This is a genomic window from Faecalicoccus sp. LCP19S3_E2 (assembly GCF_052121255.1).
Lineage (GTDB): Bacteria > Bacillota_I > Bacilli_A > Erysipelotrichales > Erysipelotrichaceae > Faecalicoccus.
Genome location: NZ_JBQKEP010000013.1, coordinates 1 through 56,400 on the forward strand (window position 1 = coordinate 1; position 56,400 = coordinate 56,400).

The following is a 56,400-nucleotide window of genomic DNA, read 5'->3' on the forward strand; positions in this document are numbered from 1 at the left end:
TAGAATATCAAAATATAAGGAATCACTTAAAAACAAAGCCCAATCAGCATAATACCAATTGGGCAAGAATTTTTACTTATTTAATGTGTCCACTTGACAGGGACCAGATCAGAGTATGGAGTATTCAGCTTTGATTTTTGATGATTGTATGGATGAAACGGATTCTTATGAGAATTTGGAAGCATCGGTGCAGGTGTTTCAGAAGGATGATCGCTGCCGACAAATTGTAGTCAGCTGCAGTACAGAATGGCTTTTAAAGTTGGCCCAAAGACCATCACCGAAGATGATGATGGTACAAATGGCAGATACTCCATATGTGGCATTGTTGAATGGGTTAAAAGCAGTGTCACAGGAAAATGTTGTGGTTGTGGGCCTTAGTCATATTGTGAATAGAGAAAAGTTGGACACAATGTTATGTGAATTAGAGCAGTATCCTGCGATTTACTATAACGAGGATCTTCAGGCGTTTGATACTCGACTTCTGATGTTTTCTTTGCAGTTGGCTATCGAAACAAATGTACAAATTGATTCGTATGCCATGGCGGTTGAGAAACTCTCCAATACACCATTACAGAAGATATAAGTCATACTTGAAATCGTATGGCTTTTTTTGTGCAGTTGAACATTGAATATGAAATCTTTTCAATCTTGAAATCTTTTAGAGAAGTTTTATTTCAGCTAAAAAGTTTTTTCATTCTGCATGAAGCAATTCAATCGGTTTTCAAAAATGTGTAAAATCAAGGACTAAAATCATCTAAAAATGTGGACATCATCTTTGAAAACATATCTAAAAATGTGTTTAATATACATAAGGTGGTCAATATGTTAAAAAGAAAAGTGGATCTGGTTTTAGAGAATTGGAAAAATAACGACGATAGATATCCTTTGATTATTAAGGGGGCAAGACAAATAGGTAAGACAACTTCAATCAGACAATTCGCAAAAAAGAACTATAAGAGTCTGGTTGAACTGAATTTTATTCGTAATCCGGAATATATACAGGCTTTTGAAAATACTAGTAATCCAAAAGATATAATCATGGCTTTGTCTTTGGTGAATCCAAATTTTAATTTTATTCCTGGAAAAACTTTATTATTCATTGACGAAATCCAAAAATATCCGAATGCGGCTACATCATTAAAGTTTTTTTATGAACAACATGAATACGATGTAATATGTAGTGGATCGCTATTAGGCGCTAGATATAAGAAAGTAAGTAGTATATCTGTAGGTTATAAAACAGACTATACGATGTATTCATTAGATTTTGAAGAGTTTTTATGGGCTAAAGGATATACAGAAGATCAGATTGAGTATATCTATAAATTTATGAAAGAATTAAAACCACTTCCCGAATTCTTATTCAATACATTAAATGGTTTGTTTAAACAATATATTTATTGTGGTGGGATGCCTGCAATTGTAGATCGATTCATTACTCAAGAGAATTTCAGTGGGATTTTCGAGATGCAGGAACAGATTCATTTAAATTATGAAGAAGATATTACAAATTATGTTGAAGGTTTAAACACTGCTCGAGTTTTAAATGTATATAGACATATCACATCTCAACTGGCGAAAGAGAACCACAAATACCAAATTACTAAATTGGGACATGGTGCCAGATTCAGAGATTACAGAGGATGTGAAGAATGGCTTAAAGATGCGGGTATAGTAAATTTAGCGTATAACGTTATGGATTTGACATTACCTTTGAAAGGCAATGAAATAGATAATAATTTAAGGATGTATTATGGAGATACCTCATTTTTGGTGGCTTCCATTGACGATGAATCAAAAAAGGATTTTGTACAGAATGCAAATTTTGATATTTATAGTGGGGCATTATTTGAAAATTTAGTAGCGGAATCCCTAGTTAAACAAGGGTATAAGGATTTGTTTTTCTATAAGAATGAAGATTCTACGATCGAATTAGATTTTTTGATTCGAGTAAAAAATGAAATAGTCCCAATCGAAGTAAAGGCAAAAAGAGGAAAAGCCGTTTCATTGAATAAAATTCTAGAAAATAAAATATTAAATTTTGGCATTAAACTTTCAATGAATAATATAGGATTTGAAAAGAATATTTTTACATTCCCTTATTTTCTTACCTTTCTTTTAAAGAGGTTTTTTAAAGAAAATGAAATTATTCAATGGTAAAGTGTATCATAAGAAATTTTATATGTGATTATTAATGCCTTATTTTTAACTTTCCATTGGAACAAATAACATATGCCATGACTATAGAGAAATGGTCAAGACATTGTTAAAAAAGATGTGGCTTGAAAGAAATTGGGTCGATAGACTAAAGAAAGAAACCCAAAAGTGGCTCATAAAAGTGTAACATTTCATAAAAACTCGCTCATTTTTTTGTAAATACATTGAGAAGCTCATTATTTTTTGTACGCACCATTGATCATTTAATACCGGTTGAAGTAAAAGCCAAGAAAGGAACATCAAAATCATTACAGACTTTGATTCAAATTGAACAATATCCTGATATTCAAAAAGGAATAAAAATCACGTCACAGAACATCGGATTTGAAAATAATATTTTGACCATACCTTATTTTTGTTCATTTTTATTGAAACGATATTTGAAGACCAGAACCTTTTAAAAAGACAGAACGTCATCATTAATAAAAGTTAAACATCACAGGAAAATGTTAATAATTCTTTAGGATTTGAATCTGTATTTTTTGTTATACTAGAAATATGGACATAAAAGATATTAAAGTAACCGATATGGATAAAGGACTGAGTGCCAGTCAAGTCTTAAATGCGAAATCGAATAAAATAGAAGATCAAAGCTCAAAATCATACAAAAAGATTTTACAGGCAAATATTTTTTCTTTGTTTAATGCGATCAATGTTTTCTTAGCCTTTTTAGTTATTTTGACAGGTTCTTATCGCAATATGCTTTTTATGGGCGTTGTGATTGGAAATGCTCTGATTGGAATCGTTCAAGAGGTGCGATCAAAGAAAAAGCTGGATGCGTTGGCATTGTTGAATCAACAAAAAGCACATGTTTTACGAGATGGAAAGATCGATAAAATCCCAGTGGATGAAATTGTGGAAAATGATTTGATCTTACTGCAGGCAGGTGATCAGATTTGTGTAGATGGATTCCTTGTTTCTGGTGAAGTAGAATGCAATGAATCACTATTGACAGGAGAAAGTGATGCGATCCATAAGAATCAAGGAGATACCTTATATTCAGGAAGCTATGTGGAGGCAGGCCATGCCAAGATGCAGGCTGTACATGTCGGGGAGGATACATATGTCCACTCTATTTTGAAACATGCGAAAAGAGAGAAGAAATACCCTTCACAGCTTCGTGATTCAATCAATTCGATCATTCGTTTTTGTACGATCATATTGTTTCCGGCAGGTATTTTGTTGTTTTTGAAGTCTTTTTTTATTTCGCAATATAGTTTGAACGCATCGATCTTAAGCACGGTTGCAGCTGTTGTAGGCATGATTCCGGAAGGGCTTGTCATATTGACAAGTATTGCGCTTGCGATTGGTGCTTTGCGCCTGGCGAATCAGAAAGTGCTGGTACAGGAGCTTTACTGTATTGAAACATTGGCAAGAGTGGACACACTATGTCTTGATAAAACCGGAACGATAACAGAAGGCAGTATGAAAGTGACCGGAATCGAATCGTTATCAGACTATTCGCAAAATGAAATTCGTACGATCCTTTCCAGAATGTTTGGTGCTCTACAGGATGAGAATGCTACAGCGTTAGCTATTCGTGAGTATTGCCCGGTTGAAGTGGTTCCGGTTAAACAGATCATACCTTTTTCCAGTTCTCGTAAGGCAAGTGCTGTATTGTTTGAAGAAGAAGGCTATATCATAGGTGCTTATCCTTTTATCGTGAAACAGCCGGATGCATCGATTGTGGAAAAAATTGAACAATACGCCAAACAAGGCATTCGTGTTTTAACGTTATGCAAGGCTAAAGAAAGTGTACAACATTCTTTATTGGGGGATCATGAACCAATCGGTTTGATTTTGATCCAGGATGTTTTGCGAAAAGATATCCAAACGATCCTTTCTTATTTTTACAAGCAGGGGGTCGATATTAAGATCATTTCCGGAGATGATGCCAATACCGTGCAGGCGATTGCACAAAAAGCAGGGGTGCAAAGCTTGGCGGTTGATATGAATACTGTACAGGATATTGATTTGGCATTAAGAGAACATTCTGTATTTGGTCGTGTTACACCGGAACAGAAACGAGATATGATTCTGGCATTAAAGAAACAAGGGCACACGGTAGCAATGACCGGCGATGGTGTCAATGATGTTATGGCTCTAAAAGAAGCAGACTGCTCCATTGCGATGGGGTCTGGTTCCGAAGCTACCAAAAACATCGCATCTTTAGTATTGTTGGAGGATCAGTTTGCGGCCTTGCCTTCCATTTTGAATCAGGGACGTTGCGTTATCAATAATATTCAAAGAACGGCTTCTTTGTTTTTAGTTAAGACATTGCTTTCCTTAGGATGTTCGTTGTTGACATTATTTTTATTGGAAAGCTATCCGTTTTTACCGATTCAATTGACGCTGATATCTTCATTGGCAACAGGACTTCCAAGCTTTGTACTGACACTGGAACCGAATACAACACGCGTACAGGGGCACTTTTTAAGAACTGTTTTCTCCAAGGCTTTACCGGGTGCATTCTGTATTTTGCTGGCTGTTATTGGTGTCTATTGTTTTGATGTTTTAGGGCATCAAAATTTAACTTATACACAATTCTCTACGATGTGTACTTTACTTGCCGGATGTAATGCGCTATGTGTGTTAATTTCCGTGTGTAAGCCGATGACAAAATTAAGAATGCTTTTAGTGATTCTAATGTGCTCGGCCTTTATCGTTTGTTGCATTGTACCATCTTTGCAGGCCTGGTTTTGTATTGAATTAGGGGAGTTGACATGGATACAAAAGCTTTATGTGCTTATCAATATACCGATAATTTTCGCAGTCGTTTCGGGTTTAAACCAGTTCGTAGATAAAAAATTAAAAAAATCGAAAAAAAATTAATAAAGTTTCCCATTTTTTACGTATATATATAACAGAAAGGATGGGAAAATTTATGATAGAGACAAAAAAGATCAAATCCACAAAAAAGTTGGAAGACGTTATTTCTACCGTTACGAACCTGGCAGCTGACATGGAAGTTGATGTAGATATGGTCCTTGCCTTATTTCGTATGGGGAATCAACGTATCATGCCGATCTTGCGTAATGATCTGAAACAAAGAGATATTGTTGCTTTGTTGTCGGCAATCATTGCACAGGAACAGCGAGATGAATTGGCTCCGATCAATTGGAACATGGTTCTTGAAGAAATGTGGTCTCAAATGACAGATGATCAAAAAGATCGTATGTTAGGAAAATCAAATCTAGGTTTGAACTAGGGGCATTGCACAGGAAATGCCTTTTCTGCATTATGTTTGCTTGAATAAGGTGTTGGGGATAGTAGAGAAGGAAGTTACTAAGTAAAACCACGGACTAAACGAATGCAAAGGTCGTGCTAATAATAAGTTCAAACGATATGGGAAAGAGTTAAGGGATATTAGGATAAACAAGGATATCTTTGAAAAATAGAATTTGAAAGCCTGCAAACAAAAACAGCTGTCAAAATGAACAGCTGCTGTATCAATCTAAAATATATGCTTTTTTAATGTGAGCGATATACATGACATGGATATCCTGATTGCTTCCGGGAACCGAAGAATCTACATCTTGTGGATAATAGCGCTTTTGTTGCTCTGCCGGTATTTTGTGGAGCTCCTGATTTTGGCTATACAAGACTTCACATTCTAAAGTCAGCGGCATTTCTTTGATAGCTGGTACATTAACCGTTTCACCGGGAACCAAGGTTAGATCCATTTCTTTGATCTTATCGTGATCTTTTCCACTGCGAGTACCGCAATAACCGATGATGTTTTTGACATCTTGACCGACAGGAACATTAATAGTAAATTCTTTGGATTGATCTAACATTTCTTTGGTGTATCGACTTGTACGCACAAAGGCTATAAAGATGGGTAATCCCCACTCGATGCCGATCGTACCCCAGCCAATCGTCATTGTATTGACCTTTTCTTTATATTTCGTGGTTAAAAGAATGCCTTGATCTAACTTGGACAGGACTTTTTGCGATTCCTTTAAGATATCAATTTCCTTTTTCATGTTATTCCTCAATGAGTACGATAGACTGCATTTTTTGTTCAGTTAAAGGACGATCCTGGAAATTGGTTGGTGTATTGGCAATTTCATCAACCACGTCCATGCCATCTAAAACTTTTCCAAAGGCGGCATATTGTCCATCTAGATGTGGAGCATCCTGATGCATGATGAAAAACTGCGAGCTGGCGGAATTTGGGTCCATAGCCCTGGCCATAGAAAGAACACCACGTTCATGTTTTAAAGGATTGACGAATCCGTTAGATTGGAACTCCCCGGGAATGTTCTTTTTAGAACCGCCCATGCCAGTTCCTAATGGATCGCCACCTTGAATCATAAATCCGGGAATTACACGATGGAAAATCAAACCATCATAAAAGTGATCTTTGACTAGGTTCACAAAGTTTTCTACGGTCTTTGGGGCAATTTCCGGATAAAGCTCAGCTTTGATTTCTTTTCCGTTTTCCATTGTTATGCAAATAGTTACTGTTTTCATAAACTATACCTCCTCTATAAACTGCAAACATGTACATTTCATACCAGTGTGTACGGCAATGACACTACTGATGACTTCAAATTGAATGTTTTCTTCCGGCATACCGGCTTCTAACAGTGTCTTTTTCATCAAATCAACGCCTTCCTGGTATTCCGTATGAATCAAAAAAGCTTTTGTATGTTGAATATCTTTCATTTGTTGAATTGCTTGTTCAAGTGCAAACTGATAAGCTTTGGATTCGGTGCGTACTTTTGAAAAGACATCGATTTTTCCGTTTGTCTGTTGATTGATCTGTAAGATCGGGAAGATTTTTAACAGAGAAGCCAGTTTGGCAGCCATTGGGGTCAATCGACCGCCCCGTTTTAAGTGTTCTAAATCTTTTACCAGGATGATCGAATTCGCATTCTGTATTTTTGGCTGCAGACATTCCAAGATTTCTTTGGATGATTTGTGTGCATCTACTAATTTTTTAGCTTGGATGGCCACATATTTTTGTATCTGACAAGTGCTGAAACAATCTAATAATACAAAAGAAATGCCAATTTCCTGTGCTACACTCTGCATAGTAGCTGCTGTGGTGGAAAGACCGGATGTTAATGGAACCCCCAAAATCGTATCATATCCATCAGCCTGAAGCTTTTTAAATAAAGTTTCAATGCGTGAATAAACAGGCATGCTGGTTTTAGGAAGCTCCTTGTTCTTTAATCTTTGATAAATTTGTTCGGTCGTTATTTCTTCTAAATCTTGATAAGCGGTTTGCCCGAAGGTAATCTGCAAAGGAAGTACATGAATTCCCAGACGTTTGCCTTCTTCAAAGGACATATTGGAACCGGTATCTGTCACAACTGCGATTTTTTCCATGTTCATACCCTTTCTTTGTTTTCTGTCTTTAAGATGGTATCATTATACCATCTTAAAAAAGAGTGTAAAGGAGAGCACTATGCCTAGTAAGATTGGAATATGCCGTTTGTCAAATCCGGTTTATCCGGAATCGATTGAAAATGTATGTCAAGCTTTAAAAAAAGAAGGGCATTTGGTTAAGATTACGCCCTACCTGAGTGAAGATGTCGATGGAAAGACAAGAGCCATGCATTTAAATCAGTGGTTTCAGGAAGATTTTGATTTTATCTTTGATGTGAGTGGTGGTGATCTTGCCAATGAATGCCTTCCGTATGTTGATCTTTTGGCGTATCAAAAGAGTCCATGTATATTTTGCGGGTATAGTGATCTGACTTGTGTATTAAATGCTCTGGGGCTAAAAAAGAAGGTATTGTTGTTTCAGGTTCGTCATCATGAGCCCATACAGGAAGTATTGAATTTGGTGAATAAAGATTTTTCGATCGTATATACGAATCAAGCTTATATCGGTGGAAATATTCGCTGTTTTTTAAAGTTGGCCGGAACAGAATATTTCCCAAATCTGGAAGGACGTTCTCTTTTCTTAGAAAGCTATTCCGGCAATCGCTACCGGATTCGTTCGTATCTGGCACAGCTGGAAATGATGCATGTTTTTTCTTCCATCGATTCTCTTCTTTTAGGTCAGTTTACTGAACTGGATCAAAATCAGGATCGAGAATGGTTGATCGATTGGGGCAGGCAATTCAATATACCGGTTTCTCACACTTCCCTGATTGGTCATGCACCGACTTCAAAGGCTTTGTGGATCGGCCAGGATTCTGTTACACTGTAAAACGGAGGCAATAATATGAAGCAGACTTTTACAAAAAGAAAACCCAGCTTTTCCTTTAAGAATATAATGGCACCTATGGGGTGGGCTATCTTGTTGAGTTTTCTTTATAATTTATTTTATATTTACGGAACGATTTTTTTAGGCTCTTCTCTATTGTTGATCGTATATACGATTCTTTTGGGAATGGCATCCGCGGTTGGTTTATATTGGATTTGTACCAAGATCTGGAAAGTTAAATTTGAACGGACAAAAGAGGTTTTATTGCCGATATTGGTTGTGGAAGCCGTTTTATTGATCATAACATTAGGTGTTTTGTCGCCTTTACATAGTGTAGTCTATGCATTGGATCAATGGTATGTATCGATTCCTTATCAAGTATTATGCGCGCTGTTGATCGTACTGGCACAGCCTTTGCAGCTATGTATGTACAGTGCTTTGGCACAAAACATCACCGGTGCAAAAGAAATCAAAGATTATATCGAGGATAAGTTTCTACATTCCTTTAAATCCATTTGGAATCAATACTGTATGATCTTATTGTTGGTTTTATTTGTCGATACGCTGACAAGAGGTATTTTTTCCATTGGAGCAGGCTTTGATGGCTATGCGATTCTTTCGAGCATTCTCGTTTTTGGAAATCCGATGTTCTCCTGGATGTTTGCCTTTGTGATGTGGGCTTCGGCCGGCTTGAATACGACAATGTTGATGAATCTTTTCATTTTATTTTTGACCGGACTTTTTTATCTTGTAGTGGAATGTAATTTTTTATCAAAGGTGGGAGTGACATGGATCGATCATGGAACTAAAAAAACTAAAACTCACAAAAAGAAGAAGTGATTTTCTTCAAAAGATGAATGCGAAAACGGTGGAAGATGTACTGCGTATCTATCCTCTTCGTTATGATTCCAGACAGGCAGTGCCTTTTTCTTTGTGGAAAGTAAAGGATAATGTCTGTTTTGAAGGTTTGATTTGTTCAAAGGCAGTTGTGGTTCGCTTTGGCAAGAATCGTTCTATGACAAAGTTTAAAGTTATCAGCTGGAATGAAGAATTAACGATCACTTTATTTAATCGTCCATGGACGACACAGTTTACCTATGGAAAAAAGATCACTTGTTTTGGAACGTATCAAGGACAGAATAATGTCACAGTAGCCCAATATAATTTTAAACCGATCGAAAAGCAGTTAGGGATCATACCGGTGTATTCTTTAACCGAAGGAATGAAACAATCGGATATACAAGCCATTACTGATGCCGCTTTGCCTTATGCCGATACGATAGAATCTGTTGTACCGGAACGACTGGTTAAAAAATATCGCCTTTTGGATCTTTCAACCGTTCTTCATCAGATTCATAAACCACAGAGCCAAAAGGCTTTACAGGCTGCTATACGCACTTTGAAATATGAAGAGTTTTTGCTCTTTCAATGTGTTATGCAGGCTTTACATAAAGAAGAAGTACAAATCAGTAAGAAACCAAAGCGTTTTTCGATGAAGAAAGTGGAAGAATTTGTACAGAGCTTTCCCTATGTATGCACGCCAGATCAAAGAAAAGCTATCGATGATGTATTGGAAGATTTATCCAGTACCAAGATCATGTTTCGTATCATACAGGGCGATGTCGGCTGTGGAAAAACCATGGTGGCCAGCACGGCTTTCTATGCCGCTTATCTTTCAGGTTGTCAGTCTTGTTTTTTGGCGCCTACAGAGATTTTGGCACGACAGCACTATGAAAACCTAAAAAAACAAGGATTACCGGTGCATCTTTACGTAGCCGGTTTAAGTGCCAAGGAAAAAAAGACGATTTTGGAATCGCTGGCTGATGGAAGTATCTTATTGGTGGTAGGAACGCATGCCTTGTTTCAGGAAGCAGTCTCCTTTAAAAATCTGGGCTTTGTGATCGTGGATGAACAACAGCGCTTTGGCGTACGTCAGCGAAGATCTCTTTTGGAAAAGGGAAAAGCCGTCGATCTTTTGATGATGTCAGCAACCCCAATTCCAAGAACGGCCGCTCATTTCCTGTTTGGCGATTTGGATGTATCCAATATCAAGACCATGCCGCCGGGAAGAAAACCGGTAAAGACCCAGTATGTACCCGGTTCCAGCATGAAACCCATCTTAAAAGAGTTGTTGCAGGGAATCAAAGACGGATGGCAGGGATATGTGGTGTGTCCGTCTATTGAAGAAAATGAAGAAACTTCTTTGCGCAGTGTGCAATCCATTTATGAGGGTATGAAGAAGACATTAAAGGATGTATCGATTGCCTTGTTGCATGGAAAGATGAGCGCGGCTCAAAAAGAGGAAACTATGCAGCAGTTTGCCGAACACAAAATTGATATCCTTGTCAGCACTACGGTTATTGAAGTTGGAATAGATGTTCCCAATGCGACATGGATGGTGATTTATGATGCGCATCGTTTTGGTTTAAGTACGCTGCATCAGCTGCGAGGAAGAGTGGCGCGAGGTCCAAGGCAGGGGCATTGTTATTTGTTGAGTTCGACAAAGGAAGAAACAGCCATAGAGCGATTAAAAATGTTAGAGAAATACACAGATGGTTTTTCCATTACCGAATACGATTTAAAAACACGTGGTCCCGGTGATGTACTCGGCTTTCGTCAAAGTGGTGTTCCCGGTTTCTTGTTTGCCAATTTAAATACAGATCAGGCGATGATGGAATGCTGTGTGCAGGATGCCAAAGAAATTCTGGAGCTCCAAAGCGATACGGCGATGTTGGAATATGTGGAGCAGGCACTGGAAAACGCATCGTATTTCGATTAGAATATCCATATGGAACAAGAAAAAATCAAAGATAAAGTCATCTATTTTATATCGATCATCACGATGGGAACGATCCTCATCAGCATGGCTTATTTCTTTTTCTTACGAACGGTTGAAATTGACATCACCGAAAACATAGAAGTTTCCTATACCGGAGAAAATGGTATGGCAACCATTGACGTCAGTGCTCGAAAAGACGATTTGAATCAAAGAATGCAGGAATTTTTAGATACGGTGGATTTTGAAGTGAGTCCGAATCATGATCTTTCCAATGGCGAAGTGGTGACGATTACAGCGACCTATGATGAAAATTTGGCACAGCGATATCATTATCAGATCACAAACACGACAACAGAACTGACTGTAGAAGGATTGTTGGACCGGTATGCTTCTTTATCGCAGATCACTCCTTCCTATTTAGAGGATGTTTTAGAAGCCGGGCGATCCTATGTTCAAGATCATTCACAGGAAATTCTAGCGCTGAATGGTTCTACCGATAAGGATGAAAACTGGAAATTAGACAATCTGCAGGTGACTTATGCGGCTTTTTTGAAATCCTACTCCTCGGAAGCAACCGATCGTATCATCCAGATTTGCCGATTAGATTTTACATGGAAGGACCAGACAAGAACGCTGTATTATCTGGTTTGTGTGCCGGAAATCAATGATGGAAATGAAGTGCAGACACAAGACATTTTTGGGGAACGTGCTTATATGAGTGAGCAGGAAATACAAAATCAAAGTTTTAGTGAATATGTACAGCGTGTTTTTGGTAAGCAATATCAGATCGAACAGATCCTACAAACACAGCCGGCAGAAGATACAGAGACTTCACAGGAAGAAACAGAAAATGAATAAAACAAAACAAGGAGTTATTCGGACTCCTTGTTTTTATCGTAGATGATTTTTAGACCTTTGAAGATGAGATTGGGATCATAGACATCAATCAAAGGAATATGGGAACAAACAACACGGCCTAAACCACCGGTGGCGATGACTTTAAAATCCTTTCCGATTTCTTTGCGATATTGTTTGATGGTATATTCCACACCGCCTAAATATTGATAAAAGATACCGCCCTGCATCTCGGCTTTGGTGTTTTTGGCTAAGATCGTAGTAGGTCTTTTGATTTCAATTTCAGGAAGCTGGGCTGTTTGTGTCCATAAGGCATTAGCACCGGTTTCAATACCGACACTGATTGAACCAGCTTTAAAACAACCATTTTCATCGACATAGTCATAAGTGGTCGCGGTTCCAAAATCAATGACAAGAACAGGTCCGCCATATTCAAAGTAAGCTCCGGCGCAATCGGCAATTCGATCGGAACCTACACTTTTTGGATTTTCCAGTTGTACACTGATGCCGCTTTTAATGCCCGGACGTACGATCAAAGGTTCGATGCCTAAAAACTTTACGATTCCGTTTTGAAAGGAGTGCATGATCTTAGGAACTACACTGGATATAATCACGTCTTCAATGTCTTCTTTATAGACTTTGGAACTGTCTAAAAATGTTTTCAACATAAATCCATATTCATCACTGGTACGGCGAACTTTACTTGTTAAGCGATAATTTCCGATCAAAGTATCTTGATCAAATATACCGATGGTGATGTTTGTATTTCCAATATCAATGGCAACTAACATAAAGATTTCCCTTCTTCAATTTCTTTCATGGTACGCAAGATCAAAAAGCCTAATTCTTCTTTTGTGCATTTTGGCAAATGCTTCAAGGTGTTTTTTGAAACGAGCGTCACGACATTCGTATCGGTCTGAAAACCGGCACCTTCTACTTTTAGATTGTTGGCGATCAACAGATCACAGTTTTTGCGAATGCATTTCTCTTGTGCGTTTTTATCTAAATCTTTGGTTTCCATCGCAAATCCACAGACAATCTGATTTTCTTGTTTGTGCTGGCCGATCCATGCCAGTATATCTGGATTAGGCACCATTTCGATTTGCGTTTCTTCCTTTGTCTTTTTGATTTTATCGGATGCGACTTTGGCAGGACGATAATCCGCTACGGCTGCAGCCATGACGATATAGTCTGCTTTTTGTGCTTCTTCCTTCATCACTTCAAACATGTCCAGAGCAGTTGTCACAGAAATGGTATGAACACCATCGACCGGTGGTAAAGAAACCGGCCCGGATACTAAGGTGACATCCGCTCCTAATTCTTTGGCAGCCTTGGCAATCGCGTAGCCTTGCTTGCCGCTGGAATGATTGGATATAAATCGTACCGGATCGATAGCTTCCTGTGTGGGCCCGGCCGTGATCAGCACCTTTTTGTTTGATAAGGGCTTTTCTTGTTGAAAGGAGCGCACGATCATGTCGCGTACAGTATAGATATCGGCTAATTTTCCTTTTCCGGTATCATCACATGCCAGATGACCAACAACCGGCTCAATGATTTGGTAGCCTAATTCTCTGGCAAGCTTTAAATTGTTTTGTGTGACTGGATTTTCGTACATATGAACATTCATGGCCGGGGCGATCCATTTTGGACAGGTGCAGGCCAAAAATGTCGTTGTGACCAGATCATCACTAATACCGTGCACGACTTTAGCAAGCACGTTGGCCGTGCAGGGAATCAAAAGCACCAGATCGGCCCATTTCGCAAGACTGATATGGGCGATGGGGTCCGGATTGGATGGATCAAAGAGGTCAACTTCGCATGGATGAGAGGATAAGGTCGTAAATGTCAAAGGAGAAACGAACTCTGCCGCATGACTTGTCATCATGACGCGAACCTCCATATCTTGTTTTTTTAGCTGGCTGACCAGATCGCAGGCTTTATAAGCGGCTATACCTCCGGTTACACCGATCAATATATGTTTTTTCATAAAGAATTCCTTTCGATTTTCAATATTCAGATTATATCACGTTTTAAGGACATGAAAATCTCCTTTTTGTGTTTTTTTTCACAAAACGGGAAACAAGATGTTGTTTTCATAAAAATGTAAATTATGAAAATAAGAAACAAAAAGGATTTGTTTTTTCATACATTCGATGTAAAGTATGTTAGAATGAATATATGAAATTTGTAGTTGCATGTGATTCCTTTAAAGGCTGCATGTCTTCGGTACAAGTTTGCAGATGTATTCGTTCCGGAATTCAAAGCGCAAATGAAAGTCATACTGTGTATGAGTTTCCTATGTGCGATGGAGGAGAAGGAACCGCTGAGATTTTCCGTAATATTTACCATGGCGATACAAGCACAGCGCAAGTTTTGGATGCATATGGAAAGACGATTGAAGTCACTTATGGTATCGTACCTGAGCAAAATATGGCAATTATGGAGGTTGCCAGCTGCATTGGGTTAAATATGGTGGAAAGAGAAAAGCGAAATCCAATGATTGCCAATAGCCGAGGCGTAGGACTTTTATTAAAAGATGCGGTAGCCAAAGGATATAAGAAGATCTTATTGGGAATAGGTGGTACCAGTACAACCGATGGCGGCATGGGAATGTTGCAGGAGTTGGGACTGCATTTTTTTGATGCCTCACACCGACGGTTAAGAGCCGGTATTTATAGCTTGGGGCAGGTTGATTATATCGATAAGCGACACTTTGTGGATTGGAACGATGTCGAAATCCTAATTGCGGTCGATGTCAAAAATCATCTGTTGGGCAAACAAGGCTCTGCTTATACTTTTGGAAAACAGAAAGGCTTATATCCGACACAGTTGGAAGAGGTCGATCAAGCCATGCGACATTACCGCGATAAGATCTATGAGTTTTTTCATGTAGATATCAATCAGTATGAAGGCTCCGGATCTTCCGGTGGTATTGGAGCGGTTTTGACAGGACTTCTGCATGCCAAAATGGTTCCCGGCATTCAATTATGTATGCAGGAATATCATTTGGAAGATGTGATCGCCCAAAGTGATATCGTGATTACCGGTGAGGGGCAAAGTGATCATCAAACGCTTTATGGCAAAGTGCCATATGGTGTAGGTCAGCTGGCAAAAAGGCATGGAAAGCCGGTATTTTGTCTAAGCGGCGCACTTGGTATCGGATATATGGATTTGTATGATGCCGGCTTTGCCGGTGTATTCTCTAGTGCAGATCGAGCCATGGATTTTATGACGGCATTGAAGACAGGGCCGCAAAAACTGGAAAATTTAGCATATTCGATCACAAAAACGATCGATGCGATCGCAAAAATGAAATAAAAGGATAGGTGAAGCAATTTGAAGAAATTCCTTTCGTGTTTAAGTTTGTGTTGTCTGGTACTACTGAGTGGGTGCAGTTCACCGGAAGCTTTTCAGGAAGTGGAAATCGATGCCAAAGAACTGCAGGAAAAGCTGGATGACAAAGAAGATTTTGTGGTAATCGTAGAGCGGGAAGGCTGCAGCTATTGTGAGGCATTGGATGCTTATATTGAAGAAACTAAACAGGAACATGCAGGCCTGGTGCTCTATAAGCTGGACAGTACTGATTTTGATCTAAAACGGGAAAAGGAAGAAGATATGACTTTGGTTACGACCAACGAAGATGGACAGATTCTTTTGAAAATGGCACCTTACTTTTTATATACACCAAGTCTTTATATCGTAGAGGATGGTAAGGCAATACAGGCTGGAATCGGCTATAATGATCTGACACATGAAGTTTCGTTGTGGGATGTGGATTCGACCATTGATTTTGACAAGGCAGAGCCGCAAGATTTTTGGTCATTTGTCGAAAACGGTCAGGCAAAGTAACAAGGAATAGATAAGAAGGAGAGCTTTAAAATGGAACAACTTGAAAACAATGCATATTTTTGGCAGAAGATGGATACACTGCTTTTAAGCAGTACTTGTAAGATCGATCATCCACAGGGAAGCAGTCATCCGGTCTATGCCAATTTGATTTATCCGGTCGACTATGGTTATCTGCAGGATACAGTGGGAACGGATACACAACCAATCCATGTGTTCAAAGGCAAAAAATCGGCGCACAATGTAGGCGCTATTGTCATTAGTGCCGATATCTTGAAAAAAGACTGTGAAGTGAAGCTTTTAGTAGGATGTGATGAAGAAGAAAAAGTAAAAATTTTAGAGTTTTTAAATCAGACACAGTTTCAAAAAGCAATCTTGGTGCAGCGAGGGAATCAAACCCCAAATTGGGCGAATAATGATTGATTTGGTAGGCTTTCACTGATATACTTTGAATAGGTATAAGGAGGTTCTATTATGGAATTAAAAGGTTCAAAAACTGAACAAAATTTAATGGCGGCTTTTGCCGGAGAAAGTCAGGCAAGCATCAAATACCAATACTATGCTTCTCAGGCAAAAAAAGACGGGTATGTGAAAATTCAGAATATCTTTGAAGAAACTTCAAAAAATGAAAAAGAACATGCGAAGTTATGGTTTAAAGCGCTGCATGGTGGAAAAGTTCCTACAACTACAGTGAATTTGGAAGATGCAGCTGCCGGTGAAAACTATGAATGGACAGATATGTATAAAGAAATGGCTGCTACAGCAAGAGAAGAAGGATTCGATACGATTGCAGCACAGATGGAAGGCGTAGCAGCCATTGAAAAACATCATGAAGCACGTTATCGCGCAATGTTGAAGGAAGTAGAAGAAAATACTTTCTTTACAAGCCCAACAGAAACGGTATGGATCTGCTTGAACTGCGGTCATATCCATGTTGGAAAAGAAGCACCGGAAGTATGCCCTGTATGTGCACATCCTAGAGCTTACTTCCAGGTATTAAAAGAATACTATTTAGACTAAATCAAAAACGACTATCGCATGGATAGTCGTTTTTATATTTGGCTTTTATAATAATCGCCAAAAGCAGCCATTTGATCCAATAGAACCTGTAAATGCAAGCCTAGATCTGTAATGCCATATTCAACCTTTGGCGGGTTACATTGATAGTCTTTTCGATAGATAATGCCATCACTTTGAAGTTCTCTTAAACTGGTTGTCAGTACCTTTTGAGAAATGCCATCTAAGGATCGCATCAACTCATTAAATCGCCAGGGGCGTTTGATCAGATTTCGTAAAATCAACAGCTTCCATTTACTTCCAATCAGAGATACGGTTGTCGCAACCGGACATTCCGGTAATTCTTTCTTCGTTTTCATGAGCGTATTGTAGCACATATTCAATATAAATTGCGCAGTTACTTTTAAGTGCGTACTAGTATTTGGATGCATTGCGATTTATAGTAACTGTGTAAAAAGAAGGAGGAAAAGTTATGGCGAATTATACAAAAGTATCGAAAGAACAAGGAGCACGCATAGAGCTTCATGAAAAGCTAGGACTGACCGGTGCTGAGATCAGTATCAATACTTTACCGGCAGGAGAACATGTCCCTTTTGTCCATGCACATAAGCAAAATGAGGAAATTTATTACATTGAAAAAGGAAATGGTAAAGTCATTGTTGATCAGGAAGAAATCGTATTGTCACAGGGAGACTGGATCAAAATTAAACCGGCAGGAAAAAGACAGTTTTTTGCGAATACGGATATGACTTATATTTGTATTCAGGTAAAAGAAAATTCACTGGAAAGCTTTACTGCAGAAGATGCGATCCTGGTATAAAGATGTTGATGATCAACATCTTTTTTTGCGTAACAATTCTATGATACAATCAATTTATGGAAACGATCGAAAGCAGTAAAGAAGCATATTTATATTTAGAAAAAGGAGAAGTTCTTATTTCTTCGGGACAGCTGATCCTTTTTATGAAAGAGAAGCAAGTGTATCTAAAGGCACCACAATGGACGGCCAAAGTATCACAGGAAGATTTTTTGGAGTTATTTAAAACACATTCCTTTATTCTATATGAAAAAAAGGAAGAATCCGATTCTTCCTTAAAAGACGAGGAATATTACCAGTGGCGCAGTCACTATCTTTAATCGATCATGTGATTCCACATTGGCTTTTCTAAAGCGGCAAATGCTTCTTTGGCATGATGGACATTCTTTCCGGACCAAATGGAGAAAAGCTTGTAATTGCTTAAACGAGCCAGGACAGTTCCCTGATTCCTTGGGATTTCCATAGGAAAGAGTTTTTCAAAGCGCTCGGCCTGAGAAACGATAAAGCTGACCGATTTACACCGGGTCGATAGATATGCCAACAAGTCGAATATAGAAGCAGAGTCCATATACATCAGGATTTCGATCTCAATATGATCTTGGATCACCTTATAGATCGCAAAGCCACATAAGGTATCCCCATCATACATGGTTACGATACGATGATTGCAGTTGATATAATAATGGATCTGTTCATCAAACTCGTTTTTGTTTAAAAGGATGCTGCCATCAAAATGTTTCATGAATTCTGTGTAAATCGAAAAAAGATTCATTTCCGGACGATAGGTTCGCACATTTTTTAGATCCCCCTGTAACCAGTTTTCCATTTCCAGCCAATAGTATTTTGTTTTAGAAACATTCTGAAAGCTTTTGGCCTCTAAGATCTTAGGGAAGTTGGTATAACAAAGTGTAAGCATGTGATTACAGTTGGCATAGTTCATCGCAGCTTCCATCAGTTGAGAAAAGTAATGCCTTTGGCGATAATCCGGTAAAGTGCAGGCTAAAGAAAGGATCAAAGCTTTACACTTCTTTCCTTCATAGTGCAAAGTTCGTTCTTTTGTCTGCAGACAGGCAACGATTTTTTGATCTTCTAAAATACAGAACATCCCATTGGGATCGTATTTGTATTTCATCCAAGTGCTGATCGTGACCGGATCCATATTCAACATCGATTTTGATAAAAGACGCCGAATTTCTTTATCTTTGCCATGCGAGTGATTAAGAATCATGTGAATCATCCTCTACATCGCTTTCCGTGTATTCTACGTCAATGGCATTATGCTTTGGTGGATTGGAAGAAGTCGTATTTTCATAAGGATCATCTTCCTGTTCATAAAAAGAAGTATAGGTCGTTCTTTTTTTGGGTACAAAAAGACGGTAAATCGCATAAATGATCAAAAGTGGTAATAGGATCGGTGCCAACAACTGAAAAAATGCGATCAACAATAGTATGATAATGAACAAGATAAATAAAGAATAATAATTCATAGATTTCACCGCCTTTAGTATATCATGATTCGATTATTTTTTCTTTGGGATACTCTTTGATATAAGTGCAGAATAAAGCGCCATTGGATAATGCCAAAATATCCTGAGTAATATCTTCCTGCGTCAAATAATGATATGTGACTGTTTGTTCGTATTCTTTGGAGATGATTTCGATCTGATGATTTCGAAAATATCCGTCGAGCTTTCCGATCCATTCATAACCGAAAGTAATCTCATATTCTTTAAACATCGTCATTTCTGTCAAAGCTGCTTTTTCCAATGCAATCTTGACGGAATCGGAATAGGCTTTCACAAGGCCTCCGGTCCCTAGTTTTGTGCCGCCAAAATAACGAACGACAACAGCTAAGATTTCTTCCATTCCTTTTCCCTGGAGGACATCCAACATAGGGTGGCCGGCTGTACCAGAAGGCTCTCCATCATCATTGGAGCGAACAATCTGGCCTATGATCATCGCTGTACAGTGATGATTGGCTCTGGGATGCTCTTTTTTGATCATCTTTAAAAAATCTTTGGCTTCTTCTTCCTGATTGGTTCGATGAAGGTAAGTAAGAAAGCGACTTTTTTTGATTTCAATAGTAGAAATCACATCTTCTTTGATTCTAGGCATGATTTTATCGTAAGGGATTTTACTTTTGTATGCAAGAAAAATATAATGGACAGTATATAAAGGAGAAAGAGTATGTCAATTGAAAGAGTAAGAGGCAGTTTAAAGAATTAGGAATCGAAGATCGAATCGTTGAATTGGATCAAAGCAGTGCTACCGTTGAACTGGCAGCTCATGCCCTGGGATGTCAGCCTAGAGATATCGTCAAAACATTAGCTTTTGATGTAGATGGAGATACAATTGTTATCGTAGCTGTTGGTGATGCCAGAATCGATAATGCGAAATATAAAAATACCTTTGGTAAGAAGGCAAAGATGCTTCATGGAGATCAAGTCGAAGCAAGAACGGGACATGCGATCGGTGGTGTATGTCCGTTTGGCTTAAAGGAAGGAGTCAAGGTTTATCTGGATCAAAGCTTAAAACAATTGGAATATGTCTATCCGGCCTGCGGCAGCAGCAATTCCTGTATTCGAATGCGTGTAGAAGAGCTGGAAAAAACGACTAATCCTATTGATTGGATTGATGTATGCAAGTAAAATAAAGAACATATTTGGAAAGGGAGAGAAGATGGAAAAAGAAAAAACATATTTTGAGAAAGAAGCACCGGTTGCCGAGGTATGTGAAGAGAACTTGTATCGTTTAAATGGTCGAGTCCCTTTACGCAAGGCAATTCCTTTCGGGCTTCAACATGTGTTTGCGATGTTTGTGGCCAACCTGGCACCGGTCATGATCGTTTGTGGAGCCGCCATCGTACAAGGTACCCAAAATCATCTGACGGCTGCGGAAATCACCCAGATTTTGCAGTGTGCCATGTTTGCGGCAGGAATCGGTACGACGATGCAGCTTTATTCTTTCTGGAAGATTGGTTCAAGACTGCCGATTGTAATGGGAGTGAGCTTTACTTTCTTGGGCAGCCTTTTGATCATCTGCACCAATCCGGCACTTGGTTATGAAGGTATGGTCGGCGCTGTCATTCTCGGTGGTATCTTCGAAGGTCTTGTCGGTTTGAGCGCAAAATACTGGCGACGTTTTTTAACTCCGGTCGTATCGGCCTGCGTTGTTATTGCGATTGGGTTGTCTTTGTTGTCGGTTGGCATGGACTCCTGGGGCGGCGGCAGCGGTGTTGAAGATTTCGGCGCCTGGTATCATTTATTTGTCGGAGCCTTTACACTGATTGTTTGCCTGGTTTCCCGCTACCTTTTAAAAGGGGTTTATAAAAATCTGAATATCTTAGTTGGACTTGTTTTTGGTTATATTTTGGCCACTGTCTTTACGGCCGCCGGAATTGCGCCGATGGTAGATCTGTCTGGTATTTCTGAAACGGTTTCACAGGTTGGATATTTTAGCTTGCCTAAGCTTGTCTTTTTGACAGAGCATAAGCCTATTTTTGATGTAGGTGCCTTCTTTACGATCGCCATCGTGTTTTTGGTATCGGCAGCCGAAACGACTGGCGCGACAACCGCAGTTTGTACCGGAGCTTTAAATCGAGATATCAAGACAGAAGAACTGCAAGGTTCGTTAGCAGTTGACGGTTTCTCCAGCGCGATTTCCGGCTGTTTTGGCTGTTTACCACTAACATCTTTTTCACAAAACGTTGGTTTAGTAACAATGACTGGTGTGATCAATCGTTTTACGATCTTTATGGGCGCTATTATTTTGATCCTTGCATCTTTGTTTCCTCCATTAGGTGCCTTGTTTAACTCGATTCCGCAATCCGTGTTGGGTGGCTGCACTGTTATGATGTTTGGCTCAATCATGTATGAAGGAATCAAAATGTTGAAGGAATGCGTATTTGATGATCGTACTATGATCATTGTCTCCCTATCCTTCTGTATCGGTGTCGGCCTAACTCAGACTTCCGGAAACTTCTTCTCCTGTTTTCCACAGGCGGTAGGCGACATCTTTAACGGCAATGCGGTAGCCGGTGTCTTTGTGGTGTCATTATTGTTGAGTTTATTTTTGCCAAAAGACAAAAAAACCAAAGAATAGATCTTTACAGGAAATTCACTTGAGTTTCCTGTTTCTTTTTGTATGCGGGATGATTTTTAAAAAGATTCATGTATAATAAGAAACATGAAAAGGGGGATCTTATGGCAAAAAAACACAGACATTACGGTAAACGCTTTACGATCCTGCTGGCAGTGCTTTTTGTGATTTTCTTTTTGGTCTTATGGTCTTTGTTTATCAGCGGGCCAAACCGGATTTATGAAGAAACCACAAACAAAACAATAAATATGATAGAAAAAGAAGTCGAGAATATAGAAGGTTTGACATCGCATCAGTTTGATTATTTGACCTATCAGGGATATACGGAAGAAACGCTTTATTGGTTTGATGCGACAGGAAAAGAAATCACTACCCGAGATATCGGAACTTTGGATTATGATAAAGCTCGAAAAACGGCACAGGATTCTTATGGCATAGAGGCCGATAGTGTGCAACTGGGGTATGGGTATGACAACCCTGTCTATGAGATACGAGGTTCCGGCAAGCTTTTATTGTTGGATTATGATACACTGGTTCGAGTCTATGAAAGAGAGGCACGATAATGGATTGGACATCTCCTTATGTGGATCACAAGGTATGGATCTTAGATCATCTGGAATCTTTACATCTGGAGCCTAAAGAGGCTTTGGTTTTATTGTTGATCGATTATTATAACGATATGCATAAAACGATACATCATGAAATGATTGCCCAAAAGCTGCATATTGATGTAGAAGAAGTGGAAAATCTTTTTGTGACTTTGGCTGACAAAGGTTATTTGAATATCACCTATCAACAAGGTGGATTGCAGTTTGATATTGAAGGTGTTTATTCACAGGAACAAAGGAAAGTGCAGGGATCGCACCGCTCATTGATTGAAGAATTCGAAGCAGAGTTTAAGCGAACGTTAAGCTCCATGGAAATGGAAAGAATCTTACAGCTGGCATCTTATTATGATGAGCGTATGGTCATTTGTGCATTAAATGAAGCGGCTGTATATGAAAAAAGAAATTTAAATTATATTGAAAGCATATTGGTATCCTGGAAAGAAAAGGGACTCAGTGTAGAAGATGTGGAGAGTGGTAAGCGATGAATGCCAATGAAATACTGGATGAAATCGAAAAAATTTTTCCCAATGCGAAGTGTGAACTGCATCATGAAAGTCCATTTCAGCTTTTAGTGGCCGTTGTACTGAGTGCACAAACGACCGATGAATCGGTCAATAAAGTCACACCGGCGCTTTTTGAAGCCTATCCGACCAGTAAAGAAATGGCCGGGGCCAGTGTCAGTGATATTGAACCTTATATTCGTCGCATTGGACTTTACCGAAATAAAGCTCGTTCCATATCTGCTTTAAGCAAAGATCTGGAAGCTAAATTCGATGGTATTGTGCCAAGCTCTTATAAAGATTTAATGTCTTTGGCCGGGGTGGGAAGAAAGACGGCCAATGTGGTACGCAGCGTGGCTTTTGATATTCCCAGTTTTGCGGTCGATACGCATGTCGATCGAGTATCCAAGCGATTAGGGCTTGCCAAGCCTTATGATTCTGTGGAAAAAGTGGAAGAGAAGCTGAAAAGAAAAATTGATCGGGATCGCTGGAATCAGGGGCATCATGATTTTATCTTTTTTGGGCGTTATTTGTGTACGGCACGCCATCCACAGTGTCAAAAATGTCCATTTATCTCTTTTTGCAGGAAAGACAAATTAGAAGCCTATAAACAAAAGAATGCGAAGTGAAAACTCGAATGATCGACTTAAAGAGTGTTGAAGAATTCGATTCTTTACGAAAGAATGAAAATGGTCTATTTGTTCTTGTGGGATCTCTTAGTTGTTTGCCGTGTCAGGCGTTGAAGGTTCGCATCGAACAATGGTTGATAAAACATCCGGATGTAAAAGGAATTTATATTTCACGGGATTGGTTTCTGGAACTGACAGCTCAAAATAATATCTTCTCGGTTCCTACGGTTGTATTCTACAGACAAGGGAAAGAACAATTTCGTCAGAGTGGTTATTTTAGTTTAGACCATATATTGGAGAAAGCGGAAACCATACTACAAATGTAAAAGGTCAGGTAACCTGACCTTTTCTCAATTTTATTGAGCCCAAACGACCTTATTATCTTTCATTTCCTGAATACGAGCCAGTGAATAGATATCATAGCCTTTTTCTTCAATGAGCCCTCTTCCTTTCTGGAAGCTTTTTTCAATCACGATGCCGATTCCATCAATTTTAGCATTACATTGATGAACCAAATCTTCTGCCGAAATAAAGGCTTGTCCATTTGCCAGAAAATCATCGATGAATAAAACGGAGTCTTCCGAATTCAGACAATTGCGCTCCATACAAAGCGTATATTTTCGATTTTTGGTAAAGGAGAAAGCTTCTGTATAAACCGGATCTTTCATCGTGCTGGGTTCACTCTTTTTCAAAAAGATAACCGGCAGGTTCATTTTCAAACCGGTAAATACAGCAGGGGCGATACCGCTGGATTCGATCGTAACGATTTTTGTGAAATGCTTATCTTTAAAGTAATTGGCAAATTCGATTCCGATTTGTTCCATTAAGGCACAATCGATTTGATGATTCAAAAAAGAATCGACCTTTAAAATAAAATCATTAATAATTTCTCCACGTTTTTCAATCGCTTCCTGCAACAGTTTCATCCTTATTTTCCTCCTCGTTTTGTATAACGTTGACTATGGTTTCCATCACTCTGTGATTTTTCATTTCTTTTACAGTGACATCCATATCATCAAAGTGAATATCAAATTGTTCGCCATCATCCGGTACAGAACCATAACTGCTTAATAAGTAGCCGCCAAAGGTGTCATAGTCTTGCACAGGCAATGAAATATTCAGCGCTTCTTGCACATCTTCCAGGCTGGCGGAACCATATATACGGAAAGTGTTTTGATCCAGCTTTTGAATTTCCTCCGGTTCCTCTTCGTCCTCTTCTTCGTACATTTCACCAAGAATGGTTTCCACAATATCATGAAGGGTCACAATACCTGACATGCCTCCATATTCATCGATGACGATTGCAAAATAGTATTTGCGTTTTTTCATTTCCATAAAACAATCATCGGCTTTGGTGTTTTCTAATACGAACAAAGGCTTATCTACGGCATGGGCTAAAATATAATCTTGATTTTGTGCATCCATCCGGAAGTAGTCTCTGGTATCTAAAACACCGACAACATCGTCTTCATCTTCCTGGCAGATGGGATAAAAAGTGTGACGGTTATCGTGAATCACTTGTTTCCATTTATCCATATCATCTTCCAAAAACAGACAGATCACTTCGCTTCGATGCGTACATATTTCTTCCACACTGGTATCATCGAACTCGAAGAGATTGTCAAACAACTCTTTTTGTGGTTCTTCTATATGCCCGGACTCCTGAGAGGTCTGAATCATCTCACGAATGTCTTCTTCGGTAACTTCTTCACTTTCGTTTAATACCGGAATGCGGACAAAAAAAGTAAGAGGTGTGCATAAGATTTGAAACAGTGTGGTCAATGGTTTTAAACGACACGCCAGCTGTTTTTCTTTTTTTACGCCAAAGCCTTTGCATAAACGATGCACGATGATAAAAGAATACGTACACCAGACTAACAGCACACCATACATCAAATAATCATTTGTGAAATAAGGTTGAAGCTCTGCTTGTAACAGAAGAGTGTATCCGCATAAAAGGAATCCAATTAAAAACTGTATGGTGACTAACTGGGGTACTTTTTTTCTCTTTTCGGAAACCTTGATCAAACTCAATGTACCTTGCCAAAGGGACAAAAAGCCTAACAAAAGAAGATAAATCAGCGTAGAGATCAAGACTTTCATAGCTGACTTACCTCATGATTTTGTATATAGCGGGGGTGCCCGTCATCAGATTTCATATTGATATCGCTCCTTTTGATTTGAAACCATCATACACTATTTTCAGACAAGTGAAAAGAGCACGTCGTGCTCTTAGTTGGTTGATTCTTCCTGTAGCTCCTGTTTTAAAAGCGGAAGCACTTTTTTTTGTGTTTTCATCAAATATTTTAATATATTGCTTCGAGTGACGATACCGATAAAAATATTACGATCATCTACAATAGGAACAAAGTTTTGTTTCAGGGATTGGGCAAACAATTCATCCAGGGTTGCATCGATCATCATCGGAGGCGTAAAGTCATTACGAATCAAATCTTTGATTGGTGTGTCACGTAACTCCTCATAGCTTGTATCTGGATGATCGATAAAATACCACAGGAAATCACCTTCATTGATCGTTCCCACATATTCTCCATGGGTATTAATGACCGGCATTGCGGTAAAGCCGTGCTTACGCATTAAACGCAAGCCTTCCTCCAGGCTTAAATGATCGTAAAAGAAGATCACATCTTTTTTCATTGTGAGGAAAAAGAAGACATTTTCTTGCATATAATTCTAACCACCTTACGAATTCAATCCTAGCAGAGAATTATAGAAAATCAATCAGTAAATAATGTGAAATTTCTGTGTTGACAAAAAAGGATGCGCACTGTACTATTGTATTAGATAACTAGTACAATAGTACAAAGGAGGGTCTATGTGAGTATTTCTTTTTCAAATGAACGTCCCATCTATTTGCAGATTGTGGATCAGATCAAAATAAAGATCATTACTGGTGAATATAAACCTGGTGATAAATTGCCGTCTGTTCGAGAAATGGCAATGGAAATGCAGGTCAACCCCAATACGATGCAGCGAGCATATAGTTATTTGGAGATGGAAGGTCTTGTGCATTCGCAAAGAACCAGTGGACGTTATGTGGATCCGGATCCAGAAAAGGTTAGGCAGTTGAAAAAAGAACTGGCCAAAACACAGGTCCGGGATTTTCTGAAGTCTATGCAGCAATTAGGTTTTGGCATGGATGAGATTATAGAAGTATTAGAAAGTATGAGGTAAAAAGATGAATATTATAGAGCTTGGGCAAGTCAGTAAATCTTTTGGCCCGGTAAAAGCTTTAGAGAAGATCAATTTAACTTTAGAGTCGGGACGAATTATCGGCTTGCTTGGAACGAATGGAAGTGGTAAGAGCACGATGATCAAGCTGATCAATGATTTGTTGGTGCCAGATCAGGGAATCGTAAAGATCAATGGACAAAAGCCGGGTATTGAGACAAAGAAAATCGTATCTTATCTTCCGGAAAGATCGTATCTGGATCCGAATATGAAAGTAGTGGAGATCCTGCGTTATTTTCAGGACTTCTATGCGGATTTTGATCGACAAAAAGCTGAAGATCTGTTGAAGGAATTTATGATTCCGGTAGAACGACGAATCAAAACGCTGTCAAAAGGAACAAGAGAAAAGGTTCAATTGATCTTAGTGATGTCCAGAAAGGCAAAGCTGTATATTTTGGATGAGCCAATGGCCGGTGTGGATCCGGCAGCCAGGGATCATATACTGGATACGATTTTGTCCGGATATGATGAAGAAGCCACAATACTGATTTCTACCCATTTGATTGCGGATGTGGAAAGAGTGCTGGATGAAGTGATTTTCCTGGATCATGGTCGTATAACACGTCATGAACAGGCTGACCAGCTGCGAATGCGTGAAGGAAAGTCGATCGATCAGATTTTCCGGGAGGATTTCAGATGTTAGGACTTCGTTTAAAATATGATTTAAAAGCTTTGTTTAGAGTGACATGGCCTGTATATGTTGTTGCGATGGTATTACCGATCGGTATCCGAATCTTTTACCGGATTCAAGATTGGCCGATTTTTGACACGGTACTATTTAAAGCATTTTCCGGCTTTTATACCGTGATTTATGTAATGTCATTGTTTTGCCTGATTATTTGGCCTATCGTAGTTTGTGTTCGTGATTTTTTCAACAGCATGTTAAAGGATGAAGGCTATTTGACCAACACCTTGCCGGTATCCAGAAATACTTTGATCGTCAGTAAGGAAATAGCTGGCTTGATCCTTTTTCTGATTTCTATTGTGTTGTTCATTCTTTCACTTTTTGTTGTTATACCGGCTTTTGATTTTATGCAACTCACCACGTGGTTGACCCACTTTCATTGGACATGGAGAGAAGTTGTTGGGGCTGTATTGTTTATCTTGCTTGCACTGACTTCGGTTTATGGATCGATCACGATGTTTGTTCTGGCGATGATGTTAGGACAGATGCATCGAAACGCAAAAGGGATATTAAGTGTTGCCTATTATTTTGTGATCAGCTTTGTCATGCAGGCTATCGTGTTTGTATTCTTGATGATGTTTGGCCTTGCGGCTGATACCGAAATCGGATGGCACATTGGTAATTCCTTTTTGACATTTGCATCCCGTCATGAATGGGAGACCATGTTGATCGTCTTTGCGGTATCCATTCTTTACAATTTGACTGTCGGAGTTATCTTCCATTCTATCAGTGTATGGATTTCTAATCACAAATTGAATCTGGAATAGAAAAATTGCCTTTGAAAACTTTTCAAGGGCATTTTTCTTTGAGTAGAGGAACAGAAATAATATACTATAGTTAGAATTATCTAACCGGAGGTAAATGTTATGAACTATCAGATTGTAATGATTCGTCATGGTGAAAGTGAATGGAATAAGAAAAATCTATTTACGGGTTGGACAGATGTAGACTTATCTGAAAAAGGACATTTAGAAGCGGCGCAGGGAGGTAAAGCTTTAAAAGAAGAAGGTTTTACTTTTGATGTCTGTTATACATCTGTTTTGAAAAGAGCCATTCATACGGCCAATCATGTCTTGGAAGAGCTGGATGAAGAATGGATTCCTGTTATTAAAAGTTACAAGCTTAATGAAAGACATTATGGTGCTTTACAGGGGCTGAACAAAGCGGAAACAGCGGCTAAATACGGAGAGCAGCAAGTTAAGATCTGGAGACGCTCCTTTGATGTACAGCCACCTGCACTGACGCCAGAAGATGATCGAAATCCAGCTCTACAAAAAATGTATAAAAATGTAGATGCGAAAGATTTACCTTTAACAGAGAGTCTAAAAGATACTATCGCAAGAGTCATTCCATATTATGAAGATGTGATTAAAAAAGACATTGTCGAAGGAAAGAAAGTATTGATTGCGGCACATGGAAATTCTCTTCGAGCACTATTTAAATATTTAAATCATATATCGGATGAAGATATTATTAATGTGAATATCCCAACAGGTGTTCCATTGGTTGTAGAATTGGATGAGAATTTAGAAGCTGTATCGTATCGTTATTTAGGAAATCCAGAAGAAATACAGGCAAAGATGGATGCGGTAAAGAATCAGGGGAAGAAGTAAGAAAGTACATGAACCACGTAGCTTTAGATATTTGAGTTTCATAGATATTCAGGTTATAATTCTAGTATATGTAATTGTAGTTAATCTAGAGAGGGTGGTTGTGTGCAGAGCGTTAAGAAAAATCGATCTCTTGCACAAGTGGCGGCTGAAAAGATAATTCAGTACATAAAAGATGAGCAGATGGAGCCAGGAGATCGTCTTCCTACGGAATATGAGCTCGCCAAGTTTTTGGAGGTTGGGCGTGGAACGGTCCGCGAAGCCATTCGAAGTTTGGTTTCCCGCAATATTTTAGAAGTTCGCCAAGGAGCTGGTACTTTTGTTTCACATAAAAATGGTATTCCTGAGGACCCTTTGGGATTGGCGTTTGAAAAGGACAGACAGAATCTGGCATTAGACATGATGGCTGTGCGCCTTATGTTAGAACCGGAAATAGCGGCTTTAGCAGCTTCTAATGCTACAGATTTACAAATAAAAGCCCTGCGGGAACAGTGTGATAAAGTTGAGAGTCTGATTTTGCACGATCAGCCCTATCGAAAAGAAGATGCAAAATTTCATCAAATATTAGGTGAATGTAGTGGGAATCGTGTGATTCGAAAACTGGTTCCTGTAATCACTTCTTCCGTGGAATTAAATATTGGGGTGACTCGCGACAAATTTAAAATGAATACTGTCGCATTGCATAGAAGTATTACAAACTCTGTTGCCCATAGAGATAGTGTAGGTGCTAAATATAACATGATCATGCATCTCAATGTGATTCGTAGTGGTATTATAGACGAAATGGATGAAAAGAAAAGAGAGCTTAGTCAAGAAATTTAAGCTCTCTTTTTTTGTTATTCCGTTGCCTTTAGGTGCTGATTGTGCAAATTGAATGAATATTGATAAAATAGTGGATTGATAGTTTAGTGGATGTACGCTTTTCAAAAAAGTGCATAAGTAATTTTTAAATACATCTTGATACCTTTAGAAGGTTTCTGTTTTGAACAAATTATTTATGCTTACACACTAAAAAAAACAGGAAGCACTGATTTTGAGTTTTTTGGCAGGTCACAAATTAAACAGATATTCAGTTTTTCTGATAATTTTATCAAAAGATTGCACATATAAATCAAAACTGAATTCTTTGGAAATAACCGGAAATGATAGTGCAAATCAGAATTGCATTTTCAAAGAGTTGCATTGCAGCAATATTTTTGACGTGCAAGGTTTAGCATTATAAATCTTTTCATTAGTGCATTGCCAGGGTGTGACTCTCTTTATGCATTTACGATTATGTTTTGTAGTTTGTCTAGGTCTTGCAGATATTCCGTATCTAAACATAATGAAACTGTTTCAAGTGTGATTTACTGAGTTTTTTAATTTATCTGTTCTTCTTTATAATTCATGTTTTCTCTTTATACATACGTGCTAGATGTCAATGTCTTGTAATGCCATTTTAATCTTATTTATACGATCTTGATATTCAGCATCCTCTAAAAAATGTTTTTCTTTTTCATCGCTAAAAGGTTTGCCCCATTCAAAACCATCTCTTGTTTTTGGAACGATATGAACATGAAAGTGAGAGACCAAATCCCCGTAAACCGCAAGATTGATTTTATCGGCATGAAATAAAAGCTTCAGTGCTTTTGACACTTTTGATAGATCTTGCATCATTGTTTCTCGCTCTTTGTATGATAATTCAAAAATTTCATTATAGTGTTTGTCGCAAGCCAATACACAACGACCCGGATATCGTTGATCTTTAAATAGATAAAGAGTAGATGTGGAAAAAGTACAAACAGGAATCATTAAGTTAGAGAGTCGTTCATCTTTTATACAGTAAAAACAGTTGTTTTGATTCATTGGTAGAACCTCCTTTTTCTTTACTATAAGACATTTTTAAAATTTGTAAATAGGTATGATGAAAAAGAATAATACATATGATGAATAAACTTATAAAAATACAAAAAATAGGAAAATTAGTAAGTATTTACCAAAATGTAACCGAATACATTGACAATAAGTCATATGAATGATATAACAAAACTGACAAATACATCGGATGAATTTGAAGAATAATACTGTGTTCTAATTCAGATTTGGAGGTGAAATGAATGGAATACAAGCGACTTGCCACTAAAATCAGGCGAATAGTTGCGGTAATGATGGTATGTACGTTGACATTAGTTTTATGTACAGGATGTGCTAAGAAAACATCAGAAGATCCAGATTCACAATTAGTTTTTCGTATGGCGATTGTTGACGGAGAGTCTTCTCCTATCTATGCCGGCGCTAAAGAAATGGCGGATAAGGTTTATGAAAAGACAAACGGTAAAATTAAACTGGTTGTTGTTACCGGCGGAGCTTTGGGAGATGAAAGAGGTTCTGTAGAACTTTGCTCGCAGGGAGATTTGGATATTGCTTCGGCTGCCAATTCCGTTTTAACGAACTGGATACCGGAGATGAATATACTGGATCAAGCTTATCTTTGGGAAAATGAGCAACAGGCACATGCAGCTGTAGATGGCCCTATTGGGGACCTAATTGAAAAAGCGGCTTTGGAAAAATTAGATGTTCACGTAATCGGATATCTGGAATCAGGATTCCGCGATACGTTTAGTACCAGACCAATCAAAACGATTGATGATTTTAAAGGCATTAAAATCCGAACCATGCAAAATCAATATCACATGGCCGCTTTCCAATCCTTTGGAGCTATGCCTACGGCGATGCCTTATAATGAGGTATTTACCGCTTTACAACAGGGGACCATTGACGCCGCTGAAAATGCAGTCAGTAACTGTTTATCTAATGGATATTATGAAGTAACAAAAAATATTACTTTTACGAAACATGCATTTACATATATCCCTGTCATGATGTCGAATAAGGCATGGAACATGATTCCTGAAGACTTACGAGAACCATTCTTAGAGGGATGTAAAGAAGGATATAAAGCGGAAAGAAAATTTTTGGCAGACACCAATGAAAAAGCTATTGAAGAGTTAAAGAAAAAAGGTGTTACGTTTTACGATATTGATATTCGAGTATTGAAGGATGCCTATCAAAAAGAGGCTGATCGGCAGGGATTTGCATTTAATCAGGAATGGCAGCAGGCGATAGATGAAGTGATTGCACAAAATCCTGTAGAAGAAAAGGATTCGTGAGGTGCTTATGAAAAAAACATTAAAGTCCTTAACATCGATAGAAAACTTTATTATGGTGGTTACTTTTTCAATCATGGTGATTTGTTCCTTTGCTCAGGTAATAAATCGTAACTTCTTTAAATTGCCGATTCCCTGGTTTGAAGAAGCTTCCATTTACTGCATGATTTATATGGCTTTGATTGGTACGGAAGTCGGTTTACGAGATGGAACTCAGATTGCAGTCACAGCTGTATTGGATAAATTGCATGGTGCTTTTAAAGGAATTGTCATGATTTTTTCAAAAGTGGTTGTGTTGATTTTTTCCTCTTCAGTATTGATTTCAGCTATTCATTTAGTTTCTAAGCAAGTGCAGACTGGGCAAACTTCATCTGCCCTACACTTGCCGATGTCAATTCCTTATGCAGCGTTGGTCATTAGTTTTGCGATGATCGTTCTTGTACAAATTGCATTTACGGTAGAACTTGTCATTACGTTGATTCGAGAAAAAGGGAAGGAGAGTGAAGCCTGATGGGAACAGCTTTATTACTTTTTTGTTCAATGGCATTGTTTTTGGTCATAGGTGTTCCGATTGCATTTGCGTTAGGGGCTTCTGTATGGACAACAATTGTTTTTAGTCCAGATTTCACTGTTACGACGGGAATTATAGCACAACGCATTTTTGGCGGTTTGGAATCAACTTCCATCATGGCTATTCCTTTCTTTATCCTTGCGGGAAATTTGATGACCAAAGGCGGAATATCCAGGCGGCTGGTAGATTTTGCCAATAGCATTGTCGGTGGTGTCCGTGGAGGTATGGCTATGGCATTAGTGCTGGCCTGTGCTTTCTTTGCGGCATTATCTGGTTCTGCGCCGGCAACAGTAATTGCGATTGGATCGATGTTGTATCCGGAAATGGTAAAAATGGGATATCCAAAAGATCGTACGGCAGGTCTTCTGGTCGTATCTGGAGGATTAGGGCCGATTATTCCGCCAAGCATTATTATGGTTGTCTATGGAACGATTACCGGTGCTTCTATTGGAGATATGTTCTCCTCCGGTATGTTTGTTGGATTTGTCATAATGGTAGTATTGATGACTGTTGTTCTTTATTTGGCACATAAAGAAAACTGGCCAAAGACGACACAAAAAATGACAGCTAAAGAATTCAGTCACTCATTTATCAGTGCGGTTCCAGCTATTTTGCTTCCTGTTATTATCTTAGGCGGTATCTATTCCGGGTTATTAACACCAACGGAGTCTGCTGCTGTTGCGGTAGTTTGGGCATTGGTCGTTGGCTTATTTATCTATCGGGAGGTTACCATAAAAGATTTGGTACCAATTCTTTTAGAATCTGCTAAAGGATCTGCAATGATTTTATTCATTATTGCGACATCGACGGCTTTCTCCTGGATCTTTGCTTATTCTGGAATTTCCGGAGAATTAGTACATTTCATTCAGGCAATGAATTTGAGTCCGACATTGTTCTGCGTGGTAGTGGCGGTTGTTTTATTGATCTTTGGCACTTTCCTGGAGGGAATTGCGACTTGTGTACTGATGGTACCTATTTTATGGCCAATCGCCGCCAGTCTTGGTATTGATGTCATTCATTTTGGTATGATCGTTTGTTTATCGAATGTCATTGGCACAATGACTCCTCCGGTAGCAGTCAACATATTCTCAGCTGCCTCTGTAACGAAACTAAAAATGGGTGAAATTGTAAAAGGACAAACACCTTTCTTTATCGGTTATGTTGTGGTCTTTTTATTGGTGGTTTTAATACCGACTTTTAGTACATTCTTTTTGAGCTGATGATTTATAAAGAAAATAGAAATGGAGTGCATAATTATGCAAAATATGGAAAATAAACAACGAATGGAAAAATGGATGGTGCAGTCTTCAGAGAAACCGGGATTTCATGAAGTGATTACTCCAAAGACTTGCGAATGCAAAGAAGTACAGATGTTTCGTTTAAATTTACCTAAAGGAGAAACCTATGTACTGGAATCTAAAGATTTAGAGATGCATCCGGTTTTGCTTGCTGGAAAGGCTAAATTACATCATTCAGTTTTATCACAAGATATGGATAAATATGATGCATGTTACATACCAGGAAATGACAAGTTGAAAATTGAAGCTTTAGAAGACTGTATTTTCTATATTGCTGGTGCTAAATATGAAGGAATCGGAAAACCTTTTTTTCGCAAATTTAACAAAGATTTACCCATTGGAGACATTCATCAAATTCATGGAAAAGGAGCCGGACGTCGTGAAGTCATGATGACACTGGCCCCGGAAGACGAGGCATCTCGTTTGATCTGTGGTTTAACTTGGTCTGGAGAAGGCACCTGGACAAGTTGGCCGCCTCATCAACATGAAAAAGATTTAGAAGAAGTTTACTGTTATTTTGATATGCCTTTACCTCATTTTGGCTTTCATATTAGTTACTTAAAGAGTGGAGAAGTGGAAGATATCGTAACACATACAGTCCACTCGGGATCTATGGTCCAGGCACCTTGTGGATACCACCCAACTGTAGCTATCCCTGGTGAAAGAAACGCATATTTATGGGTTCTAGCTGCATTTTCTCATCAAAGCAGAAGATATGATCTAGCTATCAATGATCCGGTGTTCGATAAATAATAAGGAAGGATGATATTATGAATTTAAACGATTTAAATGGTAAAACTGCAATTGTTACTGGTGCTGCTCAAGGGCTTAGTCAAGGTATGGCAGAGGGCTTAATGGAAGCAGGAGCAAAGGTTTGCATTATGGATATCAATCCTAAGGCGTTAGAAACCGCAAAATATTACTCAGATAAAGGATTTGAATGCTATGCTGTTATTTCTGATCTGGGAAATGATGATACAAGGGAAGCTGATTTTTCAAAAGCGATAGAAAAACTGGGAGGACATCTTGATATCTTGGTAAATGGTGCAGGGGTTCAAAGACGTTATCCTAGTGAAGAATTTCCTTTAAAAGAATTTGATTTTGTTTTGAATGTAAATCTGCGCAGTGTTTTTGCCATGTGCCAGCTTGCGGGAAGACAGTTTATCAAACAAAATTCCAAAGGAAAAATTGTGAATATTGCCTCTATGCTCTCTTTCTTCGGTGGGTATACGGTTCCTGCTTATGCAGCTTCCAAAGGTGGAGTTGCACAAATTACAAAAGCTTTATGTAATGAATGGGCGGAAAAAGGAGTCAATGTAAACGCTCTGGCACCTGGTTATATGGCTACAGAAATGAATACGGCTTTAATGGATCCTACAAATCCGCGATATGAAGCGATAACAAATCGTATTCCCAATAAAAAATGGGGAACGCCGGATGATATGAAAGGGCCGGTCGTATGGCTGTCCTCTGATGCTTCAGATTATATCAATGGAGCTGTTATTCCAGTTGACGGTGGTTATTTAGTTCGTTAGGGAGAATCATAAAATGAAAGTTATTATTACAGATTGTGATCATGAAAATATAAATATCGAAAAAGAAATATTTGACAGAGCCGGTATCTGTGTGGAACTTAAACAGGCAATCACAGAAGATGAAGTCATTGAACAATGTCAGGGAGCCGATGTATTTATTGTGCAGTATGCCAAAATTACAGAAAAGGTTATGGATCATTGCCCACAGCTAAAATATGTTGTTCGTTATGGCGTAGGACTCGATACGATTGATATTCCAGCGGCAACAAAACATGGGATTTTAGTAGGCAACGTTCCTGATTATGGTATGAATGAAGTGGCCGATCATGCGATTGCATTAAGCCTTTCAATGTTGCGAAAAATTGTGGAAATGAATGAATATACAAAGGAAGAAAAATGGGACTATACTAAGGCGATTCCAGTACATCGTTTTTCACAACTCACTTGCGGTGTTGTCGGACTAGGAAGAATTGGCAGAAACTTTGCGAAAAAAATGAATGCATTGGGATTCTATGTTATTGGTTATGATCCTTATTTTAAACCAGATGAAGAAACAGATCTTTATGTAAAAAGCGTTCCCTTTGAGGATGTAGTTCAACAATCTGATATTATATCAATTCATTGCCCTGCAGATGGTAATATGAATTTGTTTAATGAAAAAGTGTTTAAGAAAATGAAAGATACTGCGATTCTGATTAATGTAGCACGTGGTGGCATCATTAATGAAAAAGATCTGGAGAAGGCTCTATCAGATCATCAGATAGGTGGGGCTTGTTTAGATTGTATGTTAGGTGAACCAGTGGATAAAGATTCACCATTATTTAAATTTGATAATGTGATCGTAACACCGCATATGGCTTGGTATTCTGAAGAAGCCTCTCAAGAATTAAAGAGAAAAGTGGCTGAAGAATCTGTTCGATTTTTGCGAGGGGAACCTATTCACTATCCTGCCAATAAGGTAATAGGAGTGATACGATGATACAATCTATTTATAATAGAGTTCAAGAAGAAGGCATAGTTCCTGTTGTCGAAATAGAAGATGTTAACCAGTCTGTTTCTTTGGCGACTGCGCTATTAAAAGGTGGAATACATTGTGTAGAAATTACATTTCGAACCAAGCAGGCGGCTAATGCTATAAAATTGATAAAAGAAAGATATCCTGATTTGTTGGTGGCGGCCGGAACGGTTTTATCAATTGAACAGGTAGATGAAGCCGTGAAAGCAGGAGCAGATTTTATTGTGAGTCCGGGATTTAATGAAACAGTGGTTCACTATTGTATGGAACATAAAATCAATATCATCCCGGGATGCTCCTGTCCTTCGGATTTAGAAAAAGCTGTCAGCTTGCGGTTATCCGTGGTTAAATTTTTTCCGGCAGAAGCCGCTGGAGGAATCAATGCTATCAAGGTGATGGCGGCACCCTATCGCACTTTGTCCTTTATGCCAACCGGCGGAATCAATCTGGATAATTTAAATAACTACTTAAGTTTTGATCGTGTCATCGCTTGTGGTGGATCCTGGATTGCTTCAAAAGATCTGCTGAGGCATAATGCATTTGATGAAATCGAAAAGAATGCCAGAGAGGCGGTCCATAAAATGATTGGATTCGAATTGGCCCATGTTGGTATTAATGCACAGGATGTACAAGAAGCTCGATCTATCGCAAACTTCTTTGAGCAGATTTTTGGATTTACTGCCAAAGAAAATCCATCTTCTATTTTCTCAGACTCCTATGTTGAGACTTTGAAATCACCTTATTTGGGAAAAAAAGGGCATATTGCCATAGCGGTTAATTCTGTTGAACGAGCTAAAGCCTACTTAATCAATAAAGGAATTCTCTTTAATGAAGAAAGTACAGTTATCAGAGATGACGGGAAAATACAGGCTGTTTATTTCAAGGATCAGATTGGTGGATTTGCGATACATCTGGTTAGAAATTCCAATTTGAGGTAATCTGTATGGCAAATGTAATCTTATTTGGAGAGCCGATGGCTCTGTTGATTGCGGATACAGAAGGACCGTTAGAAGATATAGAGCATTTCACAAGAAAAATGTCTGGTGCGGAAGTTAATGTGAGTATAGGATTGTCGAGATTGGGACACCATGTCGAGTATTTAACGCGGTTGGGTGATGATCCTTTTGGGCATTATATCAAAAAAGCACTTGTAAAAGATCGTATTGGAACGGAATATATAACTCTTGATCCAGTATATCGCACTGGTATTCAATTAAAAAATCGTGTAACTGATGGAAGTGATCCACAGGCGCCATATTATCGAAAAGGTTCGGCGGCATCACATATTACCGTGAGTGAAATTAATCAAATTGATTTAAGTGATGTTCAGCTAGTACATGTTACAGGTATACCTCCTGCTCTTTCTCAGAGTGCAAGAGAAGCTACTTTTAGATTGGTAGAAAGGGCTAAAGAAAACCATATTCTAGTTACATTTGATCCAAATCTGCGACCAGCTTTATGGGAAAATCAACAGACTATGTGCGAGGTCATAAATCGTTTAGCATCTATGTGTGATATATTTTTACCTGGTGTCCATGAGTGCGAAATCTTGATGGGCTCCTCTAATATTGAAAAGATAGCCCTATATTATCGGAATCTAGGTGTGCCGATTACAATAATAAAAGATGGTGCAAAAGGTGCTTATGTTGCAAAAAAGGATTCTATTTATCATGTTCCGGGGTTTAAAGTAAACAGAATTGTAGATACCGTAGGTGCCGGTGATGGGTTCGCGGTAGGTATCTTAAGTGGTATACTTGAAAACTTAAACTTAAAGGATTGTGTAACTCGAGCCAACGCAATTGGAGCTATACAAGTTATGCATGTGAGTGATAATGAAGGATTGCCTACTAAGATACAATTACAGAAATTCCTTCAAGAAAATTTATGAAGATGTAGTAAAAAACCTTTGGTTATAAATCAGAGGTTTTTCTTTTTTTGAAATGGTTTCTATAGAGTCAGCTGTTTTCATACTTCATATCGACGAACGTTTCTGTTATAATGACTAATGAACAATATAAGTCAACAAAAGAACTTGATATTCGATTTATAAGGGGATGATATAAGCTTTACTCACCGTGGTCTTACTAGTGATTGGTTGCATTAAATTGCGATTTTCTTATTTGTGATTAGGAGGATAATATGAAGAAAAAATTAATATCATTACTGGTGATTCCCATATTATGTTTATTTGCGGTATGTTCGTTTCATTTTGTAAAGGCAGATACTGCATTGGGGATGGTGCAAGTCAATTTGCATACGGATGGTCAACTTGAAAGTTCGGATGTTTTAAAGAATATGCCGATTACATTGACATCGACAACCGATGCGAGTCAAACCTTCACACTGACATGTGAAGACAGCTCTAATGTCATTAAGACAAAAAAGACAATACCACTGGGAGACTATGTCGTTTCGTTTCAGCTACCTGAAAACTATGTGACATTAAGTGGAGTATATACTAATGGTCCACGTACGGATACTTATGTTCAAAATGGGAATGTAGTGACTTTAAACCAAAAGTTTGCTTACAACATGATTTACATCAATATAAAGGAAAGAGAAGAACCACAACCTGTTGAAAAATATGGAAAAGTAGAAGTCAATCTTCATACGGATGGAAAACTGGTTGAATCGGGTGTATTGAAAAATATGCCGGTGACTTTAGTCTCAAAGGAAGATCCAACTAAAACATATACTTTGAACTGTCAAGATGATTCCAATCGTGCAGAATTAGAGAATGTTCCTTTTGGAGAGTATATGGTTCTGTTTGATATTTTGGACGGTTATGAAGATCTTGGCGGTACTTACGGAGTGTCTGGCACTTATATGCATAGCACAGATACGATTACTATCGATAATGAATATGCATATAAACAGCTGTATATCAATGTAACAAAGAAAGAAGCACCCCAACCAGTCATCAAATATGGAAAAGTAGAAGTCAATCTTCATACGGATGGAAAGCTGGTTGAATCGGATGTATTGAAAAATATGCCGGTGACTTTAATTTCCAAAGAAGATCCAAGTAAAACATATACTTTGAACTGTCAAGATGATTCCAATCGTGCAAAATTAGAGAATGTTCCTTTTGGAGAGTATATGGTTCTGTTTGATATTTTGGACGGTTATGAAGATCTTGGCGGTACTTACGGAGTGTCTGGCACTTATATGCATAGCACAGATACGATTACTATCGATAATGAATATGCATATAAACAGCTGTATATCAATGTAACAAAGAAAGAAGCACCTCAACCAGTCATCAAATATGGAAAAGTAGAAGTCAATCTTCATACGGATGGAAAGCTGGTTGAATCGGATGTATTGAAAAATATGCCGGTGACTTTAATTTCCAAAGAAGATCCAAGTAAAACATATACTTTGAACTGTCAAGATGATTCCAATCGTGCAAAATTAGAGAATGTTCCTTTTGGAGAGTATATTGTATCTTTTGATATTCCTGAAAAATATGAGGTTTTAGATGGTGAAGTAGGCAGTGGTGTAATGGGAAATTATCTTGCAAATGGTGATACGATTACTATTGATAATGAATATGCTTATAAACAGCTGTATATCAATGTGAAAGAGAAAAAAGAAGCAGTAACAGATAATGGATCACAGAATCCTGAATCAAATGAAAATGCTTCTAGTTCAAATGATTCAAAAAAACAGGAAAGTAAGGATCTAAATACAGATAAAAAGAAATCGAAAAGTGTAAAAACAGCAGTTTTTGTAAATAGTTTATTCTTTGTATCTCTAAGTTTATTTACGGGTATATTAACAATTTTATTCTATAAAAAGACAAAAAAGAGTTAATCTCGCAGGATGAAAAGTCCATATTAATTTAATTTTAAAATCTCCTTTTGTAGCCTTGAACGTATTAATAAGAGAGCACAAAGGAGATTTTTTATTAGGCTCATAATAATATGGAATAACAGTAATCAATATCGATTCATTTTAATCACTTTGAAGTTTTTTAGCTTTTTTTTGAACAAGTGATCAAGAAAGATATACTTGCGAATAAAAGCGTCTTGATTGCGGCACATGGTAATTCACTTCGTGCATTGTTTAAATATTTAAATGATATTTCAGATGAAGATATTATCAATGTGAATATTCCTACAGGTGTGCCGTTAGTGATGGAATTGAATGAGGATCTAAAAGCGATATCGCATCATTATTTGGGAGATCCAGAAGAAATTCAGGCTAAGATGGATGCGGTCAAGAATCAGGGGAAGAAATAAACCTGATTCTTTTTTAGATTATGGGGCATAGTTTTCTTTATCTGGGTATTAAGAACTGTTTTAAAAAAATTCAACTTTTTTTCATAGTTTTTTGAATTTTTATCGTAACTAATAATAGGAAGGTTTCTAATTTCCATCTATGTGTAACGAAAGAGAGGTGAAAAAACGATGGAAGAAAGAAAAGTTTGGGAAGCTTTATTGAAGGATCCCCAACGATCCTATGATGCCCAGTGCAAGAAGATCCTGTCTTTAAAAAGATCTTAGCTTATCTCTATAAAGAGTGCTTATCCGAATACAAGGGTCTTTCCTTAAAGGAGATTTATGATCGGCTGGATACGGATCCAACATCGAATAAAATGGTCAGCCAAAATGTAGAGGATCTCAAGATACCGGACAGTAAGGTTTGCTATGATCTGCTGTTTAAGTTTGCCCATCCAAAGGATCCGAAAAGAAGGCTCTGGATCGATATGGAACCGCAGGGAATCGACCCGGGAAAAGATGTCCTGTATCATCGAGGGTTCTACTATGTCTGCCGACTGATTGACGGACAAAGAAACGATCCACAGGGATTTACAGGGGATGCGTATGCGGATATGCACAAAGTGATTTCTTTTTGGATCTGTTTAAGGCATCCTAGGTACAAAGATAACAAACTCTACCGATATTATGTAGAGGAGAATCGAATAACGGGAAAGGGCAAAACAAAACGAAGAGGTAAGGATACGATGGAAGTATTGATCCTGTATCCCCGGAGACGATATCGATACGATTTCTACTGAAGAGATCCTAAAGCGCCCCAGGGATGTGATGTAGTTCATATAGCTGATCTTTCTGTCAAACAGGAAGGCGGAGCAGATCCTGGAAATCCTAGAGAAAAAGTATGATACACTATTAGAAAAAGAGGAAGAGGAGGAGGTCAGGAAGATGTGTACGTTTAGCGAGGCATTGATCGAGAAAGGCGAGCTGAGAGGTGAGACCAAAGGTACGATCAAAGGTATTCTTCAAGGAAAAGCTGACAGTGTTCTACAATTGGTCAAAAATCATATTGCATCCAATATTGAGCAGGCAATGGATATGTTGTCAGTGGAGCCATCCTCAAGAGAAGATATTATGAAGATTTTGGAACAGAAGGCTTAGAAAAAAAGCAAATAGAAGGAATCCGTAGACTCCTTCTATTTTACTATTTGAATTTTATCTGCATGAAAACAGGTTGATGGTCCGTATATTGGAACTGGGTATCAATATTTTGAATGGATGTAACTTCTATATTATCGGATACGATAAAGCCATCGATCACATATACCTGAGAATCTTCTTGATAGGCTTCATTAAGTAAACGACAAGTAGGAACGTTATCGGCATTTGAAAAGGTAAAGTGTTCAGGGAGATCCTCCTGACTCATGACACCCGGCACCCAGCTTTCCTTGTCTATAATAGGATATGTATCCATACCTTCGAATGTTTGGTTAAAATCACCGCCGGCGATGACATAATTTCCTTTTTCATATTCTTCCTGAAGTTTTTGCGCAAGTTTTTTACTCTGGGCAATTTTACCCTCGCCGCTGTCATACGCCTCCAGATGAAAGTTGATGATCACCAGTTCTTTATCTGTGCCTTTGATGGGAATTCTTGTTTCCAACATGCAACGTTTCAAATTACATGTTTTTATCGGCCAGCTAAAGGATTCCGGCAAGGCGATTCGACTGGCTGAATCGATTGAGAAATTCGTCATTGTCATAATGCCGCTTTCTACTTTTCCGATAGGAGGAAACGGGTAAGGAACAAAATCACATTTAAAATTGTAGGCTAATACACTATTTTGATCTAGCTGTTTTTCCAGATATTCTTGCTGGTTGATATGAAACGTTCGGCTAGAATCGGTATCAACTTCCTGCAGTAGATACACATCCGCATCTTGTTCGTTCAGAATATTTTGAATTCCTTCTAAATTGGCTTCCACTTTTTCTTTTGATTCCGGATTGACCTTAGTTCCACCATCCATAAAGAAATCCATGTCTTTATCAAGACCGGCATACCCTATATTATAGGTGACAATATGTAGGGGTTCATTTTGATTGATTTCTTGATGCCCCTCTTTGGCAGATAGAGTTTCTACCGGTTCCGGTCGATATTCACGAATCGTTAAGTAACCTACGCCGCAAGCAAGCAATACCAGGCATACTGCCAAAACACCACCAATGATCTTCAATACTTTTTTCATGGCCTGTCTCCTTTTATAAATATGATAAATGATGTGAAATAATAGAGTGTAAAAACAAAGGGATGAGTAGGAATTCTCTTTCTGACTTAATCGTATAATACAGTCACTTACAGGTCAATCGTTTTTTCGACAAACTGATTGGAAATCGAGGGGAAGTATGGTAGAATACACCTAGTAAATAGGAAGGGGATTTGAACGTGTTTTGAATCCTTTTTTTAAGGGAGATAAAGGAGGAAATGTATGAACAAAAATTCCTTATGTTCCATGAACGATCTATCTGTGGATGAGATCTTGAGTATCTTAAATGATGCAAGACTTTTTAATAGTTCCTATTCAGATTGGCAATTACCTTTAAAAAAGTGTTTGGTTGCTAATCTTTTTTTTGAGCCAAGCACCAGAACGCATTATTCTTTTGAAAGTGCGGAGCTGCAGCTAGGCTGCAAGGTGGCTGATTTCAATGCGGAAACCAGCAGTGTGACCAAAGGAGAAACATTTTTTGATACGATCAAGACCTTTGAGATGGTTGGTTATGATGCTTTTGTGATCCGTCATCCTAAAACGGAGTACTTTAAAGAGTTGGAAGAAATTCAGGTTCCGATCCTGAATGCTGGAGATGGTGCCGGTAATCATCCGACACAGTGCCTGTTGGATCTGTTGACCATGCAAAATGAATTTGGAACGCTGAAAGGCTTAAAGATTGTCATTTGTGGAGATATCCTGCATTCACGTGTGGCTGCTTCCAATAAATCCACATTGGAAAGAATGGGCAGTGAAGTTCGTTTCTGTGGACCGGAAGAATGGGAACGTCCGGGGTATTCGACGATGCCTTTGGATGAAGCGGTTGAATGGGCGGATGTCGTAATGATGCTTCGTATCCAGCGAGAAAGAGGAGCTACCTTGGCGCATTTGACCAAAGAGCAGTATCTACAAAGATATGGATTGACCAAGGAGCGTTACAATCGTATGAAAAAACATGCGATCGTGATGCATCCGGCACCGTTTAATCGCGATATCGAAATTGATTCTGACCTGGTTGAAGCACCAAAAAGCCGTATTTTTGAACAAATGGCCAATGGTGTTTTAGTGCGAAAAGCAGTATTAAAGCGTGCCTTTGGATTTGCCCCATTTAAGGAGAAATAAGATGCGACTGATAAAAAATGGAAATGTGCTGACACCGCAGGGGATTGTCAAAAAAGATATTTTATTTGATGAACAAGAAATTATAAAGATCGAAGAGAATATTCAGGCCGATGCTGAAATTATCGATGCTTCTGGATTAACGGTCATTCCGGGTTTGGTGGATGTGCACGTGCATTTGCGAGAACCTGGCTATACACAAAAAGAAACGATTCATACCGGAACATTGGCGGCCGCCCATGGTGGCTTTACTACGATTTTCTGTATGCCTAATGTCATCCCGTATCCGGATGATGTACAAACGATTCAGATGTATGTTGAAAAAATCAATCAGGATGCCGTTGTGCATGTGCACCCATACGCCTGTATCACCAAAGAAGAGGCCAGCAAAGAAGTCGTTGATATGAAGGATATCAAAGAACGATTTGGCATTCGCTGGTTTAGTGATGATGGCGTTGGTGTTTCTACTGCGGAAGTTATGGCTCAGGCGATGGAAACGGCCAGAGGAAATGATTGTATGATCGTGGCACATACCGAAGATATGTCTTATCGAAAACCGGGGGCCTGCGTACATGACAGTGAAGTCAATCGCCAAAAAGGGTGGTTGGGTATCCCAAGTGCCTGTGAAAGTGCACAGTTGATTCGCGATCTGCAACTGTCTCAACAGATCGGCAATGCGTATCATGCCTGTCATATCAGTGCTAAAGAAAGCGTGGAAGCTTTAAAAGAATATAAAGAAAAGGGAGCCGATGTGACAGGGGAAGTTACAGCGCATCACTTGTTGTTGGAAGATCAGGATGTGCAGGGAACAAACTGGAAGATGAATCCGCCTTTACGCTCCCATGAAGATCGTATGGCTTTGATCGAAGGATTAGAAAATGGATCGCTGGATATGATTGCCAATGATCATGCACCGCATACAAAAGAGGAAAAAGATCGCCCAATGGATAAAGCGCCATTCGGTATTGTTTCGTTAGAAACCAGTTTTCCTTTATTATATACGGAGTTTGTGAAAAAACAGAAGCGCTGGACATTGGCACAGCTGGTGAACTGGATGTCCGGTGCACCGGCCAAGCGCTTTGGCTTGGAAAAGATCGGAGCCATTGAGGTCGGTTATCGTCCGGATCTGGTTTTAGTGGATCTGGAACATGAAAGTGTGATCGATGCATCGCAATTTCTGTCAAAAGGGAAAAATACACCGTTTGATGGCTGGAAAGTATATGGCGCCATCAGGGAAACAATTGTCGGTTCTAAAACGGTGTGGAAAGGATAGAGTATATGGAAAGATTACTGATTTTAGAAGATGGCAGTTGCTATCGTGGGACTGCCTTTGGAAGTGACAACTTTCAAATTGGAGAATTGGTCTTCAATACTTCCATGACAGGGTATCAGGAAATTCTGACGGACAATTCCTATTGTGGACAGATCGTCATGATGACATACCCGTTGATTGGAAACTATGGAGTCAACCGTGATGATAACGAAAGTATCGTACCGGCTGTGTTTGGCTTTGTCGTTAAGGATTATTGTGATGAACCAAACAACTGGCGAAGCCAGGAAACACTGGATACATATTTGAGACGTGAAAATATTCCGGGTATTTACGGTATCGATACACGTGCGATTACGCGTAAGCTGCGCGATAAAGGAACGATGCGTGCTACTTTGGCAAATGTGGATGCCGATGTGGATGCGATTGTAAAAACGTTACAGAAAACCGATTATCTGCATGATCAGGTCAAACGTGTCAGCTCACAGAAGATCTTTCCGATCCCAAATCGTGGCAAAAAGGTCGTACTGATGGACTTTGGGGCCAAGCTTGGTATTGTCCGGGAACTATCCAAACGTGGCTGTGATCTGATCGTTGTACCATATGATACACCGGCGGATGTGATCATGGGCTTTCATCCGGACGGGGTAATGTTGTCAAATGGTCCAGGGAACCCGGAGGATGTACAGGTGGCCATCGATACCATTCAAAAATTGATTCCGCAAACGGTTGTATTTGGAATCTGTTTAGGACATCAGCTGATTTCTTTAGCATGTGGAGCTAAAACGTATAAGTTAAAATTCGGTCATCGTGGAGCCAATCATCCGGTGATGGATCTAAAAACAGGAAAGGTAGAGATTACCAGCCAGAACCATGGCTTTGCGGTTGATATCGATTCTTTGAAAAACACGCGTCTGGAGATGACACATCAGGCGTTAAATGATAAGAGCTGTGAAGGAGTACGTCATAAAGACTATCCTTGTTTCAGTGTGCAGTTCCATCCGGAAGCCAGTGCCGGGCCGTTAGATTCTGGACATTTATTCGATGATTTCATGGAACTGATGGAAAAGGAGGATCACTATGCCTAAACGTCAGGATATACATAAGATACTTGTGATCGGTTCGGGGCCGATCGTTATCGGACAGGCAGCCGAATTTGATTATGCCGGAAGTCAGGCATGCCAGTCACTTCGTGAAGAAGGGTATGAAGTTATTTTGATCAACTCTAACCCGGCTACGATCATGACCGATACAACCATTGCCGACCGTGTTTATATAGAACCGATTACTTTGGATTTTGCCAAACGTGTCATTTATAAAGAAAGACCGGATGCGATTTTGGGATCTCTGGGAGGACAGACAGGTTTGAACCTGGTTGTCGATCTGCATAATGATGGTATTTTGGATGAATGTGGTGTAGAAATTCTGGGAACCGATCTGCATGCGATCAACCGTGCCGAAGACCGCGAATTATTCCGTGCTTTGATGCAGGAAATCAAAGAGCCGGTACCGGAAAGTGCCATCGTGCATACCGTTGATCTGGCCGTAGAGTTCTGTAATACGCATGGCTATCCGGTTGTTGTGCGCCCGGCTTATACCTTAGGGGGAACCGGTGGCGGTTTTGCGGATAATGAAGAAGAATTACGCGAGATTTGTGAAGCCGGATTGAAGATTTCACCGGTTGGACAATGTTTGATCGAACAAAGCATCGCCGGTTATAAAGAAATCGAATACGAAGTTATGCGTGATGCCAACGATAATGCTATCGTCGTTTGTAACATGGAAAACATCGATCCAGTGGGTATCCATACCGGGGATAGTATCGTTGTGGCTCCGGTGCAGACCTTGACCGATCGTGAAAATCAGATGTTGCGAAGTGCTTCTTTAAAGATCATTCGCGCTTTAAAGATCTGTGGTGGCTGTAATGTACAGCTGGCTTTAGATCCAGAAAGCTTTAAATATTATGTCATTGAGGTCAACCCTCGTGTATCTCGTTCATCAGCTTTGGCCAGTAAGGCAACGGGGTATCCGATTGCCAAGATTTCAGCCAAACTGGCGGTTGGCTTGACCTTGGACGAGATCTTAAACCCGATCACAAAGACAAGCTATGCCTGCTTTGAACCGGCCATTGACTACATTGTCACAAAATTCCCTCGTTTCCCATTTGATAAATTCCCAAGTGCAGATCGTCATTTAGGAACGCAGATGAAGGCAACCGGGGAAATCATGTCGATTGGCCGTACCTTTGAAGAATCATTCTTAAAAGCTGTGCGTTCCCTGGAAATGAAGGTCGATCATATTTATAAGGCTGAATTTGCTTCCATGGATCAGATGCAGCTGTTAGAAAAGATCAAAAACAGCGATGATGAGCGTATCTTTGCGATTGCCCAATGGTTACGTAATGGATTTGATATGTCCATCATCTTAAAAGAAACCAAGATGGATTCGTTCTTTATTCATCACATCAAACGCATCATTGATTTAGAACAGGAAATGATGGCGCATGTAAAGGATGTGGAAACCTTAAAGGTTTTAAAGAAAAACGGATTCTCCGATAGCTATATTGCGAAAAACTGGGATATGAGTGAAAAGGAAGTCTATGATCTGCGTAAGACTAATGGAATTTTCCCGGTTTACAAGATGGTCGATACTTGTGCCGGTGAGTTTACCAGTGCGACACCTTACTTCTATTCCAGCTATGAAGAAGAAAATGAATCGATCTGTTCAGATCGCAAAAAAATCCTTGTTTTAGGGTCTGGGCCGATCCGTATCGGACAAGGTGTTGAATTTGACTATGCGACCGTACATTGTGTGGAAACATTGCGTGAAGCAGGGTTTGAAGCCATCATCATCAACAACAACCCGGAAACTGTATCCACGGATTTCTCTATCAGTGATAAGCTGTATTTTGAGCCATTGACAACGGAAGATGTCATGCATGTCATCGAACTGGAAAAACCATTAGGGGTAATCGTACAGTTTGGTGGACAGACCGCCATTAACTTAGCGGATTCTTTAGTGCAACACGGTGTTAAGATTTTAGGTACCTCTTTGGAAGACATTGATTGTGCCGAGGATCGTCATGAATTTGAAGCGATGTTACGAAAACTAGATATTCCACAACCACAGGGAGAAACCGCCGTTACGGTGGAAGAAGCTTTGGTCATTGCACAGAAGATCGGTTATCCGGTATTGGTTCGTCCAAGCTATGTCTTAGGTGGACGTGCGATGGAAATCGTACATAATGATGATGAATTAAAGGTCTATATGGCCACAGCTGTTAAGGAAATCAGCCATGATGCACCGATTCTGGTTGATAAATATATCGTTGGAAAAGAATTGGAAATCGATGCGATTGCCGATGGTGAAAACGTATTTATTCCAGGTGTCATGGAACACATTGAACGTGCCGGTGTGCACTCCGGAGACTCCATCAGTGTCTATCCGACACAGATCATTTCCGAGAAAGTCAAAGAAACGATCATCGACTATGGAATTCGCATTGGAAAAGGGTTCCATTTCATCGGTTTGTACAACATTCAGTTTATCGTTGATAAGGATGAAAATGTGTATGTCTTAGAGGTCAATCCAAGATCCAGCCGTACGGTGCCATTCCTTTCAAAGATCACGGGTATTCAGATGTCCAATATCGCAACGAAGGCCATTTTAGGACACTCCATTGTTGAGCAGGGCTATACACCGGGCTATCATCCGGATGACAAGCATCATGTCTTTGTCAAAGCACCGGTATTCTCCTTTGCGAAGCTGCGCCATGTCGATACGGTATTAGGCCCGGAAATGAAATCAACCGGAGAAGCATTAGGATCGGATGTAAATCTGGAAAAAGCATTATATAAGGCTTTGGTAGCCAGTGGTATTTCGGTTCCGATGCATGGAAATGTGCTGTTGACGATTGCCGATGAAGATAAAAGCGAGGCCTTGAAACTGGCTAAACGCTTTGCGGATATCGGTTATGGAATCTATGCGACCAAAGGAACTGCTAAGCTGTTAGAAGAAAACGGATTGTTTGTACATCATGCCAATAAGATCGAAGAAGGTGGCGACAACAGCGTTGTGGAGATCATTCGCCATGGACGTGTCAACTTTGTGATCAATACGATGAGCAATAAGACTAATTCCACCAGCAAGGATGGTTTCCTAATTCGCCGTGTGGCCGCAGAGAACAATATTTCATGTATGACATCCTTAGATACAGCTGAAGCTTTAACACGTGTACTGGAGGCTTTATCCTTCTCTATGATCAGTATGAATGAGATGGGGAAATAAGCATGAAACAGGAAGTTGCCAAGATTCTTTCGAATATAGAAATTGCTAAAGATATATGGAAAATGGAACTGCAGACCGGTTTAGCCAAGATGGCAAAACCGGGGCAGTTTATTGAAATCGAGGTACCCCCGTTCTTTTTAAGACGACCGATTTCTATCAATGAAATCAAGGATGATTCGCTTGTCATCATCTACAAGATTTTAGGCGAGGGGACTTTACAGATGACCAAGATGCACGATACGATCGATATCTTTGGACCCTGCGGAAATGGTTTTCCTATCGAAAATAAAGATGTTTTATTGGTCGGTGGAGGCGTTGGTGTACCTCCGCTGTATGAGACTGCCAAACAATATTTAAAAAACGGGCATCAGGTTGATGTTGTGTTAGGTTTCAATGATCAAAGTCAGATTTTCTTTGAACAGGAGTTTAAAGAATTAGGCTGTAAGGTACAGATTGCGACCATGGATGGCAGCGTTGGTACAAAAGGAACGGTACTGGATGCGATTCATGAACAGAAAATAAGCACTAGTTTTGTGTTAGCCTGTGGGCCTTTACCGATGTTAAAGGCGCTGCAGAAGGAATATGCAGAAGGCTATCTGTCGTTAGAGGCCAGAATGGCCTGTGGTATCGGTGCCTGCATGGGTTGTGTCGTTAAAGATACCAGTGATCATGCTTTACGTGTATGTAAGGATGGTCCTGTCTTTCCGATTCAGGAGGTCGTGCTATGATTGATTTAAAAGTAGAACTGCCCGGACTGCATTTAAAAAATCCGGTGATCCCGGCCAGCGGATGCTTTGGGTTTGGTAAAGAATATGCTGAGTTATATGATCTTTCTTTGTTGGGAGGAATTGCGATCAAAAGCGCAACTCCAAAAGAACGCTTTGGAAATCCGACACCGCGTATTGCGGAAACACCTTCGGGTATGTTGAATGCGATCGGACTTCAAAATAAAGGCGTTGATTCGATCATCGAAAATGAGCTTCCTTTTTTGGCACAGTATGATACAGAAATCATCGCCAATGTAGCCGGAGCCACTGAAGAAGATTATGTCGAAGTCATTCGTAAGCTGAATGATCAACCGGTCGTAAAAGCGTATGAATTGAATATCTCCTGTCCCAATGTAAAACATGGAGGTATTGGGCTGGGAACCAAACCGGAGTTGGCAGCCCATGTCACAAAGATGGCCAAGAAAGCAGCTTCAAAGCCAGTGTATGTCAAGCTTTCACCAAATGTGACGGATATTGTGGAAATCGCAAAAGCTGTAGAACAGGCTGGTGCGGATGGTTTAGTGCTGATCAATACATTGATGGGAATGCGCATCGATTTAAAGACAGGCAAGCCGCTATTAGCCAATGTGACTGGTGGACTGTCCGGACCGGCGATCAAACCGGTTGCCATTCGTATGGTCTATCAGGTTGCTCAAGCCGTTCAAATTCCGATTATCGGTGTGGGTGGTATTACAAGCGCCAATGATGTATTGGAGTTTTTGAATGCCGGGGCCAGTGCGGTGGAAGTCGGTGCCCAGAATTTTGTGGATCCTTATGTATGTCCAAAGATCATCGAGGATCTTCCAAAAGTGTTGGAACGATATGGTTATGCTTCTGTTAAAGAAGCGATTGGAAGGAGTTTTAGAGATGAGTAAAACGATCGTTGCACTGGATTTTTCCAGTAAACAAGAAGTGATTGATTTTTTAAAACAATTTGATGAACCGGTATATGTAAAGATCGGTATGGAATTGACCTATGCCTGCGGCCTTGAAATGGTACAGATTGTCAAAGAAATGGGCCACCATATCTTTTTGGATCTAAAGCTGCATGATATTCCAAATACGGTCAAAGGTGGTATGAAAAACTTGGCTAAGCTGGGTGTTGATATTGTCAATGTGCATTGTGCCGGCGGTATCGCAATGATGAAAGCAGCCATCGATGGCCTAAATGAAGGGGCTGTGGATGGTAAACGCCCTTTATGTATCGGTGTCACTCAGTTGACAAGTACATCAAAAGAAGCCATGAACGAAGAATTAGGAATTCCGGGTGAAGTCATGGATTGCGTAATTCATTATGCGAAAAATGCCAAAGAAGCTGGTTTAGATGGTGTTGTTTGCTCCGTACATGAAGCAAAAGCTATTCATGAAGCTTGCGGAAATGACTTTTTGACTGTGACACCGGGCATTCGTTTAGCGGATGACTCAAAAGATGATCAAAAACGTGTAGCGACACCAGCCTATGCCAAAGAGCAGGGATGTGACTATATCGTAGTTGGACGTTCGATCACAAAGAGTGCTGATCCGGTAGAAACATATCATAAAATTGAAGAGATGATGAAATAAGCCGACAAAACGTCGGCTTTTTTAATGTATAAGAAAAGAGAAGATCGCTCTTCTCTTTTTAGACAGTTCCCTGTGCTTTCATAGCTTCGGCTACTTTTAAGAAACCGGCAATGTTGGCACCGACAACATATTCTTTCTCGTGACCGTATTCTTTTGCGGTATCACGGCATGTTTCAAAGATATTTTCCATAATGGCTTCCAGACGTTTATCCACTTCTTCCGCTGTCCAGGACAAGTGCTGTGCATTCTGGCTCATTTCCAGACCGGAGCAGGCAACACCACCGGCATTGCTGGCTTTACCTGGTGCATAGAATACACCATTCTGCATCAGATAGTGAATGGCTTCCGGTGTAGTCGGCATGTTGGCACCTTCACATACTGCAAAGACTTTGTTGGCTACAAGCGCTTTGGCATCTTCTAAATCCAGTTCGTTTTGTGTAGCACATGGCAATGCGATATCACATGGAGTACTCCAAGGACGAGCATTGGCAGTATAAGTAGCGTTTGGATGTGTTTCTACATATTCTTTGATACGTCCACGACGAACTTCCTTAATGTCTTTGACACAAGCTAAATCAATTCCATCCGGATCATAGATGAATCCGTTAGAATCAGACATAGTGACAACTTTAGCACCTAACTGTGTTGCCTTTTCACAAGCATAGATGGCTACGTTTCCACTTCCGGAAAGGGCAACGGTTTTTCCTTCAAAGCTTGTTCCGTTATCTTTCAACAAAGCCTGCGTGAAATAACAAAGTCCGTATCCGGTAGCTTCTGTACGAACTAAAGAGCCTCCAAATGTAAGACCTTTTCCGGTAAGTACACCGCTGAATTCATTTTTTAAACGTTTATACTGTCCAAATAAATAACCGATTTCACGTCCTCCGACACCGATATCACCGGCAGGAACATCGGTGTTAGGTCCGATGTGGCGATATAATTCGCTCATAAAGCTCTGGCAGAAGCGCATAACTTCGGCATCGCTTTTTCCCTTTGGATCAAAATCAGATCCACCTTTACCGCCACCCATTGGCAGTGTTGTTAATGAGTTTTTAAAGATTTGTTCAAATCCTAAGAATTTGATGATACTGATATTTACAGACGGATGGAAACGAAGTCCTCCTTTGTATGGACCTAAAGCGGAATTAAATTCAATTCTGAATCCACGATTGACCTGAGTAACACCATTGTCATCGACCCAAGGTACGCGGAATACGATTTGACGTTCCGGTTCAACGATGCGGGCAAGTACATCATCATCTAATTTTTCCGGATGTACTTGTTCAATGATTTCCAGAGATTCAAATACTTCTTCGACGGCCTGCAGAAATTCACTGTCGCCTGCATTGCGTTGTTTAACGGTTTCATATAGTTTTGTTAAGTCTGACATAATATCCTCCTTTAATGAATGTAGTATATCATAAAATGAAAAAAGTGAATAAAAATTTTCAGAAAAGTTAATGAAAACTTTTTTGATATACAAACAAAAGCGGCATTTTAGGTGCCGCTTTTGCCATTATTATTGTTTTAGGAGAGAGATATATGAAGAGTTTTTTTACTGTGTTCTCTTAACACGCTTATAGTATAGAAAAATCTTTTGGAGAAATTATTTTTAAGTCGTGTGAAAGTATGTGAGATTTTTCAGAAAGCGATTGGGATTATGGGAGATTGTTTTAGAAAAACCAAAATATTATAAAGAGCGTATAATAAATACCAGATTAGGAGGCATATCTATGAAAGAAACAATACAAGATTTAAAATCAAGAAGAAGCTGCCGTGCTTATACGGATCAAAAAATCGAAGAAAATGTTTTAGATCAGATCTTAGAAGCCGGAAGCTATGCACCAAGCGGTATGGGAAAACAATCAGCGGTGATGGTCTGCATCGAAAATAAACAAGTTCGCGATTTGGTTGCCCAGTTAAATGCACAGATCATGAATGCGGATATCGATCCGTTTTATGGTGCCGGTGTTGTTGTAGTGGTATTTGCGGATACGCGTGTTAATACGTATCGAGACGATGGAAATCTGGTTATCGGTAATTTACTAAATGCTGCCCATGCACTGGGCGTTGATTCTTGTTACATCTATCGGGCCAGAGAAGTATTTAAAACACCAAAAGGGAAAGAGCTGATGAAAGAATGGGGACTTTCTGAAGATTATGAAGGCATCGGCAATGTCATTTTGGGATATGGTAAACCGGAAGGGAAAAAGGAAGCAGCTCCTCGTAAAGAAAACTATATTATTAAGGTTCGATAAAGATTAAGTGGAGTGAATCGAATCTTCTTCGTGTTTAAAAGAAAGTGTGTTACCATTACCATTAGGTGATAAATATGAAAGAAAAATTATATCGTTTTTTCGCAGGGCGCTATGGGAATGATTCTCTGAATCAATTTTTATTCTTTTTGGAGATTGTTTTGGTGGTTTTATCCTTATTCATACGTCATTTTGCGTTTACCATTCTTTTCTTTATGGTCTTTTTCTTATATTTTTATCGTACGATGTCTAAAAATATTTATGCAAGACAGGCTGAAAATGCCAAATTTATCGCATTGCGTTCCAAAGGAACACACACTTTAAAGGCAATGCAGAAAAATATGCAGGATAGAAGTTATAAGCACTTTGTATGTCCAAAATGCGCACAGATCATTCGTGTGCCAAAGGGAAAGGGAAGTATCGAGATTACCTGCCCAAACTGTCGTACTCGTTTCGCTAAGAAATCGTAGGAACTTTTATGAAAAATTCAACGATGATCCAATATTTTGAATGGTACTTGCCGGGTGATGGAAAACACTGGGAGCGTGTGCAGAAAGATGCCGCTCATTTGCATCAGATTGGTTTTGATCGCATTTGGCTTCCGCCTGCTTATAAAGGACAGGGTGGCAGTCATGATGTAGGTTATGGTGTTTATGACTTGTACGATTTAGGTGAATTTGATCAAAAAGGAACGATTGCCACAAAATATGGAACAAAGGATGCGTATATACAGGCAATACGAAGCTGTCATGAAAACCACCTGGAAGTGATTGCCGATATCGTCTTTAATCATCGTATGGGTGCGGATCAGACGGAAACGATTCAGGCAAAAGAAATCAATTGGAATGATCGAGATCAATCGATCAGCCCGGAAGAAAACGTTGAAGTATGGACGAAATTTACCTTCCCGGGACGTAAAGGAAAATATTCCGATTTTATTTGGGATTGGTCTTGTTTTACAGGAACGGACTATGATGCCAGGACTAAGCAAACCAAACTTTTGGAGTTCTATTCTAAAAAGTGGTCAGAAAATGTATCGCAGGAACAGGGGAATTTTGACTATATCATGGGTGATGATGTCGATTTTTCGAGTCAAAAGGTTGTAGATGAACTGTATGACTGGACAAGATGGTATAAAAATCTAACAGGAATCGACGGATTTCGATTGGATGCGGTAAAGAGTATAGATTTTGATTTCTTTCCTAAATGGCTTGCGACTATGCGACAAGAATATCAGGATGATCTTTTTGCGGTTGGTGAATATTGGTCTGGAAATCTTGAAGAATTAAAAAAGTATTTGTGTGAAACCTCTTATTGTATGGCTTTGTTTGATGTGCCATTGCATTTTCATCTGTTTGATGCATCAAGTTCGTATGACAGATATGACATGTCAAAAATTTTAGAAGGAACATTGACAAAGATTGCACCACAAAGCGCGGTGGCTTTTGTCGATAATCATGATACACAGCCGGAGCAGGCATTACAGTCCTGGGTACAGGATTGGTTTAAAGTTCATGCTTATGCGCTGATCTTATTAAGAGATGCGTTTTGTCCGTGTGTATTTTATGGGGATTATAAAGGTATTGAGCACGATCAAAAAGGCCAGGTGCCATTTTTAGAAGAAATGGTCTGGATCCGTAGTCATTTGTTAGATGTTGATGAGATGGAGGATCGACTGGATGATTGGCACTGTATTGGCTGGTGTACCAAAGGAGAACATCCGGTGATCGTAGTGATGACAAATGGTTGGGCTTCTGGAAAAAACTTTTCTTTACCTGAGTATAGATCATGCTCGTTTGTAGATATTACACGAAATGATTATAAAATACAGATTGACAAGGATGGTTCAGGAACATTTACTTGTTTGGATGGAAAGTGTAGTATATATATTAAAGAAGAAGATTTTATTTCTATGAAAAAGGAGATGAAAAGATGATTATCGCAATCGCAAATGATCATGGTGCTTACCAGTATAAAAATGAAATCAAAGAAATGCTGGAAAAAGAGGGACATAC

The 56,400-nt window shown here is 39.3% G+C and carries 64 protein-coding genes (1 of these 64 only partly in view); 49 read left to right on the forward strand and 15 right to left on the reverse strand.

The window, feature by feature from the left end; genetic code table 11:
• Window positions 1-130: 130 nt before the first annotated feature.
• The 5 genes from ACTQX6_RS10370 (at window position 131) to ACTQX6_RS10390 (ending at window position 5,425) form a co-directional block, all read left to right on the forward strand.
• Window positions 131-583, forward strand: coding sequence for a hypothetical protein (locus ACTQX6_RS10370; protein WP_441657719.1), 453 nt, complete (start codon window positions 131-133; stop codon window positions 581-583).
• 239 nt (window positions 584-822) lie between these two features.
• Window positions 823-2,160 (forward strand): ATP-binding protein, encoded by a 1,338-nt coding sequence (locus ACTQX6_RS10375; protein ID WP_272002849.1) that lies wholly within the window; start codon window positions 823-825, stop codon window positions 2,158-2,160.
• A 221-nt stretch (window positions 2,161-2,381) separates the two neighbouring features.
• Window positions 2,382-2,618 carry a hypothetical protein gene (locus ACTQX6_RS10380; protein ID WP_229035677.1) on the forward strand — a complete coding sequence of 79 codons (237 nt, stop codon included), beginning with the start codon at window positions 2,382-2,384 and terminating at the stop codon, window positions 2,616-2,618.
• A 97-nt stretch (window positions 2,619-2,715) separates the two neighbouring features.
• Window positions 2,716-5,049, forward strand: coding sequence for an HAD-IC family P-type ATPase (locus tag ACTQX6_RS10385; protein WP_294688077.1), 2,334 nt, complete (start codon window positions 2,716-2,718; stop codon window positions 5,047-5,049).
• Between the two features lie 52 nt (window positions 5,050-5,101).
• A complete protein-coding gene (locus ACTQX6_RS10390) occupies window positions 5,102-5,425 on the forward strand; it encodes a hypothetical protein (protein WP_195222648.1) in 324 nt (107 codons plus the stop codon).
• Window positions 5,426-5,666: 241 nt separating this feature from the next.
• Here the strand turns inward: ACTQX6_RS10390 and ACTQX6_RS10395 are convergent, their stop codons facing one another.
• From ACTQX6_RS10395 to ACTQX6_RS10405, 3 genes are read right to left on the reverse strand one after another with little or no spacing between them, the layout of a single operon-like run.
• The gene (locus ACTQX6_RS10395; RefSeq protein WP_294688073.1) at window positions 5,667-6,203 is read right to left on the reverse strand and encodes a flavin reductase family protein; all 537 of its coding nucleotides are present in this window, start codon (window positions 6,201-6,203) and stop codon (window positions 5,667-5,669) included.
• Window position 6,204: 1 nt separating this feature from the next.
• On the reverse strand, window positions 6,205-6,693 hold the full coding sequence (locus tag ACTQX6_RS10400; protein WP_022790520.1) for a peptidylprolyl isomerase: 489 nt from the start codon (window positions 6,691-6,693) through the stop codon (window positions 6,205-6,207).
• A gap of 3 nt (window positions 6,694-6,696) precedes the next feature.
• Entirely contained in the window at window positions 6,697-7,554 is an 858-nt protein-coding gene (locus tag ACTQX6_RS10405) for a DegV family protein (RefSeq protein WP_168965243.1), read from the reverse strand.
• 79 nt (window positions 7,555-7,633) lie between these two features.
• On the opposite strand from ACTQX6_RS10405, the gene ACTQX6_RS10410 reads away from it, so the two are divergent.
• Genes ACTQX6_RS10410 through ACTQX6_RS10425 form a run of 4 tightly spaced genes read left to right on the forward strand, consistent with a single transcriptional unit; the run spans window position 7,634 to window position 12,017 of the window.
• A complete protein-coding gene (locus ACTQX6_RS10410; RefSeq protein ID WP_195222645.1) occupies window positions 7,634-8,383 on the forward strand; it encodes an LD-carboxypeptidase in 750 nt (249 codons plus the stop codon).
• Window positions 8,384-8,398: 15 nt separating this feature from the next.
• Entirely contained in the window at window positions 8,399-9,220 is an 822-nt protein-coding gene (locus tag ACTQX6_RS10415) for a hypothetical protein (protein ID WP_195222644.1), read from the forward strand.
• Window positions 9,180-11,159 carry an ATP-dependent DNA helicase RecG gene (gene recG / locus ACTQX6_RS10420; RefSeq protein ID WP_294688069.1) on the forward strand — a complete coding sequence of 660 codons (1,980 nt, stop codon included), beginning with the start codon at window positions 9,180-9,182 and terminating at the stop codon, window positions 11,157-11,159. The genes ACTQX6_RS10415 and recG overlap by 41 nt, the downstream gene beginning before the upstream one ends.
• A gap of 9 nt (window positions 11,160-11,168) precedes the next feature.
• Complete coding sequence (locus ACTQX6_RS10425) at window positions 11,169-12,017, forward strand: hypothetical protein (protein ID WP_294688066.1); 849 nt, start codon at window positions 11,169-11,171, stop codon at window positions 12,015-12,017.
• Between the two features lie 14 nt (window positions 12,018-12,031).
• Here the strand turns inward: ACTQX6_RS10425 and ACTQX6_RS10430 are convergent, their stop codons facing one another.
• Together ACTQX6_RS10430 and coaBC are read right to left on the reverse strand one after the other, a co-directional pair.
• Window positions 12,032-12,805 (reverse strand): type III pantothenate kinase, encoded by a 774-nt coding sequence (locus ACTQX6_RS10430; RefSeq protein WP_117446018.1) that lies wholly within the window; start codon window positions 12,803-12,805, stop codon window positions 12,032-12,034.
• Entirely contained in the window at window positions 12,799-14,001 is a 1,203-nt protein-coding gene (gene coaBC / locus ACTQX6_RS10435; protein ID WP_117446017.1) for a bifunctional phosphopantothenoylcysteine decarboxylase/phosphopantothenate--cysteine ligase CoaBC, read from the reverse strand. Before coaBC ends, ACTQX6_RS10430 begins: the two co-directional genes overlap by 7 nt.
• Window positions 14,002-14,192: 191 nt before the next feature.
• Here coaBC and ACTQX6_RS10440 point away from each other — a divergent pair, with 191 nt between their 5' ends.
• Genes ACTQX6_RS10440 through rbr form a run of 4 tightly spaced genes read left to right on the forward strand, consistent with a single transcriptional unit; the run spans window position 14,193 to window position 16,880 of the window.
• Window positions 14,193-15,332 (forward strand): glycerate kinase family protein, encoded by a 1,140-nt coding sequence (locus ACTQX6_RS10440; protein WP_294688058.1) that lies wholly within the window; start codon window positions 14,193-14,195, stop codon window positions 15,330-15,332.
• Between the two features lie 18 nt (window positions 15,333-15,350).
• Complete coding sequence (locus tag ACTQX6_RS10445) at window positions 15,351-15,863, forward strand: hypothetical protein (RefSeq protein WP_294688055.1); 513 nt, start codon at window positions 15,351-15,353, stop codon at window positions 15,861-15,863.
• Between the two features lie 30 nt (window positions 15,864-15,893).
• Window positions 15,894-16,283 (forward strand): hypothetical protein, encoded by a 390-nt coding sequence (locus ACTQX6_RS10450; protein WP_022790507.1) that lies wholly within the window; start codon window positions 15,894-15,896, stop codon window positions 16,281-16,283.
• A 51-nt stretch (window positions 16,284-16,334) separates the two neighbouring features.
• Window positions 16,335-16,880, forward strand: coding sequence for a rubrerythrin (gene rbr / locus ACTQX6_RS10455; RefSeq protein WP_022790506.1), 546 nt, complete (start codon window positions 16,335-16,337; stop codon window positions 16,878-16,880).
• A gap of 32 nt (window positions 16,881-16,912) precedes the next feature.
• Here rbr and ACTQX6_RS10460 read toward each other — a convergent pair whose 3' ends face one another.
• Window positions 16,913-17,236 (reverse strand): winged helix-turn-helix transcriptional regulator, encoded by a 324-nt coding sequence (locus tag ACTQX6_RS10460; protein ID WP_117446014.1) that lies wholly within the window; start codon window positions 17,234-17,236, stop codon window positions 16,913-16,915.
• Between the two features lie 113 nt (window positions 17,237-17,349).
• Between ACTQX6_RS10460 and ACTQX6_RS10465 the strand changes: the two genes are divergently transcribed.
• On the forward strand, window positions 17,350-17,697 hold the full coding sequence (locus ACTQX6_RS10465) for a cupin domain-containing protein (RefSeq protein WP_271997887.1): 348 nt from the start codon (window positions 17,350-17,352) through the stop codon (window positions 17,695-17,697).
• A 56-nt stretch (window positions 17,698-17,753) separates the two neighbouring features.
• Complete coding sequence (locus ACTQX6_RS10470) at window positions 17,754-18,014, forward strand: hypothetical protein (RefSeq protein WP_022790503.1); 261 nt, start codon at window positions 17,754-17,756, stop codon at window positions 18,012-18,014.
• Here ACTQX6_RS10470 and ACTQX6_RS10475 read toward each other — a convergent pair.
• Genes ACTQX6_RS10475 through ACTQX6_RS10485 form a run of 3 tightly spaced genes read right to left on the reverse strand, consistent with a single transcriptional unit; the run spans window position 18,011 to window position 19,809 of the window.
• Window positions 18,011-18,922 carry a GNAT family N-acetyltransferase gene (locus ACTQX6_RS10475; RefSeq protein WP_168965235.1) on the reverse strand — a complete coding sequence of 304 codons (912 nt, stop codon included), beginning with the start codon at window positions 18,920-18,922 and terminating at the stop codon, window positions 18,011-18,013. The genes ACTQX6_RS10470 and ACTQX6_RS10475 overlap by 4 nt on opposite strands.
• The gene (locus ACTQX6_RS10480) at window positions 18,912-19,181 is read right to left on the reverse strand and encodes a hypothetical protein (protein WP_117446010.1); all 270 of its coding nucleotides are present in this window, start codon (window positions 19,179-19,181) and stop codon (window positions 18,912-18,914) included. Before ACTQX6_RS10480 ends, ACTQX6_RS10475 begins: the two co-directional genes overlap by 11 nt.
• Window positions 19,182-19,203: 22 nt before the next feature.
• Window positions 19,204-19,809, reverse strand: coding sequence for a YigZ family protein (locus ACTQX6_RS10485; protein ID WP_294688041.1), 606 nt, complete (start codon window positions 19,807-19,809; stop codon window positions 19,204-19,206).
• A gap of 134 nt (window positions 19,810-19,943) precedes the next feature.
• Between ACTQX6_RS10485 and ACTQX6_RS10490 the strand changes: the two genes are divergently transcribed.
• The 6 genes from ACTQX6_RS10490 to ACTQX6_RS10515 all read left to right on the forward strand — a co-directional run bounded on the left by ACTQX6_RS10490 (window position 19,944) and on the right by ACTQX6_RS10515 (window position 23,855).
• Complete coding sequence (locus ACTQX6_RS10490; RefSeq protein WP_294688038.1) at window positions 19,944-20,342, forward strand: YbaK/EbsC family protein; 399 nt, start codon at window positions 19,944-19,946, stop codon at window positions 20,340-20,342.
• A 31-nt stretch (window positions 20,343-20,373) separates the two neighbouring features.
• Window positions 20,374-21,795 (forward strand): uracil-xanthine permease family protein, encoded by a 1,422-nt coding sequence (locus ACTQX6_RS10495; RefSeq protein WP_441657523.1) that lies wholly within the window; start codon window positions 20,374-20,376, stop codon window positions 21,793-21,795.
• 101 nt (window positions 21,796-21,896) lie between these two features.
• Window positions 21,897-22,355: a hypothetical protein gene (locus ACTQX6_RS10500; RefSeq protein ID WP_294688031.1), complete on the forward strand. Its 459-nt coding sequence runs from the start codon at window positions 21,897-21,899 to the stop codon at window positions 22,353-22,355.
• A complete protein-coding gene (locus ACTQX6_RS10505) occupies window positions 22,355-22,885 on the forward strand; it encodes a DnaD domain-containing protein (RefSeq protein WP_117446005.1) in 531 nt (176 codons plus the stop codon). Before ACTQX6_RS10500 ends, ACTQX6_RS10505 begins: the two co-directional genes overlap by 1 nt.
• The gene (gene nth / locus ACTQX6_RS10510) at window positions 22,882-23,529 is read left to right on the forward strand and encodes an endonuclease III (protein ID WP_294688027.1); all 648 of its coding nucleotides are present in this window, start codon (window positions 22,882-22,884) and stop codon (window positions 23,527-23,529) included. The genes ACTQX6_RS10505 and nth overlap by 4 nt, the downstream gene beginning before the upstream one ends.
• Before the next feature lie 8 nt (window positions 23,530-23,537).
• Entirely contained in the window at window positions 23,538-23,855 is a 318-nt protein-coding gene (locus ACTQX6_RS10515; RefSeq protein ID WP_168965229.1) for a thioredoxin family protein, read from the forward strand.
• Between the two features lie 30 nt (window positions 23,856-23,885).
• Here the strand turns inward: ACTQX6_RS10515 and ACTQX6_RS10520 are convergent, their stop codons facing one another.
• The 3 genes from ACTQX6_RS10520 to ACTQX6_RS10530 all read right to left on the reverse strand — a co-directional run bounded on the left by ACTQX6_RS10520 (window position 23,886) and on the right by ACTQX6_RS10530 (window position 26,187).
• Complete coding sequence (locus tag ACTQX6_RS10520; RefSeq protein WP_117446002.1) at window positions 23,886-24,455, reverse strand: xanthine phosphoribosyltransferase; 570 nt, start codon at window positions 24,453-24,455, stop codon at window positions 23,886-23,888.
• Window positions 24,430-25,632 (reverse strand): hemolysin family protein, encoded by a 1,203-nt coding sequence (locus ACTQX6_RS10525; protein WP_294688020.1) that lies wholly within the window; start codon window positions 25,630-25,632, stop codon window positions 24,430-24,432. Before ACTQX6_RS10525 ends, ACTQX6_RS10520 begins: the two co-directional genes overlap by 26 nt.
• Window positions 25,633-25,761: 129 nt before the next feature.
• Window positions 25,762-26,187 carry a CBS domain-containing protein gene (locus ACTQX6_RS10530; protein WP_441657720.1) on the reverse strand — a complete coding sequence of 142 codons (426 nt, stop codon included), beginning with the start codon at window positions 26,185-26,187 and terminating at the stop codon, window positions 25,762-25,764.
• Between the two features lie 180 nt (window positions 26,188-26,367).
• Between ACTQX6_RS10530 and ACTQX6_RS10535 the strand changes: the two genes are divergently transcribed.
• From ACTQX6_RS10535 to ACTQX6_RS10555, 5 genes are all read left to right on the forward strand, one after another.
• Entirely contained in the window at window positions 26,368-26,724 is a 357-nt protein-coding gene (locus ACTQX6_RS10535; protein WP_022790492.1) for a GntR family transcriptional regulator, read from the forward strand.
• A 4-nt stretch (window positions 26,725-26,728) separates the two neighbouring features.
• A complete protein-coding gene (locus ACTQX6_RS10540) occupies window positions 26,729-27,424 on the forward strand; it encodes an ABC transporter ATP-binding protein (protein WP_294688014.1) in 696 nt (231 codons plus the stop codon).
• Window positions 27,418-28,233, forward strand: a complete 816-nt coding sequence (locus ACTQX6_RS10545) for a hypothetical protein (RefSeq protein WP_294688013.1) — start codon at window positions 27,418-27,420, stop codon at window positions 28,231-28,233. The genes ACTQX6_RS10540 and ACTQX6_RS10545 overlap by 7 nt, the downstream gene beginning before the upstream one ends.
• 99 nt (window positions 28,234-28,332) lie before the next feature.
• Entirely contained in the window at window positions 28,333-29,079 is a 747-nt protein-coding gene (gene gpmA, locus ACTQX6_RS10550; RefSeq protein ID WP_294688011.1) for a 2,3-diphosphoglycerate-dependent phosphoglycerate mutase, read from the forward strand.
• A 102-nt stretch (window positions 29,080-29,181) separates the two neighbouring features.
• The gene (locus ACTQX6_RS10555) at window positions 29,182-29,898 is read left to right on the forward strand and encodes a FadR/GntR family transcriptional regulator (protein WP_206198231.1); all 717 of its coding nucleotides are present in this window, start codon (window positions 29,182-29,184) and stop codon (window positions 29,896-29,898) included.
• 588 nt (window positions 29,899-30,486) lie between these two features.
• On the opposite strand, the gene ACTQX6_RS10560 is transcribed toward ACTQX6_RS10555, so the two are convergent.
• The gene (locus ACTQX6_RS10560; RefSeq protein WP_117445996.1) at window positions 30,487-30,921 is read right to left on the reverse strand and encodes an HIT family protein; all 435 of its coding nucleotides are present in this window, start codon (window positions 30,919-30,921) and stop codon (window positions 30,487-30,489) included.
• 251 nt (window positions 30,922-31,172) lie between these two features.
• On the opposite strand from ACTQX6_RS10560, the gene ACTQX6_RS10565 reads away from it, so the two are divergent.
• The 12 genes from ACTQX6_RS10565 to ACTQX6_RS10620 all read left to right on the forward strand — a co-directional run bounded on the left by ACTQX6_RS10565 (window position 31,173) and on the right by ACTQX6_RS10620 (window position 42,022).
• Entirely contained in the window at window positions 31,173-32,225 is a 1,053-nt protein-coding gene (locus tag ACTQX6_RS10565) for a TRAP transporter substrate-binding protein (RefSeq protein ID WP_195222630.1), read from the forward strand.
• Window positions 32,226-32,232: 7 nt separating this feature from the next.
• The gene (locus ACTQX6_RS10570; protein ID WP_294688009.1) at window positions 32,233-32,733 is read left to right on the forward strand and encodes a TRAP transporter small permease; all 501 of its coding nucleotides are present in this window, start codon (window positions 32,233-32,235) and stop codon (window positions 32,731-32,733) included.
• Window positions 32,733-34,013: a TRAP transporter large permease gene (locus ACTQX6_RS10575; protein ID WP_117445993.1), complete on the forward strand. Its 1,281-nt coding sequence runs from the start codon at window positions 32,733-32,735 to the stop codon at window positions 34,011-34,013. Before ACTQX6_RS10570 ends, ACTQX6_RS10575 begins: the two co-directional genes overlap by 1 nt.
• 36 nt (window positions 34,014-34,049) lie before the next feature.
• On the forward strand, window positions 34,050-34,844 hold the full coding sequence (locus ACTQX6_RS10580; RefSeq protein WP_272007100.1) for a 5-deoxy-glucuronate isomerase: 795 nt from the start codon (window positions 34,050-34,052) through the stop codon (window positions 34,842-34,844).
• 17 nt (window positions 34,845-34,861) lie between these two features.
• On the forward strand, window positions 34,862-35,626 hold the full coding sequence (locus ACTQX6_RS10585) for an SDR family oxidoreductase (RefSeq protein WP_168965222.1): 765 nt from the start codon (window positions 34,862-34,864) through the stop codon (window positions 35,624-35,626).
• Window positions 35,627-35,639: 13 nt separating this feature from the next.
• Complete coding sequence (locus ACTQX6_RS10590) at window positions 35,640-36,605, forward strand: C-terminal binding protein (protein ID WP_294688006.1); 966 nt, start codon at window positions 35,640-35,642, stop codon at window positions 36,603-36,605.
• A complete protein-coding gene (gene eda / locus ACTQX6_RS10595; RefSeq protein ID WP_294688005.1) occupies window positions 36,602-37,579 on the forward strand; it encodes a bifunctional 4-hydroxy-2-oxoglutarate aldolase/2-dehydro-3-deoxy-phosphogluconate aldolase in 978 nt (325 codons plus the stop codon). The genes ACTQX6_RS10590 and eda overlap by 4 nt, the downstream gene beginning before the upstream one ends.
• A gap of 5 nt (window positions 37,580-37,584) precedes the next feature.
• The gene (locus ACTQX6_RS10600) at window positions 37,585-38,529 is read left to right on the forward strand and encodes a sugar kinase (protein ID WP_117445988.1); all 945 of its coding nucleotides are present in this window, start codon (window positions 37,585-37,587) and stop codon (window positions 38,527-38,529) included.
• Between the two features lie 251 nt (window positions 38,530-38,780).
• Window positions 38,781-40,457 carry a hypothetical protein gene (locus tag ACTQX6_RS10605; protein ID WP_441657579.1) on the forward strand — a complete coding sequence of 559 codons (1,677 nt, stop codon included), beginning with the start codon at window positions 38,781-38,783 and terminating at the stop codon, window positions 40,455-40,457.
• A 179-nt stretch (window positions 40,458-40,636) separates the two neighbouring features.
• Entirely contained in the window at window positions 40,637-40,885 is a 249-nt protein-coding gene (locus tag ACTQX6_RS10610) for a 2,3-bisphosphoglycerate-dependent phosphoglycerate mutase (RefSeq protein WP_117445986.1), read from the forward strand.
• A gap of 230 nt (window positions 40,886-41,115) precedes the next feature.
• A complete protein-coding gene (locus ACTQX6_RS10615) occupies window positions 41,116-41,664 on the forward strand; it encodes a hypothetical protein (protein ID WP_441657543.1) in 549 nt (182 codons plus the stop codon).
• Window positions 41,665-41,809: 145 nt separating this feature from the next.
• Complete coding sequence (locus tag ACTQX6_RS10620; RefSeq protein ID WP_434313108.1) at window positions 41,810-42,022, forward strand: hypothetical protein; 213 nt, start codon at window positions 41,810-41,812, stop codon at window positions 42,020-42,022.
• A 43-nt stretch (window positions 42,023-42,065) separates the two neighbouring features.
• Here ACTQX6_RS10620 and ACTQX6_RS10625 read toward each other — a convergent pair whose 3' ends face one another.
• The gene (locus ACTQX6_RS10625) at window positions 42,066-43,106 is read right to left on the reverse strand and encodes an endonuclease/exonuclease/phosphatase family protein (protein WP_117447296.1); all 1,041 of its coding nucleotides are present in this window, start codon (window positions 43,104-43,106) and stop codon (window positions 42,066-42,068) included.
• 240 nt (window positions 43,107-43,346) lie between these two features.
• On the opposite strand from ACTQX6_RS10625, the gene ACTQX6_RS10630 reads away from it, so the two are divergent.
• The 7 genes from ACTQX6_RS10630 to pyrF are packed head-to-tail and all read left to right on the forward strand — an operon-like array spanning window position 43,347 to window position 52,130.
• Window positions 43,347-44,246 carry an aspartate carbamoyltransferase catalytic subunit gene (locus ACTQX6_RS10630; protein ID WP_117447295.1) on the forward strand — a complete coding sequence of 300 codons (900 nt, stop codon included), beginning with the start codon at window positions 43,347-43,349 and terminating at the stop codon, window positions 44,244-44,246.
• Between the two features lies 1 nt (window position 44,247).
• Entirely contained in the window at window positions 44,248-45,516 is a 1,269-nt protein-coding gene (locus ACTQX6_RS10635) for a dihydroorotase (protein WP_195223017.1), read from the forward strand.
• A gap of 5 nt (window positions 45,517-45,521) precedes the next feature.
• Window positions 45,522-46,601, forward strand: a complete 1,080-nt coding sequence (gene carA / locus ACTQX6_RS10640) for a glutamine-hydrolyzing carbamoyl-phosphate synthase small subunit (protein ID WP_294688395.1) — start codon at window positions 45,522-45,524, stop codon at window positions 46,599-46,601.
• Window positions 46,594-49,800 carry a carbamoyl-phosphate synthase large subunit gene (carB, locus tag ACTQX6_RS10645; protein WP_195223015.1) on the forward strand — a complete coding sequence of 1,069 codons (3,207 nt, stop codon included), beginning with the start codon at window positions 46,594-46,596 and terminating at the stop codon, window positions 49,798-49,800. Before carA ends, carB begins: the two co-directional genes overlap by 8 nt.
• Window positions 49,801-49,802: 2 nt before the next feature.
• Entirely contained in the window at window positions 49,803-50,528 is a 726-nt protein-coding gene (locus ACTQX6_RS10650) for a dihydroorotate dehydrogenase electron transfer subunit (protein WP_195223014.1), read from the forward strand.
• Window positions 50,528-51,442, forward strand: coding sequence for a dihydroorotate dehydrogenase (locus ACTQX6_RS10655; RefSeq protein WP_272007717.1), 915 nt, complete (start codon window positions 50,528-50,530; stop codon window positions 51,440-51,442). The genes ACTQX6_RS10650 and ACTQX6_RS10655 overlap by 1 nt, the downstream gene beginning before the upstream one ends.
• On the forward strand, window positions 51,435-52,130 hold the full coding sequence (gene pyrF, locus ACTQX6_RS10660; protein ID WP_117447290.1) for an orotidine-5'-phosphate decarboxylase: 696 nt from the start codon (window positions 51,435-51,437) through the stop codon (window positions 52,128-52,130). The genes ACTQX6_RS10655 and pyrF overlap by 8 nt, the downstream gene beginning before the upstream one ends.
• 58 nt (window positions 52,131-52,188) lie before the next feature.
• Here the strand turns inward: pyrF and gdhA are convergent, their stop codons facing one another.
• Entirely contained in the window at window positions 52,189-53,520 is a 1,332-nt protein-coding gene (gene gdhA / locus ACTQX6_RS10665) for an NADP-specific glutamate dehydrogenase (protein ID WP_168965209.1), read from the reverse strand.
• A 343-nt stretch (window positions 53,521-53,863) separates the two neighbouring features.
• On the opposite strand from gdhA, the gene ACTQX6_RS10670 reads away from it, so the two are divergent.
• From ACTQX6_RS10670 to rpiB, 4 genes are all read left to right on the forward strand, one after another.
• Window positions 53,864-54,388 (forward strand): nitroreductase family protein, encoded by a 525-nt coding sequence (locus ACTQX6_RS10670; RefSeq protein ID WP_168965208.1) that lies wholly within the window; start codon window positions 53,864-53,866, stop codon window positions 54,386-54,388.
• A gap of 74 nt (window positions 54,389-54,462) precedes the next feature.
• On the forward strand, window positions 54,463-54,855 hold the full coding sequence (locus ACTQX6_RS10675; protein WP_195223011.1) for a hypothetical protein: 393 nt from the start codon (window positions 54,463-54,465) through the stop codon (window positions 54,853-54,855).
• Between the two features lie 8 nt (window positions 54,856-54,863).
• A complete protein-coding gene (locus ACTQX6_RS10680; RefSeq protein ID WP_294688387.1) occupies window positions 54,864-56,321 on the forward strand; it encodes an alpha-amylase in 1,458 nt (485 codons plus the stop codon).
• Window positions 56,318-56,400, forward strand: partial view of a ribose 5-phosphate isomerase B gene (rpiB, locus tag ACTQX6_RS10685; RefSeq protein WP_294688385.1) — the 5' end (the start) only. It continues 358 nt past the right edge of the window; the window shows 83 of its 441 coding nt (coding positions 1-83); its start codon is at window positions 56,318-56,320; its stop codon lies beyond the right edge, outside the window. The genes ACTQX6_RS10680 and rpiB overlap by 4 nt, the downstream gene beginning before the upstream one ends.

Bases quoted from the DNA above. Each gene is read 5' to 3' on its own strand.
- nth (WP_294688027.1), top strand. From the start codon at position 22,882: ATGAATGCCAATGAAATACTGGATGAAATCGAAAAAATTTTTCCCAAT.
- ACTQX6_RS10515 (WP_168965229.1), top strand. From the start codon at position 23,538: ATGATCGACTTAAAGAGTGTTGAAGAATTCGATTCTTTACGAAAGAAT.
- ACTQX6_RS10530 (WP_441657720.1), bottom strand. From the start codon at position 26,187: ATGAAAAAAGATGTGATCTTCTTTTACGATCATTTAAGCCTGGAGGAA.
- coaBC (WP_117446017.1), bottom strand. From the start codon at position 14,001: ATGAAAAAACATATATTGATCGGTGTAACCGGAGGTATAGCCGCTTAT.
- ACTQX6_RS10500 (WP_294688031.1), top strand. From the start codon at position 21,897: ATGGCAAAAAAACACAGACATTACGGTAAACGCTTTACGATCCTGCTG.
- ACTQX6_RS10625 (WP_117447296.1), bottom strand. From the start codon at position 43,106: ATGAAAAAAGTATTGAAGATCATTGGTGGTGTTTTGGCAGTATGCCTG.
- ACTQX6_RS10495 (WP_441657523.1), top strand. From the start codon at position 20,374: ATGGAAAAAGAAAAAACATATTTTGAGAAAGAAGCACCGGTTGCCGAG.
- carA (WP_294688395.1), top strand. From the start codon at position 45,522: ATGGAAAGATTACTGATTTTAGAAGATGGCAGTTGCTATCGTGGGACT.
- ACTQX6_RS10525 (WP_294688020.1), bottom strand. From the start codon at position 25,632: ATGAAAGTCTTGATCTCTACGCTGATTTATCTTCTTTTGTTAGGCTTT.
- ACTQX6_RS10480 (WP_117446010.1), bottom strand. From the start codon at position 19,181: ATGAATTATTATTCTTTATTTATCTTGTTCATTATCATACTATTGTTG.
- ACTQX6_RS10650 (WP_195223014.1), top strand. From the start codon at position 49,803: ATGAAACAGGAAGTTGCCAAGATTCTTTCGAATATAGAAATTGCTAAA.
- carB (WP_195223015.1), top strand. From the start codon at position 46,594: ATGCCTAAACGTCAGGATATACATAAGATACTTGTGATCGGTTCGGGG.
- ACTQX6_RS10540 (WP_294688014.1), top strand. From the start codon at position 26,729: ATGAATATTATAGAGCTTGGGCAAGTCAGTAAATCTTTTGGCCCGGTA.
- ACTQX6_RS10600 (WP_117445988.1), top strand. From the start codon at position 37,585: ATGGCAAATGTAATCTTATTTGGAGAGCCGATGGCTCTGTTGATTGCG.
- ACTQX6_RS10635 (WP_195223017.1), top strand. From the start codon at position 44,248: ATGCGACTGATAAAAAATGGAAATGTGCTGACACCGCAGGGGATTGTC.
- ACTQX6_RS10485 (WP_294688041.1), bottom strand. From the start codon at position 19,809: ATGCCTAGAATCAAAGAAGATGTGATTTCTACTATTGAAATCAAAAAA.
- ACTQX6_RS10470 (WP_022790503.1), top strand. From the start codon at position 17,754: ATGGAAACGATCGAAAGCAGTAAAGAAGCATATTTATATTTAGAAAAA.
- pyrF (WP_117447290.1), top strand. From the start codon at position 51,435: ATGAGTAAAACGATCGTTGCACTGGATTTTTCCAGTAAACAAGAAGTG.
- ACTQX6_RS10425 (WP_294688066.1), top strand. From the start codon at position 11,169: ATGGAACAAGAAAAAATCAAAGATAAAGTCATCTATTTTATATCGATC.
- ACTQX6_RS10410 (WP_195222645.1), top strand. From the start codon at position 7,634: ATGCCTAGTAAGATTGGAATATGCCGTTTGTCAAATCCGGTTTATCCG.
- ACTQX6_RS10385 (WP_294688077.1), top strand. From the start codon at position 2,716: ATGGACATAAAAGATATTAAAGTAACCGATATGGATAAAGGACTGAGT.
- ACTQX6_RS10630 (WP_117447295.1), top strand. From the start codon at position 43,347: ATGAACAAAAATTCCTTATGTTCCATGAACGATCTATCTGTGGATGAG.
- ACTQX6_RS10450 (WP_022790507.1), top strand. From the start codon at position 15,894: ATGGAACAACTTGAAAACAATGCATATTTTTGGCAGAAGATGGATACA.
- ACTQX6_RS10590 (WP_294688006.1), top strand. From the start codon at position 35,640: ATGAAAGTTATTATTACAGATTGTGATCATGAAAATATAAATATCGAA.
- ACTQX6_RS10605 (WP_441657579.1), top strand. From the start codon at position 38,781: ATGAAGAAAAAATTAATATCATTACTGGTGATTCCCATATTATGTTTA.
- gpmA (WP_294688011.1), top strand. From the start codon at position 28,333: ATGAACTATCAGATTGTAATGATTCGTCATGGTGAAAGTGAATGGAAT.
- rbr (WP_022790506.1), top strand. From the start codon at position 16,335: ATGGAATTAAAAGGTTCAAAAACTGAACAAAATTTAATGGCGGCTTTT.
- ACTQX6_RS10620 (WP_434313108.1), top strand. From the start codon at position 41,810: ATGTGTACGTTTAGCGAGGCATTGATCGAGAAAGGCGAGCTGAGAGGT.
- ACTQX6_RS10545 (WP_294688013.1), top strand. From the start codon at position 27,418: ATGTTAGGACTTCGTTTAAAATATGATTTAAAAGCTTTGTTTAGAGTG.
- ACTQX6_RS10440 (WP_294688058.1), top strand. From the start codon at position 14,193: ATGAAATTTGTAGTTGCATGTGATTCCTTTAAAGGCTGCATGTCTTCG.
- ACTQX6_RS10465 (WP_271997887.1), top strand. From the start codon at position 17,350: ATGGCGAATTATACAAAAGTATCGAAAGAACAAGGAGCACGCATAGAG.
- eda (WP_294688005.1), top strand. From the start codon at position 36,602: ATGATACAATCTATTTATAATAGAGTTCAAGAAGAAGGCATAGTTCCT.
- ACTQX6_RS10670 (WP_168965208.1), top strand. From the start codon at position 53,864: ATGAAAGAAACAATACAAGATTTAAAATCAAGAAGAAGCTGCCGTGCT.
- ACTQX6_RS10375 (WP_272002849.1), top strand. From the start codon at position 823: ATGTTAAAAAGAAAAGTGGATCTGGTTTTAGAGAATTGGAAAAATAAC.
- ACTQX6_RS10575 (WP_117445993.1), top strand. From the start codon at position 32,733: ATGGGAACAGCTTTATTACTTTTTTGTTCAATGGCATTGTTTTTGGTC.
- ACTQX6_RS10475 (WP_168965235.1), bottom strand. From the start codon at position 18,922: ATGATTCTTAATCACTCGCATGGCAAAGATAAAGAAATTCGGCGTCTT.
- recG (WP_294688069.1), top strand. From the start codon at position 9,180: ATGGAACTAAAAAAACTAAAACTCACAAAAAGAAGAAGTGATTTTCTT.
- ACTQX6_RS10565 (WP_195222630.1), top strand. From the start codon at position 31,173: ATGGAATACAAGCGACTTGCCACTAAAATCAGGCGAATAGTTGCGGTA.
- ACTQX6_RS10505 (WP_117446005.1), top strand. From the start codon at position 22,355: ATGGATTGGACATCTCCTTATGTGGATCACAAGGTATGGATCTTAGAT.
- ACTQX6_RS10400 (WP_022790520.1), bottom strand. From the start codon at position 6,693: ATGAAAACAGTAACTATTTGCATAACAATGGAAAACGGAAAAGAAATC.
- ACTQX6_RS10395 (WP_294688073.1), bottom strand. From the start codon at position 6,203: ATGAAAAAGGAAATTGATATCTTAAAGGAATCGCAAAAAGTCCTGTCC.
- ACTQX6_RS10680 (WP_294688387.1), top strand. From the start codon at position 54,864: ATGAAAAATTCAACGATGATCCAATATTTTGAATGGTACTTGCCGGGT.
- ACTQX6_RS10415 (WP_195222644.1), top strand. From the start codon at position 8,399: ATGAAGCAGACTTTTACAAAAAGAAAACCCAGCTTTTCCTTTAAGAAT.
- ACTQX6_RS10585 (WP_168965222.1), top strand. From the start codon at position 34,862: ATGAATTTAAACGATTTAAATGGTAAAACTGCAATTGTTACTGGTGCT.
- ACTQX6_RS10675 (WP_195223011.1), top strand. From the start codon at position 54,463: ATGAAAGAAAAATTATATCGTTTTTTCGCAGGGCGCTATGGGAATGAT.
- ACTQX6_RS10430 (WP_117446018.1), bottom strand. From the start codon at position 12,805: ATGTTAGTTGCCATTGATATTGGAAATACAAACATCACCATCGGTATA.
- ACTQX6_RS10520 (WP_117446002.1), bottom strand. From the start codon at position 24,455: ATGAAACTGTTGCAGGAAGCGATTGAAAAACGTGGAGAAATTATTAAT.
- ACTQX6_RS10460 (WP_117446014.1), bottom strand. From the start codon at position 17,236: ATGAAAACGAAGAAAGAATTACCGGAATGTCCGGTTGCGACAACCGTA.
- ACTQX6_RS10390 (WP_195222648.1), top strand. From the start codon at position 5,102: ATGATAGAGACAAAAAAGATCAAATCCACAAAAAAGTTGGAAGACGTT.
- ACTQX6_RS10405 (WP_168965243.1), bottom strand. From the start codon at position 7,554: ATGGAAAAAATCGCAGTTGTGACAGATACCGGTTCCAATATGTCCTTT.
- ACTQX6_RS10560 (WP_117445996.1), bottom strand. From the start codon at position 30,921: ATGAATCAAAACAACTGTTTTTACTGTATAAAAGATGAACGACTCTCT.
- ACTQX6_RS10570 (WP_294688009.1), top strand. From the start codon at position 32,233: ATGAAAAAAACATTAAAGTCCTTAACATCGATAGAAAACTTTATTATG.
- gdhA (WP_168965209.1), bottom strand. From the start codon at position 53,520: ATGTCAGACTTAACAAAACTATATGAAACCGTTAAACAACGCAATGCA.
- ACTQX6_RS10580 (WP_272007100.1), top strand. From the start codon at position 34,050: ATGCAAAATATGGAAAATAAACAACGAATGGAAAAATGGATGGTGCAG.